This window comes from Rhodobacter sp. 24-YEA-8, from assembly GCF_900105075.1.
In the GTDB taxonomy this organism is placed as follows: Bacteria; Pseudomonadota; Alphaproteobacteria; order Rhodobacterales; family Rhodobacteraceae; genus Pseudogemmobacter.
Map to the genome: position 1 here is coordinate 1,562,176 of NZ_FNSK01000001.1, position 56,174 is coordinate 1,618,349.

Genomic DNA, 56,174 nt, shown 5'->3' on the forward strand with positions numbered 1-56,174 from the left:
CGCACTCCCCCCTGATTTTGTGTCGCTGCCCCAGGTCAACGCCGATGCGCCCAAGGGGGGAGCGATCACCATTGCGCTTCCCGGCACCTTTGACAGCCTTAATCCTTTCATCACCTCGGGCCAGCCGGTTGTCAGCGTCTCTCCCCTGGTGACCGAGACGCTGCTGGGGCGGAATTACGACGAACCCTTCTCGCTTTACGGGCTGCTGGCCGAATCGGTTGAGACAGATTCGGCACGGACATACGCAGAATTTACCCTTCGTGAGGCGGCCCGATTCTCTGACGGCTCGCCGGTGACCCCCGAGGATGTGCTCTGGTCTTTCGAGACGCTCGGGACCGAAGGCGCGCCGCGCTATCACACTGCCTGGAAAAAGATCGCCAGGGCCGAACAGACCGGCCCGCGCAAGGTGCGGTTCACCTTCACCACCGAAGACCGTGAATTGCCGCTGATCCTCGGCCTGCGCCCGATCCTGAAAAAGGCGAGCTGGGACGGGCGCGATTTCACCGCGACCAGCTTTGATCCTCCGCTCGGCTCCGGCCCCTATCTTGTCGAAAAAGTCGAACGCGGCACCAGTGTCATCTATCGCCGCAATCCCGACTGGTGGGGCAAGGATCTGCCCTTCAACCGGGGCCAGTGGAACTTTGACGAGATCCGGTATGAGTATTTTGCCAATCCTCAGGCGATTTTCGAGGCGTTCAAATCCGGCTTCATCACCAGTTTCCGCGAGACCAACCCCTCGAAATGGGCGACCGCCTATGACTTCCCGGCGCGGCTTGCGGGCGATGTGGTGAAATCGGAAATCCCGCATCACCGGCCCTCGGGGATCGAAGGATTCGTGTTCAATACCCGCAACCCGCTGTTCCAGGACTGGCGGGTGCGCGAGGCGCTGATCCAGGCCTTCCATTTCGAATTCGTCAATCAGGTGATCAATGGCGGCGTGCAGCCCCGGATCGAAAGCTATTTCTCGAACTCGCCGCTTGGCATGATCCCCGGCACCCCGGCCGAAGGGCTTGAGCGCGCGCTGCTGGAGCCCTTTGCCGAGAGCCTCACGCCCGGGACGCTGGAAGGCTACCAGCTGCCCTTTGCCAGTGATGAGCGCGATTACCGCCGCAAGCTCAGGGGCTCGGCGCGGCTTATGGAAGAGGCCGGCTGGCTGGTCGATGACCGGGGCGTGTTGCGCGATGCCGATGGCACCCCGTTCCGCTTTGAGATCCTTCTGAGCGTCGGCCAGGACGAGCTGATCGCAGTGGCCTCGATCTGGGTCGAGGCGCTGAAACAGCTGGGCGTCGAGGCGCGGGTCTCGATCATCGACGCCGCGCAGATGCGCGAACGCACCAAGGATTACAATTTCGAGGTCACCCATTACATTCGCTCGCTCTCGCTTTCGCCGGGGAATGAGCTGGTGCTCTATTGGGGTTCGGGCGGCGTCACGACCCCGGGCAGCGGCAACTGGATGGGGATGAACTCGCCCGCCGCCGACGCGATGATCGCGGCCCTGTTGCGCGCCGACAATCCGGAGGACTTTCAGGCCGCCGTCCGGGCGCTGGACCGAATCATGACGGCCGGGCGCTATGTCATGCCGATCTGGTATTCCGACCGCGCCCGCATCGCGCATCGCAAAGAGCTGCACTATCCGGCAAAAATCCCACTCTATGGCGACTGGAACGGGTTCCAGCCGGATACATGGTGGTATCAGGCCGATTGAGTGGCTATATTCTCGTGCAGAAAATCGGGTTCGGGGCCGCGCAGATGGTCCGGCCTTTGGGCAGAAAGGCAGTAAGATCATGAAAAAACTTCTTCTTCTTGGTGCGCTTGTCGCAGGGCTTGCAGGCTGCAACACGGTTGCGGGCGTGGGCGACGATGTCTCGGGCGGCGCGCGCACCGTGCAGGGCTGGTTCTGAGGCGCTTTCGGTCAAGGGCTTCCGGCTCTGACCTGAACGCATCTGCGACGACCGCGCCCTTTGGGAGAGCGGTTTCCTGACTTTCCCGACACCACGGGGACCATCCCCTTTCATGCGCCGTCCGACTGCGTGTCGGCCACAGGGCTGTGGCACGACTTCGGGGCTGATTTTCTTCCGGTTACACTAAGCCCTCCATGCCTGTGACAGCCCGCGCCCTGGCTTGTACCGGGTCGGGCTGCGGACTATGCCGGACGCAGCCGCTTTGCCCCCGCATCCTGCACCGGAGGCCGTCTCGATGATGGACTATACCGACCCCAGCCGTTTCAACCTCGCAGAACATGTGCTGCGCGCCGGGGCGACGACGCCCGACAAGGTCGCGCTGGCGGTTCTGAGCCTGACGGGTGCGACACGCTGGAGCTATGCGCAGCTGATCGCCTCGGTCCGGGGGCTTGCGGGCTGGCTGCTGGATGAAGGGCTGCAGCCCGGTGACCGGCTGCTCCTGCGGCTGGGGAATACACCGGATTATCCGCTTTGTTATCTTGGCGCGATGGCGGCTGGGCTCGTGCCCGTCGCGACCTCGCCCCTTCTGACCGGGCCTGAAATCACCCGTATGGCCGCGCAGGTCAGCCCTCAGGCGGTGATCGCCGGCGAAGGCATCGCCTGCCCCGACGGGCCGCGCCGCCTGACCCCGCCACCCACGCCCGAGACCCTGCCCCCCGCCGACTGGCATTACGGCCCGGCGGAGCGCGAGGCTTACATCGTTTTCACCTCAGGCACTTCCGGCACGCCGCTGGCGGTACGCCACGCCCATCGCGCCATTCTCGGCCGCCAGCCGATGCATGACGGCTGGGAGGGGCTGCGGCAAGAGGACCGGCTTTTGCATTCGGGCGCCTTCAACTGGACCTATACGATGGGAACCGGTCTGATGGACCCCTGGACGGTCGGGGCGACCGCGCTGATTGCTGCGCCGGATATCGCACCGGAACAGCTCGCTCTGGTGCTCAGACGCCATGATGCGACGATCTTCGCCTCGGTCCCCGCGATCTTCCGCCGCCTGCTGCGGGGGCCGCTGCCCGCGCTCCCGCGCCTGCGACACGCGCTTTGCGCCGGTGAAGCACTGCCCCCCGCCCTGCGCAGCGACTGGCAGGCGAAGACCGGAACCGACATCCATGAAGCCCTCGGGATGAGCGAGGTTTCGACCTTTCTCTCCGGCAGTCCCGCCCGCCCCGCCCCCACGGGAAGCTGCGGCTTTCCCCAGCCCGGCCGCCGCATCGCAGTGCTGGATGATGCGGGCCAGCCGGTCGCCCCGGGCGAGACCGGCCATCTCGCCATCGCAACCGATGATCCGGGGCTCATGCTGTCATATGAGGGCTGCGCTGCCCCCTCAGGGGCCTGGTTCACCACCGGAGATCTTGTCGCAACCGATGCGGCCGGCGCCTTCCATTATCAGGGCCGCGCCGATGAGATGATGAATGCGGGCGGCATCCGCGTCAGCCCGCGCGAAGTCGAGATCGCCTTGGCCGGCCTCCCCGGGATCACCGAACTGGCCGTGGCCGAAATCGAGCCTCCAGGCGCCACCCCGGGCAGCGGCACCCGCATCATTGCGTGTTTTTACGCAGGCGAGGCTGTGTCTGATCGCACCGCAAATGACTTTGCAGCCGCGCGCCTCGCGCGCTATAAGTGCCCGCGCGCATGGATACCGCTCTCATCCCTCGGGCTGACGGAATTGCCGCGTGGTCCGACCGGCAAAGTGCTCCGCCGCCGTCTCGTGGCCTTGTGTATGGAGACGGGTTTTCATTCCCCCCCGAGCCGGAAAGCCTCAACATGACCATCGACGTAACCCGGCCTGACGTCAGGCTGGACATCTTCATCGACCCCGTCTGCCCCTGGTGCCATATCGGGATGCAGAACCTCGAACGTGCGCTTGCCGCCGCACCCGGGCATCCGTTCCGCCTGCAATGGCACCCGTTCCGGCTGAACCCCGATATCCCCGCCGAAGGCGTCGACAAGCGCAGCTATCTCGCTGCCCGTTTCGGGGGCGAGGAAAAGGTCAACGAGGTCAATGAACGTCTGCGCCAGGTGGCCCGTGACGCCGGGGGAGAGATCGACCCCGACCGCCCGTCACGCATTCCCAATACGCTTGACGCGCATCGGCTGATCGACTGGGCCGGGATCGAAGGCGTGCAGCATGAGGTTGTCACCCTCATCCTCCAGGCCTATTGGGACGAAGGCCGTGACATCGGTGATGCCGAAGTGCTGGCTGATATCGCCGCCAGCGCCGGCATGAACCGGGCGGCGACGCTCCGGCTTTTGCAGTCGGATGCCGATAAATCAGAGCTGATCGCCCGCGAAGGCGAGGCGCGCCGCAAAGGTGTGAACGCGGTGCCCACCTTCCTCGTCGCACAGCAATATGTCGTAAACGGAGCTCAACCCCCTGAATTCTGGGGGAATGTGATCCAGGAAATAACAAAGACCGAAATATGAAAACTCCGAACAGCCCGCGCGCTACGGGCCCCAATCACGCGAAACCGGCGCTGAGCCAGCCCGAATTCATCGCGCTGATTGCCATGCTTTTCGCGACCATCGCGCTGTCCATCGACGCGATGCTGCCCGCGATCACCGATATCGGCAAGCTCCTCTCTCCCGAGGCGCCCAATCGCGCCATGCTGATCATCGGCGCCTTCTTCCTCGGGATGGGGCTGGGCACCTTTGTCTCGGGCCCGCTCTCTGATGCCTGGGGCCGCAAACCGGTGATGATGATCGGCGGCGCGGTCTATTGCGCGGCCTCGCTGGTCTGCTACTTCGCCGGCTCGCTCGAAATGCTGATCGTGGCCCGTGTGGTTCAGGGCATCGGCGCTGCCGGCCCGCGCACGGTCTCGCTTGCTATGGTGCGCGACATGTATAGCGGCCGCGAAATGGCCCGGATCATGTCCTTTGCGATGATGATCTTCATGGTCGCCCCGGCCATTGCCCCCCTGATGGGTCAGGCCGTGATCCATCTTGCCGACTGGCACGCGATCTTCCTTGTCTTCGTGCTATTCTCGCTGGTCAGCCTTGTCTGGCTTGGCCTGCGTCAGCCCGAAACCCTGCCGGTGAGCGACCGCATCCCGCTGAATATGCCCCGTCTGATCGCTTCGGCAAAGGACATGTTCTCGCATCGCGTCGTGGTGGTGACGATCCTGATCCAGGCGCTGGTGATGGCGGTGCTGGTCTCGCTGCTTTCCTCGATCTCGCCGGTCTTCGAACAGCATTTCGAGCGCGGCGCGGAATTCCCGCTCTGGTTCGCGCTGGCGGCCGGTTTCTCGGCGATGGGCTCACTTGCGAATGCGCGTCTCGTGATGACCGTGGGCATGCGCCGCGTGATCACGCTGACCTTTTCGGGGGTTCTGCTGGTCTCGGTCCTCGTGCTGGCCTCGCTGCTCTGGATCGCCCTGCCACAGGAGCTGGAATTCACCCTGTTCATGGTCTGGATCATCAGCCTCTTTTGCATGATGAGCCTGACGATGGGCAATCTCAACGCCCTCGCGATGGAGCCGGTGGGCCATATCGCAGGCTTTGCCGCCTCGATCATGGCGGGGGTCTCGACCGTATTGTCGGTGATCATCTCGTTGCCGGTCACGCAGAGCTTTTCCGGCAGCCATCTGCCGCTGGTGGCAGGTTCGGTGGTCTTCCTCGGCCTCGCCCTCGCCCTGATGCGGCTGGCGAAACGCTGATCCTGTGCAGGGGTCAGCCATTTCCACCCGGTCAAATGCTTCCGCCGGAAATACGTAAATCAAAAGGCGCGCGGTTACTTACCGCGCGCCTTTTCCGCAAGATCCCGGGCAATCGCGAAAGCCCCCCGGATCCGCTCGGCTTCGGTCTTCATCTCGCCCAGCAGCACGATCTTATTGCCCTGCACCTTCGCGGCCGGTCCCTGGGCTTTCAGGAACTCCACCAGCCCCGCCGGATTGGCAAATCGGTCATTCTGGAAGGTCAGCGTGGCACCTTTCGGCCCGGCATCCAGCCGGTTGATCCCCGCCTTTTTCGCCATCGCCTTGATGCGCACGATCAGCATGAGCGTGTTCACCTCTTTCGGGATCGCGCCGAACCGGTCGATCAGCTCGGCGGCAAAGCCCTCCAGCTCGACTTTTGAGCTCAGCCCCGACAGACGGCGATAAAGCCCCAGCCGGATATCCAGATCGGGAATATAAGTTTCCGGAATCATGACCGGCACATTGAGGTTCAGCTGCGGTGACCAGTCGTCCGAAACATCCGCCAACCCGTCAATCTCGCCCGATTTCAGCTTTGCAATCGTCTCTTCCAGCATGTGCTGATAGAGTTCATAGCCGACCTCACGGATATGGCCCGACTGTTCCTCACCCAGCAGATTGCCGGCCCCGCGCAGGTCGAGGTCGTGGCTGGCCAGGTTGAACCCGGCGCCGAGACTGTCGAAACTCGCGAGCAATTTCAGCCGTTTCGAGGCCTGCGGTGTCAGGATCATCCGGGGCCGCGTCGTGAGGTAACAATAGGCGCGGGTCTTGGAGCGGCCCACCCGCCCCCGGATCTGATAAAGCTGGCTCAGCCCGAACATATCGGCGCGATGCACGATCATCGTATTTGCGGTCGGGATATCCAGACCGGATTCAACGATGGTCGTCGCCACCAGCACATCGAACCGCCCGTCATAGAACTGGTTCATCCGCTCATCGAGATCGCCCGCCGCCAGCTGGCCATGCGCGATGACGTAAGACACTTCCGGCACATGCGCCTTGAGGAATTCCTCGATCTCAGGGATGTCGGAAACACGCGGCACCACGAAGAAGGATTGCCCGCCGCGATAGCGTTCGCGCAGCAGCGCCTCGCGCAGCGTCACCGCGTCGAATTCAGAGACATAGGTGCGGATCGCCAGGCGGTCCACCGGCGGTGTTGCGATGATGGAAAGATCGCGCACCCCGGTCAACGACAGTTGCAGCGTGCGCGGAATCGGCGTCGCCGTCAGCGTCAGAACATGCACCTCGGAGCGCATCTCTTTCAGGCGTTCCTTATGCGACACGCCGAAATGCTGTTCCTCGTCGATGATCAGCAGGCCGAGGTTTTTCAGCGAGACCCCTTTCGCCAGCAGCGCATGGGTGCCGACGACGATATCGACGCCGCCCTCTGCGAGACCCTTGCGGGTCTCTGCGGCCTCTTTCGCGCTGACAAAGCGCGACAGCGGCCGCACATTCAGCGGAAAGCCCCGGAACCGTTCGGCGAAACTGCGGTAATGCTGGCGCGCGAGCAGCGTGGTCGGGCAGATCACGGCGACCTGCATCCCCGCCATCGCCGCCACAAAGGCCGCGCGCATCGCAACCTCGGTCTTGCCAAAGCCCACATCGCCGACAATCAGCCGGTCCATGGGCGAGCCCTTTTCCAGATCCCCCACCACATCGGCAATCGCCGAAAGCTGGTCATCGGTCTCGGGCCAGGGGAAGCGGGCGGCAAAGGCCTCCCATGCCGAATGTGGCGCCTCAAGGATCGGGGCCGAACGCAGCATCCGCTCTGCCGCGACCCGCATCAGCTTGTCGGCGATCTCACGGATACGTTCCTTGAGCTTTGCCTTCTTCGCCTGCCAGGCACCACCGCCAAGCCGGTCCAGCAGCCCCTCTTCATGGCCGTAGCGCGACAGCAGTTCGATATTCTCTACGGGGAGGTAAAGCTTTGCCTCTTCGGCATATTCGATCATCACCATCGCATGGGGCGCGCCAAGCGCGGTGATGGTCTCGATCCCCAGATAGCGCCCGACGCCATGTTCGACATGGACGACCAGATCGCCCACGGAAAGGCTGTCGACCTCGCGCAGGAAATTCTCGGCCTTGCGCTTGCGGGCCGGTTTCCCGACCAGCCGGTCGCCCAGCACATCCTGTTCCGAGATGACGGCAAGGCCCCTGGCGGTGAAGCCCGCCTCCAGCGCCCATATGATCTGATGCACATGGCCCGCGCCTTTTGCGGGCGGCTTTTCGATGGCGCGCAGATCCCGGATCGTTTCGGTCGCGATCTTCTGATCCGACAAAAGCCCGCGCAGACGTTCCAGCGCGCCTTCCGACCAGGAGGCCAGCACGACATGGCGATCACCGCGAAGCGCGCGAATGTGATCGGCCAGTGCCTCGAACAGATTGATGCTTTCCTGCTGGCGTTCGGGGGCGAAGCTTCGCCCTGCCCGCCCACCCGCATCCAGCACCGACGGCCCCGGGCTTTGTGCCAGCGGCGACAGCCGGATCTCGCGCCGGTTGATCAATGTGGCCTTCCAGGCGTCCTCATCCAGATAGAGGCCCTGCGGCTGCACCGGCTTATAGGGGCTGTCCATCTTTGCCCGGGCCGCCATCGCGTCAGTGCGGGCGTCATAGGCATCCTCGACCGCCTCCCAGCGGGCGAGCTGCATCGGGACAACCTGGTCATCCAGCATCACGGTGGCGTCGGGCAGGTAGTCGAACACCGTCTCCAGCCGCTCATGGAAGAAGGGCAGCCAATGCTCCATCCCCTGATGTTTGCGCCCGGCGCTGACCGCCTCGTAAAGCGGATCATCCGAGCCACCGGCGCCGAATTCCACCCGGTAATTCTGCCGGAACCGGCTGATCGCAGCCTCGTCAAGGATCACCTCGGACATCGGCGCGAATTCGACCGATTTCAGCTTTTCCGTGGTGCGCTGGCTGGTCGCGTCAAAGCGGCGGATGCCATCAAGCTGATCGCCGAAGAAATCCAGCCGCACCGGTCCGCCAACCCCGGGCGGCCAGATATCGACGATACCGCCCCTGAGCGCGTAATCCCCGGTTTCGGCCACGGTCGAGACCGGCGTGAACCCCATCCGGGCCAGAAAATCCCTGAGCCGCTTTTCATCGACCCGGTCGCCAAGCTTCGCCTGGAACGAAGATGCCCGCACCACTTCGCGTGCCGGAATCCGCTGCGTGGCGGCGTTCAGCGTGGTGATCAGGACAAAGGCGCCCGCCATGCCATCGGCCAGCGCCGCCAGCACCGACATGCGGCGCGCGGATGTCTCGGGATTGGGCGAGACCCGGTCATAGGGCAGACAATCCCAGGCCGGGAAGTTCAGGACCGGCACGCCCGGCGCGAAAGCCGCGAGCGCGACCCGCATCGCTTCGGCCCGCTTGTCATCGCGCGCAACAAAAATTACCGGCGCCCCGCGCTCAAGCTCACGCGCAAGCAGGTGCCCGTCATAGCCCTCGGGGGCGCCTCCGAGAATGATCGGCAGACGTGTGGTCATGGCAGGTCAGGTAAACTCATCAGAAGTCAGTGGAAAACGGTATAGGACAGGTTGCGCCACATGCCGAACAGCGAGGTGATGAAGATTGCGAACATCCCCAGAACCTGCACCAGGCGGCGCAGGATCATCAGGCGACGGTTGAGCGCCTCGCCGATATTCTCGCCCGCCTCGATCCTGAGCGCGGTCCAGAGCGACATCCACCCCACCGGCACCAGCCAGACCGTCAGCAAGAACAGCGCCTGGGCGAATTCAAGCCAGTACCAGAAGGCCAGCATCGCGAGCGTGGTGAAAAAGAAAGCCACGCCGAAGAACAATGGAACGGCAGCGGTACGGGTGACATTCAGCATCCGGCGGCTGTTGATCGCGACCATGGCCTCGACATCCAGCTGCGCCTGACCGCCGATACGGCGCCCGCGCGTGATCAGGTCATAGGGCACGCCCAGTACCCAGTGACTGGCCGAAGACCACAGCACCGCCAGGACAATCCAGTACCACAGGTTAGAGAAGGATCGCAGATCGATCACTTCAGAGAGAATGCCGTAAAGCTCCAAGCGCGAAGAATCCTTCGTCTGTCCGATGCCGATCCCGACGGGTCTCGCTTGAAGACCCGCCCCATTCCATGGCAGGCAAGGGCACGGGCCGCAAGCCCCAAGGACGAGAGACACAAAGCAAGGCAGCCTGTCCGGCGCGATCTGTGACCGTGCCGCCATCCTGCAGGATCCGATATGCACCCGATTCAGGCCGATTTCCCCGCCACCCGCCACCGCCGCATCCGCCGGACGCCAGCGCTTCGTGCGCTGACGCGCGAGAATGAGCTTTCTGTGAATGACCTGATCTGGCCGGTCTTCATCCGCGAGGGCACCGGTGTCGAAGAGCCGATCCATTCGCTGCCCGGGGTGAACCGGCTGTCGCTCGACAGGCTGCTTGTGCACGCAGAAGAGGCCGCAAAGCTCGGGATCCCCGCGATCTGTCTCTTTCCCTATACCGACGCGGCCCTGCGCACCGAGACCTGCGAAGAAGCGTGGAACCCCGAAAACCTGACCAATCGCGCGATCCGGGCCCTGAAACGCGAGATCCCGGATCTGGCGGTGATGACCGATATCGCGCTCGACCCCTATAATGCCAACGGGCATGACGGGTTCGTCGTGGATGGCGAGATCATCAATGACGAGACGGTCGCGGCGCTGGTGAAAATGGCGCTGGCCCAGGCCGAGGCGGGCGCGGATATCCTTGGGCCATCCGACATGATGGATGGCCGGATCGGCGCGATCCGCACCGGTCTCGAGGCCGCAGGCCACCGGAATGTCTCGATCATGTCCTATGCCGCGAAATACGCGAGCGGCTTTTACGGCCCGTTCCGCGATGCGGTGGGCGCATCGGGGCGGCTGGTCGGTGACAAGAAGACCTATCAGATGGATCCGGCCAATGGCGATGAGGCGATCCGTCTGGTGGCCCGCGACCTGGCCGAGGGCGCCGATATGGTGATGGTAAAGCCCGGAATGCCCTATCTCGACATCTGCCACCGGGTGAAACAGGCATTTGGAGCGCCGACCTTCGCCTATCAGGTCTCGGGCGAATATGCGATGATCCGGGCGGCGGCGCTGAATGGCTGGATCGATGGCGAAAAAGTGATGCTGGAAAGCCTTATGGCGTTCCGCCGTGCCGGATGTGACGGCGTATTGACCTATTTCGCGCCGGAAGCCGCCCGGCTTTTGCGCGGCTGACCGCCGGAGCCTGCAGGATCGGCGGGAAATGCCGCCGATACCGGGGATAATTGCGCATAACCGATGACAAGTCACAGATCCGCCGTTAGATTCAGCGGGAATGGGGCCGCAGAGCCTCGGCCGGATATGCCGGCAAAAATCATTGAAGGCAGAGCCATGGAAAAGATCACAAGACGCGCAATGCTGGCCGGGGCCGGCTCGGCCACGCTACTGACCGCCGCCTGCGGCAATGGTGTCGGCTCGAATGGTGCGGCGCAGATCGACGCGCGGGTGGATGCGACGCAGAACTATCTCTTCGGCCGTTACCCCGGCACGCGTGAGCTGGCGTCGCGCGCCAATGGCGTGCTTTACATGCCGCTGATGACCGAGGCCGGTCTGGTCTGGGGCGGCGCTTTCGGGCGCGGCGCGCTCAGGATCCAGGGCGCGACGGTGGATTACTATTCCGCGACCAAGGCCAGTGTCGGCCTGCAGATCGGCGCGCAGCAATATGCCCATGCGCTGTTCTACATGACGCCGAACGCGCTGGAGGATTTCCGCCGCTCAACCGGCTGGGCCGCCTCGGCGGATCTGCGCTATGCCACGCCCGAGGAAGGCGCCTCGATCGGCAAGGCCACCACCGAAAGCGACCCGGTGATCGCGCTGATCTTCGGCCAGCAGGGGCTGATTGCGGGCGCAACGCTTGCGGGCGTCAAATATACCCGCATCATTCCCTGATCTGCGATGACCCTTGAGGGCCTCCTGTCCCGCTGGGGTCTCGTCGCGGTCTTCTGGGGCTGCTTTTTCGAAGGCGAAACCGCCGCCATTCTTGGCGGCGTCATCACCCATCACGGGCTGAGCCACTGGGCGCTGACCGCATTGGCCGCTTTCGCCGGCGCCTTCCTTGCCGATCAGATCTGGTTCCTGCTGTCCCGGCATATGCCGCGCGAGGGGCGCATCGGCAGCTGGCTGAGCCGGATGGCTGACAGGGCAAAGGCGAACTGGCTGCATCAATGGCTCTCGCGCCATCCGGACGGGCTGACGCTTGCCTTCCGCTTTGTGCCGGGGACGCGGATCGTCGGGCCGGTCCTGCTGGCGCAGACCGCGATGGGATGGCGGCGCTTTACCGCATTGAATGCGCTGTCCTGCGCGATCTGGGCGATGCTGTTCACCGCACTTGGCTATCATTTCGGGCGCGCGGTTTATCTTATGCTGGGGCGCCTCCACGGGATGCATCTGGGGATGATGCTGATAATGATCGCCGGGGTCGGCCTTGCGCTGCATCTGATCCTGCGGCGCAAGGCACGACGCCGCTCAGCGCGGCAGGCGGCGGATCAGGCTTGACGTGTCATTCCTGCCGCCACCCATCAGCTGCACATCCTTGTAGAACTGATCGACCAGCGCGGTCACCGGCAGGCTTGCGCCGATCTCTTCGGCGGTTTCCAGGCAGATGTTCAGATCCTTGCGCATCCAGTCGACGGCAAAACCGAAATCGAACCGGTCCTCCAGCATGGTCTGATGCCGGTTCACCATCTGCCAGCTGCTCGCCGCGCCCTGCGAGATCACCTCGACCACGGCTTTGCCGTCAAGCCCGGCCTTCGATCCGAAGGCCAGCGCCTCGGAAAGCCCCTGCATCAGCCCTGCGATACAGATCTGGTTGACCATTTTCGCAAGCTGCCCTGCCCCCGCATCGCCGATCCTGCGGCAGATCCGGGAATAGGCGTCGATCACCGGCGCCGCGCGGTCGTAATCGGCCTGAGATCCACCGCACATGACCGAAAGCACACCATTTTCGGCCCCCGCCTGGCCCCCCGAGACCGGCGCATCAACATAACCAAAGCCGCGCGCCGCCGCGATCTCTGCCAGCTCGCGCGTCACTTTCGCCGAAACGGTGGTGTGATCGACAAAGATCGCGCCCTTCCCCATACCGGCGAAAGCGCCCTCTTCGCCCAGACAGACCTCGCGCAGATCCTCGTCATTGCCGACACAGGCCATGACGAATTCTGCACCCGACGCCGCCTCTTTCGCGGTAAGAGCCACATGGCCGCCGAACTTTGCCCCCCAGGATGCGGCTTTGGCCCCGGTGCGGTTCCACACCGTCACCTCATGACCCTGCGCTGCAAGATGCCCGGCCATCGGGTACCCCATCACCCCCAGCCCGAGAAATGCCACCTTTGCCATGATCCGCTCCTGTCGCCGTGAATTGCCCTTGGTTTCGTGATGGACTAGGAACCCTTTGGACCAAGGACGTCAAGGACAGGCCGGATGCTCACCCTCTTTCGCTGGCTGATGCGGATTACCGCCGGGCTGCTTTTGCTTGCGGGCCTTGCCGTTCTGATCGGCTACTGGTTCCTGTCGCGCTCGCTGGTGGATTACAACGAGGGCTTCACCCTTGAGGGCATCTCGGCCCCGGTCGAGGTGGTCAGGAATAATGACTCGGTGCCGCATATCTTCGGCAAGAACGATCATGACACCTATTTCGCACTTGGCTTTGCCCATGCCCAGGACCGGCTCTGGCAGATGACCATGCTGCGCCGCACGGCCCAGGGCCGCCTGTCGGAAATTTTCGGCGAGCGGACACTGGCAGTCGATGAGCTGATCCGGCGCTACGATCTCTACGGCCTCGCGTTGGAATCGGTGAAGGCGCAGGATCCCGAGACGCTGGCGGTGCTTGAGGCCTATTCGGCCGGGGTGAACGCCTGGATCAATGAAGTGAACACGGGCGCGCGCGGGCGTGGCGCGCCGGAATTCTGGTTTTTTGCCCCCGAGATCGCCGCCTGGGCGCCGGCCGATTCCATCGCGATCCTGAAGCTGATGGCGCTGCAACTGACCGGTATGGGGCAAAGCGAAGTCCTGCGCGCCCGCGCATCCCTGGTGCTGTCACCCGAACGGCTGGCCGATATCCTGCCGGAAGATCCGACCAAAGGCATCACCTCGCCCAGCTACGCGAGCCTTATCCCCGGCGTGCAGCCAGGCGACAAGCCTGTCGATTTCGCGCTCGGGCCATTGTCGCCTCTGGTGGAGCCGGCGCTTTCGGGCGCATCGAACGCCTGGGCTGCGATGGCGGGACGTTCGGCTGCGGGCGGAGCGCTTCTGGCCAATGATCCGCATCTGGGCTTTACCGCGCCGACGATCTGGTATCTGGCGCGGCTGGAATTGCAAAAAGGCGGCGTGATCGGCGCGACGATCCCCGGCATTCCGGTGGTAATGATCGGGCGCAGCGAAGAACTCGGCTGGGGCCTGACAACGGCCTATCTTGATGACCAGGACATCGTCATCGAAAAGCTGAACCCGGACAACCAGGAAGAATATCTGCTCCCCGATGGCACATATGAGCGCTTTATCACCCGCCAGAGCGTGGTGCGGGTCAAGGACGGCGCGCCGATCACGCTGACCCTGCGCTGGTCGAGAAATGGCCCGGTGCTTTCGGGCAAGCAATATGACCTGCAATCGGTAACACCCACCGGCCATGTCGCGGTAATGTCCTGGACCGCGCTTTCCCCGGCAGATACCTCGATGACGGCCGCCGTGCGGCTGATGTCGGCCAATACGGTCGCGGATGCGATCGAGGCCGGGCGGCTCTATGTCGCACCGGCGCAGAACCTGATGCTCGCGGGAAAAGACGGCATTGCGATGCAGCTGATCGGCGCCATGCCGATCCGTGACGCGGCCCATCCGAGCCAGGGTCGGATGCCGTCCCCCGGCTGGGTCGAAGCCACCGGCTTCAAGGGGATCTTCCCCTACGAGGAAAATCCGCGCTTCGTGAACCCGCCCGAGGGCATTCTGGGGAACACCAATAATAAGACGGTCGACCGCCCCTTCCCCAATCATGTCAGCTTTACCTGGGGCGATACGCAGCGCATCCAGGCCTGGCTCGCGCTGATCCGCACCCGCGAGGTCCATACCCGCGAAAGCTTTATGGAAGCGCAGCTCGATACGATGAACCCGACGGCGCGGCTGTTGCTGCCGCTGATCGGGGCGGATCTGTGGTTCACCGGCGGGGCGGCGGAAACGGGCACGGCAGAGGAATTCCGCCAGCGCGCGCTCAAGCTGCTGGCGGCCTGGAATGGCGAGATGAGCGAACATGCGCCCGAACCGCTGATCGCCGAAGCCTGGCTCAGGGTGTTGATGGATCGGCTGATCCGCGATGAGCTCGGGCCGCTTGCGCAGAATTTCCGCCGCATCGACCCGGTCTTCCTCGAACGCGTCTATCGCAATATCGATGGTGCGGCGGTCTGGTGTGATGTCGTTCAATCGGCGCCGGTCGAGACCTGCACCGATATGGCGCGGATGGCGCTGGACGAGGCGCTGATCGAGCTGAGCGAGACCTATGGGCGCAATATCGAAAGCTGGCGATGGGGCGATGCGCATCAGGCGACGCATGACCATCCGGTGCTGGGAAATATTCCCTTTGTCAGGTGGTTCGTGAATATCCGCCAGTCGACATCCGGCGGCGATGACACGCTGATGCGCGGTGTGACCAAGGGATCGGGGCCGGAACCCTATCTGAACGTCCATGGCGCCGGCTATCGTGGGGTCTATGATTTCGCCGACCCTGACAGCTCGATCTTCATCACGGCAACCGGACAGTCGGGGCACCCGCTGTCGCGCCATTATGACGATCTGGGCGAATTGTGGCGGCGCGGCGAATATATCCCGATGTCGCTGGACCCGGACCTCGCCCATGCGGCGGCGGCGGGGGTGATGCTGCTGACCCCGGCCTCTGCGGCGGAATGAGGCACCGATCCCTCGCCGGACAACTGATCCGGCGGGGCATAATTCGGGCAGGCGGAAGGGGCGCGGCGCGCCTCAGCGCGGGTGTGGCGCAAGGATCCAGAGCACGAAGGCGGCGGTCAGCGCGGCGATCATCGTGAACATGCCGGTGCTGTAAAACAGCGCGAAGCCGTCCCCCCAGCCGAAGGTGCCGCCGCTTACAGCCGTAAAGAATGTGCCGAGGCGATTACCGCCCCAGGCCCAGGCGGCGAGAAAGCCAAGGCTCATCAGGACGCGTCCGCCAAAGACGGTGAGCGCAACAACCGGCAGAACCGGCAGGGCCGCGATCAGGCATTCAAGCACGAGCCCGCCCGCCGTCAGCGGCAGGCCGGGCGTTTGCGGCAGTCCCTGCCCCGAACCGATCAGGCCCCGCGCCGCGCCAGAGGTCAGGATCATGAAATGCAGGCCGGTCGCGAGGGCCGTGCCGATGAGGCCCGCCGCGAGGGCCCGTCCGAGCCTGGTCAGAGCCGTGCCCATTCCTGCGCCTGCCTTTCGGTCCATTGCACTGTGATCTGCCAGCCTTCATCGGTCTGATCCTCGCGGACCACGACACCGGTCTGATGCAGCCAGGCGCGTTTGCGGCCCTCGCTGAAGCCAAGCGCCAGCGCTTCCTCGCGGCGCTCGGCCTCGAAACTGGCGGAAATGGCGGTCAGAAGATCGGGAACCCCCTCACCTGTGAGCGCCGAGATCACGAATGTATCGGGGCGGGTCGCAGCCTGGGCCGCAAGCGCCTCACGGGCGCTCGGATCGACGAGATCGAGCTTGTTCCAGATCTCGAATTTCGGCGTCTCTGGCGGCACGCCAAGCGAGGTCAGGATCTCTTCGACATCGGCGGCCTGTTCGGCGGTTTCGGGATGCGAGATGTCGCGGACATGCAGGATCAGATCGGCAGAGAGCACCTCCTCCAGCGTGGCGCGGAAGGCGGCAACCAGCTGTGTCGGCAGATCCGAGATGAAACCCACCGTATCCGAGAGGATCACACGGCGGCTGCCGCCAAGGGCTCCGGGGATCTCCAGCGCGCGCATCGTCGGGTCGAGCGTGGCGAAAAGCATGTCTTTCGCCAGCACTTCGGCCCCGGTCACCCGATTGAACAAGGTCGATTTGCCAGCATTGGTATAGCCGACCAGCGCCACGATCGGGAACGGCACCTTGGCGCGGGCGGCGCGGTGCAATTCACGGGTACGGACGACCTTTTCCAGCTGACGCCGCAGCCGGATCGCCTGTTCGTCAATCGCGCGGCGGTCATTTTCGCGCTGCGTTTCGCCCGGGCCACCGACAAAGCCGAAGCCACCGCGCTGGCGTTCCAGATGGGTCCAGGCGCGCACGAGGCGGGTGCGCTGATAGTTCAGCGCCGCCAGTTCCACCTGCAACACACCTTCGCGGGTGCGGGCGCGGTCGGCGAAAATCTCGAGAATCAGCGAGGTCCGGTCAAGGAGCTTGACCTTCCAGTCGCGTTCAAGATTGCGTTGCTGCACCGGCGTCACCGGCCCGTCAATAAAGACAAGGCCGATCTTTTCCGCCTTCAGCCTTTCGCCGATTTCTTCGACCTTGCCGGGACCGAACAGCGTTGCGGGCACGGTTTTCGAGACCTTGACCACCTGGGACCAGGCCACATCCATATTCGGAAGGGCTGCGGCCAGGCTGACGGCCTCGGCCAGACCATGTTCGGGAAGACGGCGGGTCTGGCGGCTGCGGATATCGGGATGCAAAACAACTGCCCGCGTCTTTTCAGTCGCGGTCAGTTGCCATTTGCTCCGCTCTGCCCGCAGCGCGGACAGGTCGGAGAACAGATCATCATCGTCCGTCAGAGCGGAAGATCCCGGCGCGTCCTGATATTCGGGCCCGTCTGAATTCTCAGAGGGATCGGATGCGGGATCGGAGGGCTTATTGCTCAATCTTCGCCTTCATAAAGATTGATGGGCGCACCGGGCATGATGGTCGAAATCGCGTGTTTATACACGAGTTGCGATTGACCGTCGCGCCGCAGCAGCACGCAGAAATTGTCGAACCAGGTGATCACACCCTGGAGTTTGACCCCGTTGATCAGGAAGATCGTCACCGGAACCTTTGCCTTGCGGACATGGTTCAGGAAGGCGTCCTGGAGGTTCTGTTTATCGCCAGCCATTGTTTGTTTTGCCTTGCGCCTGGGCCCGCTTCACTTGCGGGTTTGAGAAATCCGGTGAGGCCGGCGGAACACCCGCATCAAGCCCACCTCGCCCGGATGCGGAAAAACCGACCGGGTTGCGCGAATAATAGGAATGTTGCGCATGGTTTCCAGAGAGGAAATGCAGAATCTCCACCTGGTTGTGACCTGTGAGCGTCAGACTGTTGCGTAAAAGCCCATCAAAGCCACGACTTCTCAGCGCCCCGCCTTGCCCGACCAGGGGGCCGACCAGCCTCCCGACCAGTTGCCCGGTGCGATCAGCGCGATCAGCGCCAGCGTCTCGACACGGCCAAGCACCATGGTCAAAGCAAGAATCACCTTCACCGGGGCAGACAGCGCCGCCCAGGACAGGGGCTCGGCCCCGGCAAGCCAGGCAAGCTGACCGGTCGTGGTCAGCGCCGAAAGGCAGAAGATCAGCGCTTCGGTGAACCGCAGCCCGAACAGGGTCAGCGCGGCAGTGATCAGCGCGACAGATATCGCGAAAAGCATAAAGAAAATCCAGGCGAACCAGGCGCCGCGCCCGGCAAGCCTGCGCACCTCGGCACCGATCCCGATGGAATGGGGGTGAATGATGCGCTCGAGCTCGCGTTTGCCCTGAAGGCCAAGCGCCCAGACCCGCAAAAGCGTCACCCCCCCGGCGGTCGTCGCCACGCCGCCGCCGATGATCGCAAGCCCCATCAGCATCAGCCCCGGCGACCCCATCCCCGCCCAGTTGCGCGCCGAACTCCACCAGACGCTTTCATAGCCGGTGGTGGTCAGGAACGAGGCGGCGGTAAAGAGAGACCCCCAGAAGGCGCGGATCAGCGCGGCCAGGCTTTCCTCGCCGCCCGCCCCGGCATCCGCCACCAGATGGCGGAGCAGCAGAACGACGACCACAAGCGAAATCAGGATCAGGCCGAGCCGGATCTCGGGGTCCTGGCGCAGCGATCCGTGCACCTGGCCCGGCAGGTTGAACGGCATCAGATGCCGGCTGAGCGCCAGCAGGAAGAAAAAGAAGATCAGCACCTCGCCCGCGAGGCCGGAATACAGGACCGCCTGTCCCGTTCCCGCCGAAATGCCGCTGGTCGACAGGGTTCCCATCGCATGGGTCAGCGCGATCAGCCCGTTTTCGCCCGCGATCAGCAACATGATCCACAGCGCGAAGGTCAGCCCGGCATAGACCGGCAGGATCGCTGAAGACGCGCGGGTCAGCCGCTCACGCGGATCGGTCAACCCGCCGCCGCGCCCGATCAGCTGGCTCTTTTGCCCCGGAAGCTGCCCCGAGATCACTTCGGCCCCGCCGAGGTTCAGAGGTGCGAGCACTGCCCAGGCCGCGATCAGCACGAAATAGCCGCCCAGCCAGCCCGCCATCCCCCGCCACAGATGGACAGAAGCCGGCAGCCGGTCGGGCGCATAACCCGTGGCGCCGGTGGTGGTGAAAGACGAGATCATCTCGAACCACAGATTGAGCAGCGTGGTGTCGCGGATCAACGGAAGCAAAGGCAGCGCGAAAGCAAAGGGCAAAATCGCATAGGTTCCGGCCAGTGCCGCCAGCTGGCTATGGGCGGAATGGCGGCGCTTTGGGTCGCGGGTCACCATGGCCAGCATCACCGTCAGCACGACGAGGATCAGCCCGGAATAGAAAAAGCTCTGCGCGGTGCGGTGATCGCTCAGGCTTGCGGCATGGGCCGCCGGGATCCAGCACAGGACCCCGACCACGCCCAGAGCCAGCACCAGAAGCGGCACATCCCATAACAGCGGGCGTCTGCCACCCCGCGGGAGCCCTGCCAGCGGCCGCATCAGAAGAAATCAATCGAGACCTGGAACAGGCGCTCGACCTCGGGAACATCTTTCACCAGGGCAAAGACCGCGACCACGTCACCCGGCTCGATCCTGGTATCGGGTTCGGGTTTCAGCATCCGGTCGCCCTTCATCACGCCGCCGACCAGCACGCCTTCGGGGAATGCGATATCGCGGATCATCTTGCCCGAGATCGGCGAGGTCGACATGACCTGAGCCTCGATCATCTCGGCCTCGCCATCGCCCAGCGAATAGACGGCGCGGACGCGGCCATGACGGATATGGCGCAGGATCGACGAGACCGTCGTCGCGCGCGGGTTGATCCAGGCGTCAAGATCCAGCGCCGCCATCAGAGGCGCCATGGTCGGGTCATTCACCAGCGCGATGGTCAGCGGGCAGCCCGCCTGTTTGGCGCGAACCGAGACCAGAAGATTGGTCTTGTCATCATCTGTGACCACCAGAACGGCATCGGCCCGGTCCACCCCTGCCTCGGCCAGCAGATCCATATCCATCCCGTCACCATTCAGCACGATGGTGCGCGACAGCTGATCGGCAGCGGCCTCGGCGATCTGGCGGTTCTTCTCGATCATCCGAACCCGGACCCGATCCGACCGCGCCTCCAGCGCCCGCGCGACCGTCAGCCCGACATTGCCGCCACCGATAATGACGATGCTATCCTGTTTATGCTCACGCTTGCCGAAAATCCCGAGGCTGCGGCTGACATCTTCGGTGTGGACGAAAAGATAGATCTGATCGTCTTCCAGCAGCTGATCTTCGGGATGTGGCGCAAAAAGCTTTTCATTGCGGCGTACCCCCACCACGATCGCCCGGAGCGAGGGGAAGAGATCATTGAGCTGCCTGAGCGGCGTGTTCAGGACCGGGCATTCCGGCCCAAGGCGGATCCCCAGCAGATGCGCGCGCCCCGACATAAAGACCTCGGTGTCAAAGGTCTCGGGCGCGGCAAGCCGTTGCAGCGCGGCCTCGGCCACCTCAAGCTCCGGGCTGATGATCACGTCAATCGCCAGCCGGTCGGTGTTGTAGAGATCGGAATAGCCGGTCTCGAGGTAATTCTGCGCCCGAATCCGCGCGATGCGGCGGGTGACGTTAAAGGCCGAAGCGGCGATCTGACAGGTGACCATATTCACCTCGTCGGAATAGGTCGCGGCGATCACCATATCGGCGTCACGGGCGCCGGCTTTTTCCAGAATGTCAGGATGGCTTGCAAAACCCACCACGCCCTGAACATCCAGAACTTCGGTCGCGCGGCGGATCAGATCGGCATTGGTGTCGACGATGGTGACATCGTTCTTTTCACCGGCCAGCTGGCGCGCAATCTGCCAGCCGACCTGGCCGGCGCCGCAGATGATGACCTTCATAGGGTTCTCCTCTGGCCTCGCCCGCCGTCATTCTTCCTGTTTCGCAAAGCCCTGGCGAAAGGTCAATTCCCCCGCCGGCAATGGCGCCCGGGCCGTGCTCAGCCCGCCTCGCCCTCCTGGAATTCGTCGTCGAAATAGGCGCTGCGGGTGCCGGATTTCGACGAGGTCACCACGCCGAGGCTTTTCAGCTTCCGGTGCAGCGCCGAACGCTCCATGCCGACGAAATTCGCCGTCCGCGAGATATTGCCGCCGAAGCGGTTGATCTGGGTCAGAAGATATTCGCGTTCGAAAAGCTCGCGCGCCTCGCGCAGCGGCAGCGTCGCCACCGCGCCGCCCAGCACCATCGTCTCACCGGCACCGCTGGCCCCTTCGGCCCCGGGCAGCTCACGCGCCTCGATCTCGTCGGTGCCCTCTCCGAGGATCAGTACACGTTCGATCATATTCCGCAGCTGACGGATATTGCCCGGCCAGGACATGGTCTGCAGCATCGCCTCGGCATCCGGGCTGATCGGGCGCAAAGGCAGGCCCTGGCTGCGATGGAACCAGGCCACGAAATGGCGGGCGAGTTCGGGAATGTCATCGCGACGGTCGGCCAGCGAAGGCACCGGAATCGGCACCACGTTAAGGCGGTCAAACAGCTCCTGGCGGAAACGCCCGGCGCGGATTTCCCCCGGCAGATCGCGGGAGGTCGAGGATATGACCCGCAGATCGACCCGCACCTTGTCGCTGCCGCCGGCGCGGTTGAATTGCTGCTCGGTCAGCACGCGAAGGATCTTTGACTGCGTGCCAGTCGGCATGTCGCCGACCTCGTCAAAATAGACCACACCGCCATGCGCCTGTTCCAGAAGACCCGGCTCGATGCCGCGTTCCGGCGTCTCGCGCCCGAAAAGCACCTCCTCCATCCGCTCCGGCTCGATGGTCGCCGAAGACACGGTGATGAAGGGCGCGGAGGCGCGGTTCGAATTCAGATGGATATAGCGCGCCGCCAGTTCCTTGCCCGATCCCGGCTGCCCGGTCAGCATCACGCGGCCATTCGATTTCGTCACCTTGTCGAGCTGGGCACGCAGCCCTTTGAACGCGGGGCTCGACCCGATCATCTCGGTCGAGGTCACATCGCGGCGCTTGAGCTCGCTGTTCTCACGGCGGAGCCTTGATGTCTCCATCGCACGTGCAACAACCAGTACCAACTGATCGATATTAAAGGGTTTTTCGATGAAATCGTAAGCACCCTGTTTGATCGCCGCGACCGCAATCTCGATATTGCCGTGACCCGAGATAATGATCACCGGTACATCCGGGTTATCGCGTTTGACGGTTTTAAGAATGTCGATCCCATCCATCCGGCTGTCTTTCAGCCAGATGTCGAGCACCATAAGATCGGGCGCCTCTGAATTGATTTCGTTGATACAATCCTCGGAATTCCCGGCGAGGCGTATCGCGTAACCTTCGTCTTTCAGGATATCGCCGATCAGTTCGCGAATGTCCTTTTCGTCATCGACGATCAGAATGCTCATCTCAGCCTCCATTCCCGTTCCCGGGCCCGTTGCCAGGGGCAAAAGCCACCCCGTTACGGGAGTTGTTATCCGTTTTCTCAGCCGCAGCAGTGCCTTGCGGTGCCATGTTACGTCCCATCCTGCGCCGGTTCAGACGCGGGAGCCTGATCTCGGCCATGGCGCCGGTATGGGTCTCTCCCTCGAAGACCGGCGCATCGGTGAGGGTCAGCGTGCCGCCATGTTCCTCGATGATCTTGCGCACGATCGGCAGGCCAAGGCCCGTCCCCTTGGCGCGCGTCGTGACATAGGGCTCAAACAGCCGCGCCCGGTCTTCCGGCAGGCCAGTGCCATTGTCCATGATGCGGATTACGCTTTCCGCCTCATCCCTGACAAGGGTAACGCGGATCTGCGGACGGTATCCTTCGCCTGCCCCATTTTCAATATGGGATTCAGTAGCTTCTCCGGCGTTCTTGATCAGATTTGTCAGGGCCTGGCTGATCATGGTCGCGTCCAGATCCATCAGGAGCTGGCCATCCGGGATCCCGGCAGTGAAAGCAACGCCCGGCTGACCCGCACGCTGCAAGGTCACTGCATCACGCAGGATTGCCAGCAGATCGGTCTCGCGCCGGTCCGGTTCAGGCATACGGGCGAATTTGGAAAACTCATCAACAATGCGGCGCAAGTCATTGGTTTGCCGAACAATAACATCCGTCAGGCTCGCCAGTTCCTCGACATCCTGCACCTGTTTCGAGAATTTGCGCTTCACCCGTTCCGCCGAAAGCTGAATGGGCGTCAGCGGGTTCTTGATCTCATGCGCGATGCGGCGCGCGACATCGCCCCAGGCCGCCATACGCTGCGCCGAGACAAGGTCGGTCACATCGTCAAAGGCCACCACATAGCCTTCGGCCTCGCCACTGTCCGAGCGCCGTTCGCCCATTCTGACCAGCAGGCTCTCGATCTGACCGCGCCGGGTAACGCGGATTTCCTCCTGCGCAACCTGGCCGGAACTGGCCTGGAGCGTTTCGAACAAGCCGGCGAATTCGGGCACGATCTCGTCCAGACGCCGGTCTTCCACCTCATCGCCCAGATCCAGCACCCGCAAAGCCGCGCGGTTGATGAAATCCACCCGCCCGTCACCGCCAAGGCCAATCACTCCCGCCGTCACATTCGACAGCACGGAATCGAACATCCGCCGGCGTTCCTCGGTCTCGGCATGGCTGGCCTCAAGCGCAAGCCGCTGGCCCTTCAGCTGCCGGGTCATGCGGTTGAAGATGCGCCCCAGCATGGCGATCTCGTCATCGCCCTGTTCTTCGGTCACCTGCACGTCAAGATCGCCTTCGCCGACCCTCTGCGCAGCGCCGGTCAGCCGCCCCACCGGGCGCGACAGCCGTTCGGCGAACCACAGGCCCAGCCAGATCGCAGCAAGAATCAGGATCAGCGCAAAGCCCAGATAGATGAAACCGAAATTCAGCAAAAGCTTGCCGCGATCCGCTTCCAGCTGGTTGTAAAGCTTCACGGTCTCGGTCGTCTCGTCCAGCAATGACAGGAGCCGCCCGTCCACTGCGCGCGAGACATAGAGATAGCGGTCAGCATAGGCCGGCAGCCGCACCAGCGCGCGGAATTCATTATTCTGCCAGTCGCGGATCAGCACGACACCACCGGCCTGGCTCTTTTGCAGATCCTCAGAAGAAATGACTTCAAAGTCAAAGAGATAAGAGCTTTCACCCCGCGTCTTCAGCTGACCTGTGCCATCGACCAGATAGGCTTCTTTGAGCCCGCGCTGGATCTGTTCCTGCCCCTTGGCCAAAAGCGGACGCAGCTGGTCATCGCGCAGCATCACGCTTTGTTCGCGCGCGGCATTCAGATAGACCGCCAGCGCTATCGCATCCTGCGCAAGGCTCGCGCTTTGTTCCCCCTCATAGGCCTGGGCCGCCGCAAGCGATGCGCCCACCACCGAACGGACGCGCTCTGAAAACCAGCCCTCCAGGCCAAGATTGACCGAAAGCACCGCGAAGACCGCGACGAGGATGGTCGGCACCAGCGCCATGCCGGCGAAAACGGCGGTCAGCCGCATATGCAGGTTCGACCCGGCCGAACGGCGGCGACGATCGGCCACCATTCGCATCACCCGCGCCAGCACCAGCGCCGCGATCAGCAGCACATAGACCAGGTCGGCAAGCAGGATCAGCCGCAAAGCCGGCGAGTTGCCGCTGTGGTTCATCGGCCCGAGCAGGAGGAAGGTCGCGACCACCAGCACCGGCCCAAGGAAGACCAGCCCCAGAGTGAAGGCAGTCTGAATCCGCCGCTGCCGGCGCAGGCGCGAAACCCTTTGCCAGACATCGCGCTTCACAACCCGACCGGATTCAAATCCCGCCATCACCTTCAACATCTTGTGGACAGGCCCTTGTGCGACCCGTCTGCCACGCTTGATGTTGCGGTTTTACATCAGCTTGCGGCGCCGTGTCACGCGAATATCCAGATCGGTGATCTTCTTGCGCAAAGTATTGCGGTTTATCCCGAGCAAATCGGCACATCTTGCCTGGTTGCCGCCGGTCGCATCCAGCGCGATTTCGATCAGCGGCATCTCCACTTCACGCAGGATACGCTGGTAAACGCCGGGGGGGGGCAGCTGTCCGCCATGCAGATCGAAGTAGCGTTTCAGGTGGCGCATCACGGTGGCGGAAAGTTTCTCACCCTCCATCACGCCTCGGCTCGGCTCCGCCACCGGGAGTTGACCCAGCACCGCCGCCACCTCGGCCCGGTTGATTTCGGCATCGGAGGCGGTGACCAGCAGGCGGCGAATCGCATTTTCCAGCTGACGCACATTGCCCGGCCAGGCATGGTTGCGGATCAGTTCGCGCGCGTCGGGGGCCAGCTGGCGGGTGGTGCCGAAATCGCGCTCGCCCTTCGCGAGGAAATGTTCGGCCAGCAGCGGGATGTCCTCGACGCGCTCGCGCAAGGAAGGCACATGCAGCGTCACACCGCCGAGCCGGTAGTAAAGATCCTGGCGAAAACTTCCAGTCTCCATCCGCCCGGCCAGATCGACCTGGCTTGTCGCCATGATCCGGGGGGCCTTGCCGGCCATAGAATCGTCCCCGAGCATATCGAGGAGCCGCACCACCCGCGCCTGGGCATCCTCGTTGAAATCCCCGATCTCATCGAAAACGACCGAGCCGCCACGCGCTTTCGCGATCAGCGAAGACGGGCCTTCGACCCCTTGCAGATCGCTTGCGGTCGCGGTGACGAAGGGCAGCGTCCGGCGGTCCGAGAAATCATGGATCGCGCGCGCGAGCAGGCTTTTTCCGGTGCCCGATTCGCCGGAGATCAGCGCCGGAATATCGGTATTCATCACCCGCGCCACCAGCCGGTACAGCGCCTGCATCGCGGGCGTGCGCCCGACCAGCGGCAGTTCTTCGGCGGGTTCGCGGACTGGCTGTGCGACCGGGGCGGCGCGGCGTTTTTGCTCCAGCGCGCGGGCCGAGCGCTTCATCAGATCGGGCAGATCGAAAGGTTTCGGCAGATAGTCGAACGCTTCGGCTTCGGCGGCCTGAATCGCGGTCATGATGGTGTTTTGCGCGCTTATCACGATCACCGGCAGGCCGGGCCGCATACGCGCGATGCGCGGCAGTGCATCCAGCCCGTTGCCATCCGGCATGATCACATCCGAGATCACCAGATCCCCCTTGCCCTCTTCCACCCACCGCATCAGCGTCATCAGGCTGGAGGTCGCATGCACCTTGCAGCCCGCCCGGGTCAGCGCCTGGGTCAGAACCGTGCGGATCGTGCGGTCGTCATCCGCGACCAGAACCGTTCCATCCATGGGTTACACCTCTTTCCTTGGTTCTTTGGGCACCATCGGCAGCGAGAGACGGAACACCGTCCGCCCCGGAACGGAATCGACCGAAATCCAGCCCTCATGGTCGGCGATGATTTTCGAGACCAGCGCGAGGCCCAGCCCGGTGCCGTTCTCGCGCCCCGAAACGAAGGGGTCGAAAACCTCGGCCGCGATATCGGGTGGCAGGCCGGGACCATCGTCAATCACCTCGACATTCAGCGGCAGCGCCGCCTGGCTGCCATCCTTACGGCGCATCCTGAGGCTCAGGTCATAAAATGTGCGCAGCCGGATGGTGCCGCCCTTGCGCCCTGCAGCTTCGGCGGCGTTTTTGATCAGGTTCAGAAAGACCTGCATCAGCTGATCGGGATCGGCCCAGGTCGGCGGCAGCGAGGGGTCGTAATCTTCCTGGATCACCATATGCGAGGCAAAACCCACAAGCCCCGAACGCCGCGCCCGGTCGAGCGCGTCATGGATGTTCACAGCGCGGCGTTCCGGCGGCCGCAGATTGCCGAATTGTTCGACCTGCTCCAGCAGTTTGACAATACGCCGGGTCTCTTCCACGATCAGATCGGTCATCTCGCGATCTTCCGGCGTCAGCGACATCGACAAAAGCTGTGCCGCGCCCGCGATGCCCGCGAGCGGGTTCTTAATCTCATGCGCCAGCATCTCGGCCATGCCGATCGCCGATTTCGCCGCCGTTTTCGAAGCCCCCGCGCGCCCCAGCCGGACGGCAATCTCGCGCGGCGAAAACATCAGCATCAGATGGTCCGGCTGGTCCTGCATCGGCGCGATATGGACCGAACATTGCACCGGCGGGCGGTCTCCGCTGGTCACATCGGCATTGTTGATCTTCATCGGCGCCTGATTGGCGCGGGCGCGGGCGAAGGCTTCCTCCATCGGCGCGTCGATCATGATGCGGTCCAGCACCGGCTGACCGGACAGGGATTTTGCCGAGGCGTTCAGAAAGCTCTCCGCCGCCGGATTGGCCTCGCGGATCAGGCCATCCGGCCCGACCAGCAGGGCCGGCAGCGGCAATGACGCCCAGACCACACCGGGAACCGGCCAGGGAGAGCGATAGCTGCTCATGCGGCCTCCTCGGTCTCGCTGAAGGCACGCAGGATCAGGTCGCGGACCAGAGCGGGGTCGGTTGCCGTCAGCACCGCCTCGCGGGCATGGTCCATCCCGGCCTCTTCCAGATACCAGCCAAGATGCTTCCTCGCGCAGCGCAGCCCCAGTTCGCGCCCGTAGAAACCAAGCATCTCATCGTAATGCCGGACGATCATCTCGCCCCGCGCCGGCCCTTCGGGGATCACCGGCGCGGGCGTGCCGTAAAGCGCATGGGCGATCTCGGCCAGTCGCCAGGGCGCGCCCTGGGCGCCGCGCCCGACCATGACGCCATCCGCCCCCGACTGCGCCAGCGCCTCGGCCGCGGTGGCCGCATCAATAATGTCGCCATTCGCGATCACCGGGATCGTCACCGCCTCTTTCACCCGCCGGATCGCGGCCCAGTCGGCCTGGCCTTTGTAAAACTGGCAGCGGGTGCGGCCATGGATCACCACCATCTTCACCCCCGCCTGTTCGGCGCGGGCCGCCAGGTCGGGCGCATTCAGCAGATGTTCATCCCAGCCCAGCCGGGTCTTGAGCGTCACCGGCACTTTCACCGCGCCGACCACCGCCTCGATCAGCCCGACCGCAAGGTCGAGATCTTTCAGCAGCGCCGAACCACAGAGCCCCGTCGTCACCCGTTTCGACGGGCAGCCCATATTGATGTCGATGATCTCAGCGCCCTGCCCCTCGCACCACCTGGCGGCCTCGGCCATCAATGCGGGCTCGCGCCCCGCCAGCTGGACCGAAGTGATATTCTCGCCAAAACCCAGCTCTGCCCGCGCGCGCGCTTCGGGGCGGTTCCTGAGCACCTCATCCGAGGCGACCATTTCCGACACCACAAGCCCCGCGCCAAATGACCCTACAAGCCGCCGGTTCGGCAGATCAGTGATCCCCGCAAGCGGCGCCAGAAACACCGGCGGGTAAAGGCTGAACGGCCCGATATCCACTGCAGCAGGCCTCGCTGCGACAGGTGCCGCAGCCATATCCCTTTGCGAAGGACCGTTTTCCAAAGTGCCAGGGGTCAAAGCCAAGGTCGGGTTCCTTTTGTCTTTGGGAAAGTGCTATTTGCCGTTCGGCATAGTTCCAAGGCAGATGCCCGGATAATTCGCGGGCAGACCTGCACCGGAACGAGAGCCTGCACAATAATTAATCACACTTGCCCGCATTTTGGGCAGGGACACGCAGATTGCCAGCATCCTTTCCCTGGCCTAAAACCGCCGCAACAGCCCCAGTCCGAACCAGGCAAAAATTCTGTGACCCAGCCCCAGATTGTTTCACACATGTCGGAAGCCGGTCCGGCCAGCGCAAGTCCAAAGACGCTGGTGGTGATCACCGCCGCCGGGCGTGGGGTGCGGGCCGGTGGGGGCATGCCGAAGCAATGGCGTCTTCTCGCCGGAGAACCGGTGCTCGCCCATACGCTGCGCGCTTTTCAGGGCTTTGATCTGGCGTTGGTGATCCATCCCGATGACCGCGAGACCGCCGCCGGACTTGTCGCAGAAATCGCGCCGGGGGCGCATCTGGTCGAAGGTGGTGCCACGCGGGCCGGGTCGGTGCGCCGCGCGCTCGAAGCCATGGCGGGCCAGGGGTACAAAAGGGTACTGATCCAGGACGGCGCCCGGCCGCTGACCAGCCCCGCGCTGATCGCACGGATGCTTGCGGCCCTGGATCACAGCCCGGCCGCCGCCCCCGCGCTTGCGGTCAGCGATGCGCTCTGGCGGGGCGAAAGTGCGGTTGTGACCGGTCTCCAGCCTCGCGACGGGCTCTGGCGCGCGCAGACGCCCCAGGCCTTCCATTTCGATGCCATCCTCGCCGCCCATCGCGCCGACACGGCAGGCCAGGCCGCCGATGATGTCGAACTCGCCCTCGCATCCGGGCTGGAGGTCGCGATTGTCGAAGGCGAGGAAGACAATCTCAAACTCACCATCCCGCCGGATTTCCCCCGCGCGGAACAGATCCTCGCGCAACGGCGCGGAAAGGAAAGCACCATGGATATCCGCATGGGCAATGGCTTTGACGTCCATGCCTTCACCGAGGGCAATCATCTCTGGCTTTGTGGTGTAAAGATCCCGCATGACCACGCCCTGCTGGGTCATTCCGATGCTGATGTCGGGATGCATGCGCTGACAGATGCGATCTATGGCGCGCTGGCAGAAGGCGATATCGGCCGGCATTTCCCGCCTTCGGATCCGCAATGGAAGGGGGCTGCAAGCCATATCTTCCTGCGCCATGCCGTGGCGCTGGCCTCAGATCGCGGTTTCGCGATCTCGAATTGCGACGTGACCCTGATCTGTGAGCGCCCGAAGATCGGACCACATGCCGCATCCATGCAATCCGCCCTCGCGGCTATCATGGGCCTCGACGCAAGCCGGATCAGCGTCAAAGCAACCACCTCGGAGCGACTGGGCTTTACCGGTCGCGAAGAAGGTATAGCCTCCATTGCAACCGTGGTATTGGTGAAAGCATGATCAACCTGACTGCCACTTTCTTTGGCCTTGGCCATCTCCGCCCGGCTTCGGGCACCTGGGCCTCGCTGGCGGCGGCACTGCTGGCGCTGCTGGCGATGAACCAGGGGCTTTACTGGCTGGTGCCGGTGGGGGCGGTGCTGGCAACGCTGCTCGGCTTCTGGGCCGTGCCGCTTTACCTGCGGGGCACAACCGACACCGACCCGTCCGAGGTGGTGATTGACGAGGTCGCCGGCCAGTGGATCGCGCTGAGCTTCACCGCCATTCCGGCGATGAACCACAGCCTTGATATCGGGCTCTGGTGGGGCGCCTGGCCGGCCTGGGTCGTGCCTTTCCTGCTGTTCCGCCTTTTTGACATCTGGAAACCCTGGATCATCGGCCAGGCCGACCGGCGCCATGATGCCACCGGGGTGATGCTGGACGACGTCCTTGCAGGGCTGTTCGCCGGCATCGGATCGGTCGTCCTTGCCGGGCTTTATCATGCGGTGCTGCAGCCATGGCTGATGTGATCGCGCGCCTCGCCGAAGCCGTCCTGCAGGAGGCCCGCGCGCGCGGGCTCAGGATCGCCACAGCCGAAAGCTGCACCGGCGGCCTCGTATCGGCCGCGCTGACCGATATTCCCGGCTCCTCCGATGTCGTCGAATGCGGCTTCGTCACCTATTCCAATGAGGCGAAACAGACGATGCTCGGCGTGGATCAGCGCAGCCTCGCCCAATTCGGTGCCGTCAGCCAGGAGGTCGCGCGCGAAATGGCCGAAGGCGCGCTGCGCCAGTCCCGCGCCGGTCTCGCGGTCTCGGTCACCGGCATCGCCGGCCCCGGCGGCAGCGAGCATAAACCCGAAGGCCGGGTCTGTTTCGGCCTCGCCCGGACCGGTGGCACAACATTGACCGAGACCCGGGATTTCGGCGCCCTCGGCCGCAGCAATGTGCGCAGGGCCGCAACCGAATACGCGCTGCGCCTTCTCCATAACGCAGCTGCCCCGACGGCAAAGGCCTGATATCACAGAGCTGATCCGCTTAATGCTGACTTAAAACAGGCGCAGGCCCGTAAGGGCACGCATTTTACGCCTCAGCCCCGACAGATGCGTCAGCTACCCGCGCGAGCCGTAAAGCTCTGCCGCGCGCCGCTCGAACGCCCGCACGATCCGCTGCATCGCCTCGTTGAAAACCAGCCCGATCACGCCCTGCAAGATCGCATTGCGGAACTCGAAATCGACGAAGAACCCGACCTCCGAGCCGCCCTCCTCGAGATCGCGGAACTCCCAGGTCGACCGCAGATACCGGAACGGCCCGTCGATATATTCCGTCAGGATCCGCTTATCGCCGCCCAGCAGCGTGACCCGGCTGCCAAAGCGTTCGCGAAACACCTTGAACGAGATCACCAGATCGGCCTCGATCACAGTATCGCCCCCGGCGCCGCCCTCGACCGGCCGGCGCGATTTGATCCGTGCCGCCGCATTCCAGGGCAGAAATTTCGGATAACTTTCCACATCGGCGACGAGATCGAACATCTCTTGTGCCGACCAGGGCAATTTGCGGGTCTCTTGATGTCTGGGCATGTCTGATAATCTTGCGGATACACCCCCATCTCACCGCTCGACCGCCGGAATTCAACCCCATTGCGGGAGTTTCCGCTTTCCCCCACCCGCTTTCGGGGTGAAAAGAAATCATTCCGCCAGAACCGAGCGCCAGCCATGACCGATCCGACCAAAGCCCAGTCCACCACCAGGACCCCTGCCCGGGCCACTGCGCCCGGCCCGGCCCTCGAAACCCCGACGGGGCGACCCTATGTCATCGACCAGATGATCAGCCCCAAAGCGATTGCCGCGCGGATCGAGACGCTGGCGCGCGAAATCACCGCCGCCTATCAGGGAACCGAGAAGCTGGTCGTCGTCGGCCTGTTGCGCGGCTCTTTCGTCTTCATCGCAGATCTCGTGCGTGAGCTGGACCTGCCCGTCGAGGTCGATTTTCTCGAAGCCTCTTCTTATGGCAATTCGACGCAAAGCTCGCGCGAGGTCCGTATCCTCAAGGATCTGCGCGGCGAGATTCAGGGTCGCGATGTACTGGTGGTCGAGGATATCGTCGATACCGGCCATACCCTCACCCATGTGAAAAACCTGCTGATGTCGCGGCTGCCGCGCCGGCTTGAGATCTGTGCGCTGCTTGACAAGCCGTCGCGGCGCGAGGTGCCGATCCGCGCAACCTGGACCGGATTTGAGATCGCCGATGAGTTTGTCGTTGGGTATGGGATTGATTTTGCGCAGAGAAACCGAAACCTTCCCTATATTGGCAAGGTCAGATTCACCGACAGCGCCTGAGCATTGCCCACAGATTCTCGGCGAGGTCAGCTGTTCGGACGAGGGGCACTCCTCTGTGCAACGTGACCTGCGCTGTTTCGGTCCTGCCAGCCGCCACTCCGGGGGAATTTCCCGGTACCTGAAGTGAAGCGCGTCCTGTTTGCCTCCCGCAACAGGGCGAATACCGCGATAAGGGGGTGTCGATGAATATCACCGTCTGGCTGTTGCGTGCCAAACGCTGGGTGCAGAACCCGCCGCCGATGAAGCGGGTGCTGCTGGTGCTGGGCGTGATCGCCGCCTGTCTCGCCTTTGCGGCATTTGAATGGATCTGGGGCTGGCCGGACTGGCTCCGGGTGAACAGGATGCGGTTCTGAGGGCCGGAGAAAACGCGCTGACAAACGGCGCTGAGCGGTCCAGGATGGGGGAAAGCCAGCCCGGAAAGGCAAGCCGATGCCACGAGCCCCTCATCCCCTGCGCCGTGCCGCGCTGATCCTTGCGTCAGGCGCCGCGCTTGCGGCAGCCGCGCTGATATGGGCCACTTTGCCCGCCCCCCTTTCGGCCAATGCCATGGACGGGCTTTCCGGTGATGCCGAAGCCGGGCGGCTGGTCTTCCTCGCCACCGGCTGCGCTTCCTGCCATCTTGCACCCGGGCAGGAGAACAGCGCCGATGACAGGCCGGTCCTGGCCGGGGGGCAGGCCTTCGTATCGCAGTTCGGCACATTCTATGCGCCAAATATCAGCCAGGACAGGCAGCATGGCATCGGTGCCTGGTCGGCCCTTGATCTTGCCAATGCACTGACAAGGGGTGTCTCGCGCGGCGGCGAACATCTCTACCCGGCGCTGCCTTACGCCTCATATGCAAAGCTCACCCTGCAGGATGTGGCCGACCTTGACGCCTGGCTGAAAACGCTGCCCGCCGATCCGTCGCCCAGCCAGAACCATGACCTAGGCTTTCCGTTCAGCCAGCGCTGGCTGCTGGGCGGCTGGAAGCTTCTGTTCCTGCGCAAGGATTGGGTGGTGACCGGCGATCTGACGCCTGAGGAAGAACGCGGCCGCTATATTGGCGAGGCCATGGCGCATTGCGGCGAATGCCATACACCGCGCAACCTTTTCGGGGCGATGGACCGCTCGCGCTGGCTTGCGGGTGCGCCAAATCCCTCGGGGCGCGGGCAGATCCCGAACATCACCCCCGCCGCCCTCGACTGGAGCGCGGAGGAAATCGCCGATTATCTGACCACCGGCTTCACCCCGGATTATGATTCCGTCGGCGGCCATATGGCGCATGTGGTCGAGAATTTCGCCCGTCTGCCCCCGGAAGAGGCGGCAGCCGTCGCGGCCTGGCTGAAAAAGGTCGCGCCGGCAGAGTGAGCCGCCCAAAGGCGGCCCGGGCCAGGCTCAGGCCTGGCCGAGTTTTTCCATCCGCGCCTGGCGCAATTGCGCGAAATCATCGCCCGCATGATAGGAAGACCGCGTCAGCGGCGTGGCCGAGACCATCAGGAAGCCCTTGTTCCAGGCCGATTTCTCATAGGCCTTGAAATCCTCCGGCGTGACGAATTCCGCAACACGGTGATGTTTCGGGGTCGGTTGCAGATACTGGCCCACGGTCAGGAAATCGATATCGGCCGAGCGCATATCATCCATCACCTGCAAGACCTGGGGCCGGGTCTCGCCAAGACCGACCATGATCCCCGATTTGGTAAACATCGTCGGATCAAGCTCTTTCACCCGCTGCAAAAGCCGCAGGGAGTGGAAGTAGCGCGCGCCGGGACGGACCTCATGGTAAAGCGCCGGCACGGTTTCGAGATTGTGGTTGAAAACATCGGGCCGCGCCTCGACCACTTTCTCCAGCGCCGAGGGCGCGCATTTCAGGAAGTCGGGCGTCAGGATCTCGATCGTGGTATCCGGCGAGCGGTGCCGCACGGCGCGGATGGTCTGAGCGAAATGCTCCGCGCCGCCATCTTCCAGATCGTCCCGGTCAACGCTGGTGATCACAACATGGTTCAGCCCGAGCTTCGAGACCGCATGGGCCACCCGGCCCGGCTCGAACGCATCAAGGTTTTGCGGCTTGCCAGTCGCCACATTGCAAAAGGTGCAACCACGGGTGCAGATCTCGCCCATGATCATCATGGTGGCGTGACCCTGGCTCCAGCATTCGCCGACATTGGGGCAGCCCGCTTCCTCACAAACCGTCACCAGACGGTTTTCCTTCATGATGTCGCGGGTCTTTTTATACCCTTCCGAATTCGGCGCCCGGACCCGGATCCAGGACGGTTTTTTCGGCTGCTCCTGATCGGGGCGATGCGCCTTTTCGGGGTGACGCTGATCGGGGATCTTCAGATCGCGCATGGGCTGACCTCTGGAATTTTTCCCCCTTTTCCGGGGATCACCCCAGACATAAGCTGAGACAGGCTCCAAGGCAACGGATAGTGCATATACACATCCCCGGAGCCGCCTGACCAGTATCCGCCGGGGAATTTTCACCCGGCACTGTCACCCGGAGGGACAATGTCTAAACAATTTACTGCCGAAGTCATCGGCACATTCATCCTCGTTTTCTTTGGCTGTGGCGCGGCGGTGATCGCCGGCGCTGATGGCACAACCGGTGTGGGCCTGACCGGCATCTCGCTGGCATTCGGCCTCTCGATCGTCGCCGCCGCCTATGGCATCGGCGCGATCTCGGGCGCACATCTTAACCCGGCGGTCAGCCTTGGCATATTGCTTGCGGGCAAGATGACGCCCGGCGCCTTCATCACTTATGTGATCGCCCAGCTCGCCGGCGCCATCCTCGGCGCGGCAGTGCTTTACCTGATCATGACCGGCAAAACCGGCTTCACGCTTGGCGAATACGGGCTCGGCTCGAACGGCTATGGCGAGAATTATCTGGGCAAATACAACCTGACCTCGGCACTGATCTTCGAAATCGTGGCGACCTTCCTCTTTGTCACGGTGATCCTTGGCGCGACCCATCCCGGCGCATCGACCATCCTTGCCGGGCTTGCCATCGGCATGACCCTGACCGGGATCCACCTTGTCGGCATCCAGATCACCGGCGTTTCGGTGAATCCGGCCCGCTCGGTCGGCCCGGCACTGTTTGCCGGCGGCGCCGCGCTGAGCCAGCTCTGGGTCTTTATCATAGCCCCTCTGGTGGGGGGTGCCCTGGCCGGCGTCGTGCATGCGGCCGGCCTGACGCGCGCAGACTGACCTGCGCGGATGAACTGCAACTGCGCGCCCTGAAAAGGGCGCGCATCTTTATCCCATTCCCGCCCTCTGGCGGGTCAGGCCCAGAGCCTCAGCCGATCAGCGGGCCCGACCGGCCATAGGTCTCATCATAATGCCGGCGGAGCCTGAGCAGCGCGATCCGGAGCACGATCTTCCCCGACCGTGCCGCCCAGCCCATGCGGCGCTCGGCACTTTCGACGCCTTCGAGAAAACAACAGACCCTGAGGGCAATATCGCCAAGCCCCGGCCCAAGATCGCGCAAGGCGAGCGCCACCCGATCCCGCGCCCGGCCCGGCCCCTCGGCCAGCCCGCTGTCCCCGCGAAAGCCGCCCCGGTCACTGCCGGTCAGGAACCTCTCCCAGTTCTGCGCCACGCGCGGCCCCATCTGTGCAAGTTCAAAGTCCTCGCGCAGCCGCTCGGCCGCCGCCACCAGATCCGCGGTCAGAAACAGCTCGCCATTTTTCTCGCGCCGCCGCCCCAGCACCGCAACCGGGCTTTCCGCGATGTTAAACCGCATCCGGCGCGGGCCTTCCGGGGTCTGCACCTCCCGCTCGGCAAAGACGCGATGCTGATCGGCAAAAGGTGTCGCCGCCTCGGCCATACCCGGCTGCACCTCCTCGTCCCCCATCAGCCGGCGCAGCGCCGCCCGCCCCGCCTGGGTGATGCCATAGGTCGAGATCCGCCCGCTTTTGCGGCACGAGATCCAGTCCTTGAGGCAAAAGGCCTGGGCGACCGTACGCTCCAGTACCGCTGTCCTGACCGCGCGCCCATCGGGAAACTCCCGCAGGACCGCCGCCTTGTCCATATCGTCGGCAAAGGCCAGCAGCGCGCCTTGTTCTGCCAGGCGGCGCAGGATGCGGCGCGCCTCGCGGTCGAGTTCGCTTTCATCGGGAAGCGTTGCGCGCATCGGCGGGACGGCTTTGGTGCGGCGGGCGGCTTCTTGCGGAATATGGGATGTCATCGCGGGGATTACCTCCTGGCGGACCGGATTGGGGGAAAACCGCGCCGCCCGGCTGAGCTGGCTGAGTGCCGCATCCATCAGCGGATCATCGCGACGGCACTCATAGCGGCGGACCTGGCGCATCACGGTCGAGGCATGCACCCCCCGTTCGCGCGCCAGCGCCCTGAGTGAGATCCCCTCTTCGGTGTGACCGAGATAAAGCCTGATCTGATCCGGAATCCAGGCCGGCAGGCAGACCGGGAACTGGGACGCGCTGGCTGGGCTTTCAAAATCTCTGATCTGTTGCATGTTCAGGTCTGAATATCCGGCTGGTGCTGAATGCAGCTTAGGGGATCGTGGTTACTCAGATGTTAACTGGTTACGATTTGTCGATAATGGTAACCAAAAGCTAAACAGCCCCTTCCCGGGCGCGCGCCGGTTTTCAGGCCTGCGCAACGCCGGGATTATCCGGGACAGACTGCCCTTCTCACCCGCTGAAGGAGCCATGAATGTCCGATACCCGCACCAGCCTCTCTGAAATCCGCCGCCCCGGAATCCTGATGCGCGCGGTCCGGTTTGCCTTGGCCGATTACCACCGGCCCAGTGCGCTGAAGCGCTTTGCCCCGGAAGAAAACCACCCCGAGCGTATTGTCTCGAAGCTGTTTGAGACCGAGGCGCGGATCGAGGAAATCCGCCAGAGCGGCGCGTCTACCTATTCGATCTGCGACCATATCGAGGTGCTCGCAGCTCTCGTGGCCGAGTGCCGGCTTTTGCAACCGCGGACAGCCGCCGGCTGAAATCCCCTCCCTGGATTTCCCGGCGGTCTTGTGGCCGTTACTGCCGGGACATAGGCTCTCACCACTTCAGGGAGGGGCAAATGAGCCAGAAAACAGAGGATTTCAGCGCAGCCTGTCATTGCGGCACTGTCCGCTTCCGGCTGCGTCTGACCGGGGGCTTCGCTTCGATCCGCCGCTGCACCTGTTCTTATTGCCGGATGCGCGGTGCGGTCGCCGTCTCGGCCGGTCTCGGTGACATCGCGTTTGTGGCAGGCGAAGACAATCTCACGCTCTACCAGTTCAACACCGGCACCGCGAAACATTACTTCTGCAAAACCTGCGGCATCTACACCCATCATCAGCGCCGCTCGAATACCGATCAATACGGCGTCAATGTCGCCTGTATCGAAGGGGTCAGCCCGTTTGACTTCCGCGAGATCCCGGTGAGCGACGGCATAAGCCATCCGAGCGATACCGGGGGCACAACGCGGCGTGCGGGTGTGCTTCGCTTTGATCCTGACTGAGCCGTTCTGACCGAAAAAGGCCCCGCTCTGTTGCCAGGGCGGGGCCAATTGTTTCGAATTGGGAAACTGTTACATGAAGGCGTCGGGCATCTCTGCCTTGCGTTTCGCGACATAGTCATCCAGCGCCTCGCGCTTTGCCACGTCGAGTTCCGGCGCCACATAATCCGCCAGCATCTTCTTAACCTTCAGCGAAGCAAGCGTTGCGGTATCGCGGGCGCCCTCTTCTTCCCAGGTCTCGAACGGCTTGTAATCCAGCACATCCGAGCGCCAGAAAGCGGTCTTGAAATTGGCCTGGGTATGGGCGCAGCCAAGGTAATGGCCGCCCGGACCGACCTCGCGGATCGCATCCAGCGCCTGGGCGTTTTCGTCCACCGCAACGCCTTTGGCGATGCCATGCAACGCGCCCAGCTGATCGGCATCCATCACGAATTTCTCGTAGGAGGAGACCAGCCCGCCTTCCAGCCAGCCACAGGCATGGAGCATGAAGTTCACACCCGCGAGCAACCCCATATTGAGGCTGTTCGAGGTCTCATAGGCCGCCTGCGCATCGGGGAGTTTCGAGCCGCAGAACGAACCGGCGGAACGATACGGCAGCCCCAGACGGCGGACCAGCTGACCGGCGCCATAGGTGATATGTGCGGCCTCGGGCGTGCCGAAGGTCGGCGCGCCGGAATTCATGTCGATCGAGGTCACAAACGCCCCCGCAATCACCGGCGAGCCTGCCCGCACCAGCTGGCTGTAGGCCACACCGGCAAGGATCTCGGCCAGCACCTGGGTCAGCGTGCCAGCGACCGTCACCGGCGCCATCGCGCCACCGACGATGAAGGGCGAGACAATCGAGGCCTGGTTATTGGCCGCATAGACCTCAAGCGCGCCCATCATGATGCCGTCAAAGGTCATCGGCGAGTTGATGTTGATCAGCGAGGTCATCACCGTGTTCTGGTCGACGAAATCATCGCCGAACAGGATCTTCGACATATCGACCGAATCCTGCGCCCGCGAGGGTTCCGTGACGGACCCCATATAGGGCTTGTCAGACAGTGTCATATGCGCGTGCAGCATATCGAAATGGCGTTTGTTCACCGGGATATCGGTCGGCTCGCAAACCGTTCCGCCGGAATGGTGCAGCCATTTCGACATATAGCCCAGCTTCACGAAATTCTGGAAATCCGCGATGGTCGCGTAACGGCGGCCACCTTCCAGATCGCGGACGAAGGGCGGGCCGTAAACCGGTGCCAGCACAAGGTTTTTGCCGCCAATCTCGACACTGCGCTCGGGGTTGCGGGCATGCTGGGTGAAAGTCGCGGGGGCAGTCGAACAAAGCTTGCGCGCAAGGCCGCGCGGGATATGCACACGCTCGCCGCGCACATCGGCACCGGCCTCGCGCCAGCGCACGAGGGCTGCCGGATTCTCCACGAAATTGACGCCGATCTCTTCTAGAATCGTCTCGGCGTTATATTCGATGATCTGAAGCGCCTCTTCATTCAGCACTTCGAAATTCGGGATGTTGCGGCTGATGAATTTCGCCGTCTCGAAGCTGACAGCCGTGCGTTCCGCGCGCCGTGCCGCGCCGCCACCCCGCGCCCGACGACCCTCGATCACTTCCGACATCTTATCCTCCTGAACGGCTCTGAACCGGAAATACTCCTGCCCGAAGTTTCACCGCTTCGGGTTTGCGGCGCTTTTGTGCCGTTTGCGACATTTGCAGCGCACGACAGCGACAGCCCCCGGGATCCCACGCAAATCAGCAGTTGACAGTTGAGAATGATTTGCATTTACATCTAACCATGCCGAGAGGAGAAATAATGCAAGCCTGGCTGAAAACCCCGACCACCGCCCTCGCCGCCCTTCTTTTGACCACCGGACTGGCCTTCGCCGGAGACAAACTGAAAGTCGTCACCACCTTCACCGTGATCGCCGATATGGCGCAGCATGTGGCGGGGGATGCCGCCGATGTGGTCTCGGTCACCCGCCCCGGCGCCGAGATCCATGGCTATGAGCCGACCCCGCAGGATCTGGTCCGCGCGATGGATGCCGATCTGATCCTGTGGAACGGGCTGAATCTGGAACTCTGGTTCGCGGGTTTTCTGGAAAACCTCGGTGACCTGCCTTCGGCCACGCTGACCGACGGGATTGATCCGATTGCGGTCTCATCGGGATCCTATCAGGGCAAAGCCAATCCGCATGCCTGGATGGGTCTGGATAATGCACTGATCTATATCGACAATATCGAAAAGGCCCTCACAGAGCACGACCCGGATAATGCCGCGACCTATGCCGCCAATGCTACGGCCTATAAGGCAGAGATGAAGGCCGCGATCGAGCCGCTGCGTGCCCGCATCGCCGCCAATCCCGAAGACAAACGCTGGCTGGTGACCTGCGAAGGCGCGTTTTCCTACCTCGCCCGCGATTTCGGCATGAAAGAGCTGTATCTCTGGCCTATGAATGCCGATCAGATGGGCACGCCGCAGCAGGTCCGCGCGGTGGTGGACGGGGTTAAAGAGCACCATATCCCGGTCGTCTTCTGCGAAAGCACCGTCAATACCGCCCCCGCCGAACAGGTCGCGCGCGAGACCGGCGCCTCTTATGGCGGCGTGCTTTATGTCGACAGTCTTTCCACCGCAGATGGCCCGGTCCCGACCTATCTCGACCTGCTGAAAGTCACAGCAGAGACCATCGCCATCGGGCTTGAGAGCAGCCCCAACTGAGACCCATTCTCAAAAACACTTCTCTGCCGCGGTTTCCCGTGGCAGAGTTCCCTTAATTCCAGCTGAGAAAGCCCTTCCTATCATGCCGCAGACCCCAGACCCCCGGACAAAGGCCACAGCAGCCGATGATCCGGGTGGTGGCATCACCGCGCAGGATGTGACGGTCACCTATCGCAACGGCCATACCGCGCTCAGGAATGCTACTTTCGGGATCCCGCGCGGCACCGTCACCGCGCTGGTCGGCGTGAACGGTGCCGGGAAATCCACGCTTTTCAAAGCGATCATGGGGTTCGTGCCGGTTGCGAAAGGACAGATCAGCCTGCTTGGCCGTTCGGTCCGCGAGGCGCTGAAACAGAACCTTGTCGCCTATGTGCCGCAATCCGAAGAGGTCGACTGGTCCTTCCCCGTCCTCGTCGAGGATGTGGTGATGATGGGCCGCTATGGTCATATGGGGTTCCTGCGCATCCCGTCTGCGGCGGATCGCGCGGCGGTCGACCAGGCGCTTTCGCGGGTGAATATGCTGGATTACCGCCACCGCCAGATCGGCGAGCTGTCAGGTGGCCAGAAAAAACGCGTCTTTCTGGCCCGCGCCCTGGCGCAGGATGGCCAGGTGATCCTGCTTGACGAGCCCTTTACCGGCGTTGACGTCAAGACCGAGGAACAGATCATCACCCTTCTGCGCGAACTGCGCGATGAAGGCCGCGTGATGCTGGTCTCGACCCATAACCTCGGCTCGGTGCCGGAATTCTGCGACCGCGTCGTGCTGGTCAGGGGCACGGTACTCGCCTATGGCCTGACGGCCGATACCTTCACCCATGACAATCTCGAAGAGGCATTTGGCGGCGTGTTGCGCCGTTTCACCCTTTCGGGCGATCAACTGCATGACGATGACGACCCGCGCCATGTCTCGATCCTGACCGATGATGAACGGCCGCTGGTGCAATATGGCCATGAGACCCGCACGCGGGAGGGTCGCTGAATGGAGATCCTCTGGGAGCCGTTCACCTATTCCTACATGCTTACTGCGATGTGGGTCTCGGCGCTTGTCGGCGGGGTATGCGCCTTTCTCTCGGCCTATCTCATGCTGAAAGGCTGGTCTCTGATCGGCGATGCGCTTTCGCATTCGGTCGTGCCCGGGGTGGCCGGCGCCTATATGCTGGGGCTGCCCTTCGCGCTTGGCGCCTTTCTCTCGGGCGGGCTCGCGGCGCTCGCCATGCTGTTTCTCTCAGACCGGAGCGGGCTGAAATCAGACGTGGTGATCGGGCTGATCTTCACCGCGTTTTTCGGGCTGGGCCTGTTCATGGTGTCCCTGAACCCGATGGCGGTCTCGATCCAGACGATCACCATGGGCAATATCCTCGCCATCACGCCCGAAGACACGCTGCAACTGGCGGTGATCGGCTTTGTGACGCTGGCGGTCCTGCTGATGAAATGGAAAGACCTGATGGTGGTGTTCTTTGACGAAAACCACGCGCGCTCTGTCGGGCTGCATCCGGGGTTTCTGAAAGGCGTTTTCTTCACATTGCTGTCGGCCTCGGTTGTGGCGGCGATGCAGACGGTCGGCGCATTTCTGGTGATCGCACTTGTCGTGACGCCCGGAGCCACCGCCTGGCTGATCTGTGACCGCTTTGGCCGGCTGATCGTGCTGTCGGTTGCCATCGGCACCGTGACCAGCTTTGTCGGCGCCTATGTCAGCTATTTCCTCGATGGCGCGACCGGAGGCGTGATCGTCTGCCTGCAGACCGCGATCTTCCTTCTCGTTTTCATCTTCGCCCCGAAACACGGGCTTCTGGCAACGAAACGCCGCGCTGCCGCTGCCCTGCGCGAGGAGGACGCGATATGATCGAGACGTTTCTCTTGCCGTTCCAGTTTCCCTTCATGCAAAAGGCTTTCCTGATTTCCGCTATGATTTCAGTGCCCTGCGCGCTTCTGTCCTGCTTTCTTGTTCTGAAGGGCTGGGCTCTGATGGGGGATGCGGTCAGCCATGCCGTGCTGCCGGGGATTGTGCTGGCCTATATCTGGGGCTTTCCGCTGATCATCGGCGCCTTTGCCGCCGGCATGTTCACCTCGGTCGCGACTGGCTGGCTGTCGGAAAACAGCCGCATCAAGCCTGACACCATCATGGGTGTGGTGTTTTCCGGCATGTTTGCCGCCGGGATCGTGCTTTACACCTCGATCGAGAGCGACGCGCATCTCGACCATATCCTGTTCGGGAATATGCTGAGGGTCAGTGTCCAGGATCTCTGGACCGCCGGGCTGATCGCCGGCTTCGTGACGCTGGCGCTGGTGGTAAGCTGGAAAGACCTGATGCTGCAGGCTTTCGATCCGGCTCAGGCGCGGGCCTCGGGGCTCAGGGTCGGGATGCTGCATTACGGGCTGCTTGCAGTTCTGTCGCTGACCATCGTCGCGACGCTGTCGGCAACCGGGCTGATCCTGGCGGTGGGCCTTCTGATCGCGCCCGGCGCTATCGCCTTCCTGCTGGTGCGCCGCTTCGGCCAGATGCTGGTCGTGGCCTGCATCGCCTGCTTCACCGCGATGATGACCGGGATCTGGGCAAGTTTCTGGCTTGATGCCTCGCCCGCCGCCACCATCATCCTGGTGCTGACCGCGATGTTCCTCGCCGCCTTTTTCCGGCGCAGCCTGCAAATCCGCGCCCAAAGCCGCGCTGCGATCTGAAACCAGCGCCGCAGTGCGAAATGAAAACGGGGGCCACTGGCCCCCGTTTTCATATTCCGCATGCGCTGCTCAGTTCATCCCGAGCGCGGTCATATAGACTTCGAGGATCGCATCCGCTTCCTGGCGCTCCTCGGCATCCTGCTTGCGCAGGGATACGATCTTGCGCAGCGCCTTGGTGTCAAAGCCCCGGCCCTTGGCCTCGGCATAGACCTCTTTCAGCTGCTCGGCGATGTCCTTCTTTTCGGCTTCGTACTGTTCGATCCGCTCGATCAGCTGACGCAGCTCATCGGCGGTCACATTGAAGGCGTCGTTCATTCCTGCTCTCCGCTTTATGCTTTGCCCGACAGATACCCTGCCGGGGCCGCCGATTTCAAGCGCTGCCGCCCGCTCTTGCGACCCCTCTTGCGCGAAAGCCCGCCAGCGTTTAGCCAGCATCCCGCAGCACATGGCGGAGCTTTCAATGCCCTATCTGATCTGGCCCGGCGCCTTCCTGTCGCTTCTTGGCGTCTTCGGCCTGCTCTGGTGCATCCTGCGCGGGCTGAAAATCCGCCGCTCGGGCGCCACGGATGAACAGATGCGCAGCGAGCTGCAAAAACTTTTCGCGGTGAATTTCGGCGCGCTTGGCCTTTCGGTGCTGGGCCTCGCAATGGTGATCATGGGCATTTCGCTCGGCTGATCAGTCGCAGGGCCGGCCCGCTGAACGGGGCGCAGACTTATGCCGCCGACCGCCCCTTCGAGACCAGCCGGTCCAGGGACGGATGCGGCGTCCAGACCGGATCATCCTCCTGCCAGCGGCGCAGATCGCTGCGCAGCACCATAGCGCCCCGCTCCTCCGCCAGATGCATCGGCCCCCCGCGCCAGCGCGGGAAGGCATGCCCCTGCACCATCAGAAAATCCACCGCAGCCGGCCCTGATGCCGCACCATCCGCAATCTGCCGGTAGCCTTCATTCGCCAGCGCCGCCAGCCAGCGCCGGATCACCTCTTCGGCAGCCATACCGCGCATGGCGACCTCAGACCCCGGCTCCGGCAAATCCGGCATCGCCTGGCCAAAGCCTTCCAGCGCCGTCGCAATCAGCCGGCGCGGCACGCCCATCGCAAGCATCCGCGACAGCGCCGCCTGACCGCTTGCCGCAACGCGGCGCCCGACCTGCGGCAGGGTGCCGCTGAGCACCGGCTGCAGGCCGAAACTGCGCATCAGCCGCCAGAGCCCGCCCATCGACACCGGCCCCGCCACGCCACCGGTGCTGATCTCGCAGACCCGCCCGGACGGCGCGATGGTCAGGCCTGCGCGCCCGCCCCCCCCGCCAATCACCAGATGCAGCATCGCCGGGTATTGCCGGGCCAGGCCATCCGCCACGGCCCCAGGCCGCGCATGGACCACCAGCCCCGCCTGCGCCAGCGCCCCGGCCGGCTGCCCTGTCTCAAACCGCAGGAAGTCGGCGTCACGCTGCGCCTGGCTCAGCCGGCCCGAGCGTGTCTCGGCCTCCAGCCGCTCGCGCACCCAGGCAGCGATCCGCTCCAGCGACGCCGCGTCACCACCACCCTCCGGCCCGGCCCAGATCACCCGGAGGCCCCGGCCAAGCGCCAGCAGCGCCAGCGCCGCCAGCTGCGGGCCAGCCCCGGTCAGCCCAAGGGTCCGGATCTCGGCACCGCCACTGCCAGCCACGCCCGGTGGCAAAATATGCGCCGCCCGTTCGGCCCGCGCGGCGGCGATCAGCCCCCTGCATTCCCCGGTGGCCAGCAGATCATCGAAGACCACCGCCTCCAGCGCAAAACCGTTTTCCGGCGGCAAATAAAGCGCGGCCTCAATGCAGTCGACGATCCGCGCCGGAGCCGGCATCGGATTGCGCGCCAGATCGCGCCGCGCCCGGGCGATGGTCGCGCCAAATGCCGTGCTGTCGCGGATCCCGTCCTCGCGGGCAATCACCGGCGCCGGGGCGGGCATCCGCGCCGCAAGTGCAATCGCCGCCGGAACGGGGTCGCCCTCGGTCACATGATCGGCGAGGCCGATGGCCAGCGCCTGATCGGCGTCGAGCGGTGTCGCATTCAAAAGCAGCGAGATCGCCTCATCCGGCCCGGTCAGCCGCGGCAGACGCTGGCTGCTGCCGGCCATGGGCGAAAGGCCCAGCCCGGCCTCGGGGAACTGGATCCGCGCATCGATCGCCATGATCCGCGCGTGACAGGCCAGCGCCAGCTCTGCCCCCGGCCCGGTGGCGCGACCGGAAATCGCCGCCACCACCGGCGCGGGATAAAAATCGATCTGTCGGCAAATTCCGGCCAGCGAGGGATTGCCCTCGAGGAGCGCAGCGCCGGCCTCGACTAGGGTTGCCGAAGGAAACGCGCCTGCGGCACCGGCAATCACCACCGGGCGGGCGCCGCCGGCCCGTGTCTCTCCAGCACTGCATTCGACCGCGAGCGCTGCCGCAAGCGCCGCCCGCACCTCCCGGGTCAGGCCATTCAGGGGCGGATGGCCGATCTCCAGCAAAAGCACGCGCCCGTCTGGCCCGACAAGGCTTTGCTGAACCGGTGCCGCCGCTGTGCCCGCAACGGCATTGTCCGGCGCCGCCGTTTCATGCGCGTCAGCTGCATATCTGGCAGAACCGCTGCCCGCAGTCCCACTCCCCTCAACCCGAGTCATGCCCCCGCCTTCACCCGTCACTCTATGGCGTGCAAGTTAACAGGACATTCCGGTTGCTTGACAAGAGCTTACCCTGATTATCCGGCAAGCTCCTGCAAGCGCGGGCCCTGGCCCGCCGGAGCTCTGGCCTCCCGGGCTCTTCCACAACCAGGGCCATGGCCGCGTTTTTGCCTCCAGATATTGAGACATCCTGGCAGATCGCGCCCGGACCCCATAGCGGCTCTGCCGGGGTCAACAAAGGTCTGCCCTCGCGAAAGGCCCACCAGAAACAACCGTTGCCGGGTCGGAGAATGTCACACCGGCATATTGTCGAAACTTTGTTCGATTTCCTCTTCTTCGCGCAGGCGCCGCGCCTCGCGTTGCATCAGACTCTCGCGCCCGCAGCTGTCGGGCAAGGCCGTAAAGCGATGCGCCAGGGCCTGAAGCTCTGCAAGTGTCGCGTTCAGATCCTGCAAAGCGCCGTCCTGAGCAAGCCTGACTGCCTTCCGCGTCAGATGCTGCAATCGCGAAAATCGGTTGTAAATTTCCATGGCCGTTCCTCCTCCGGCTGCCGGTACTTCCGGGCTGATCTTGCTCAGATTCTCTTTCCCGACCATGATCCAGATCAGGATCACGCCGCTTTTCACCTGCTGCTGCGCCCCGCATCGGGGCTTTTCCCCCGCCGCTCTGCGGAGTAGGCTGCGGCAGAATTTCCGAAGGGACGTCAAGATGGATATCCGCCCGCTCAGTGAAACCTATGCCGTTTCGCCCCAGATCGCCCTTGAGGACCTTGAGGCGATCAGGGATGCCGGCTATCGCGCAGTGATCGACAACCGCCCCGATGCCGAGATCCCCGACGAGCTTCATACCGGGGCAATGCGCGCGCAGGCCGAGGCGCTTGGCCTTGCATTTTTTGCCAATCCGGTGATCGGAGGCGCGCTGACGATGCAGAATGTCACGGCCCAGGCCGAAGCAATTGCCGCAGCGCCGGGCCCGGTCCTCGCCTATTGCGCCAGCGGCAACCGATCCTCGATCGTCTGGGCCCTGTCCCAGGCTGGCACGCGGCCTGCGGCCGAACTGATCGCCGCTGCCGCGCAACATGGCTATCAGCTGGCCCATCTTGCCCCGCAGATCGAGGCACTTGCCGCGCAAAAATCCGCGAGCTGAGATACTGGAGCCGGGGGGCTGGTGGGATCGCGCAACCCTTCCGATGCCGCTCCGGGCCAGCCGCTCAGGCCGGGACACGGATATCAAACCCTTCGCCCAATCCCGTGTCCGGCCCGAAACCGGGATCGGGCGCAGGCCCCTGTTCCATCGGAAAGCCGGCCGGGAAGTCCAAAGATCCAACGGCGGTCTCTGATGGCGAATCCCGCCCGACGGCCATGTCAGAGCCACCGGTTTCAACCTCCCTCCCCGGCATCGCAACAGCGCTGATCCGCAGCGCACGATAGCCATTTTGCTGCCCGAGACGCGCCGCCGCCACCGCCCGCCCGTCAATCCCATGCAGGCTGATCTTCGCGATACTGGCATCGTTCAGTGCCAGAAACTGCCCCGGCTCCAGCTGCATCACTTCATTGAGCGTCAGCATCCGCCGCCCCAGCACGGCCTGCAATTCGCATTCTGTCTGCCCCAGATCCGCAGCAAATCCCTCAGACCCCGGCGTATTGGCAGAGGCCTCGGCGACCGGGGCCCCGGTCAGCGGCAAAGCGAGCAATATCTCACCGCTGCGCCTGCCATCCGCCAGCGAAAGCACGGCACTCATCAGATGATAGGGCTGATCATCGAGCAAAAGCCCGATGCTGCGGGCGTCATCGAGCTGTGATGCAAAACGGAGCCCGGCCTCCACCCGTCGGTCCGGCAGATCGCGGACCAGGAAGTCGAATCGTGCCAGCGCCCGGTCAAGCACCGGCGAGATCATCGCGGCATCAGTCCGGGTCGGACGCCGCGCCCCCGGCGGACCCGCGCCGATACGACCGATCGTCTGCATCTCGATCAGCGAGGCCGTGAGATCAGGCGACAGCGCCGCCACCCCCATCGCGCCACCCGGCCCGTCCAGCAGCGCAATCAGCGCGCGTTCAGCCGGCAGCTCCGGCAGTTCCGCCAGATCGCAGGGCCGCGATGTCAGGGTCGTGGTCTCGGCCGGCAACCCCGCCCCTTCACGCAAAGCCCGCGCCAGCGCCAGCCGCCAGGCCTGATCAACCAGCGCATGGGGCCGGGCCTGTTCCTCATGCGCGGGGCGGAGTTTGCGGCGCAGGATCTCGCTCATGGCAATGCTTCCCGTTCTGTCCAGGCAGCGCCATTCTGGCCGCGAGAATGTTTGCGCAAAGTTAACGGGACAGAGAAAATCGTCTAAAATCCGCTGCCAGCGCCGCACTGCCTGGTTTTTCAGCCCGGCTCGATCCGAAGCGGCAGCACCACGCGGAATGCCGCCCCGCCCTGACCCGGAAGATAGTCGATCGTGCCGCCCAGATTGGTCACGATCTCGCGGCAGATCGCGAGGCCAAGCCCGGCTCCCGAGGCCCGCGCCTCACCGGGAAGGCGCCAGAATTTTTCGAACACCATGGATTGCAGCGCCTTGGGAATGCCCTTCCCATTATCCGCGACATCGACCCGCACCCGCCCGGCCCTGACCCGCACCGCGATGCGGATGCGCGGATGGCTCGAATCGCAATATTTGCGCGCATTGGCGATCAGATTGATGAACACCTGCGTCAGCCGGTCCGCATCGGTCCGCATCCAGACGGATTCGGCGACCTGGTCACGGATGAATTCGATATCGCGCTCTGGCTTGACCTTTTCGGTCGCAAGGATCGAACGGTCGATCAGATCGCGCATACTCACAAGGCTGACGGAGAGCTGCACCTTGCCGCTTTCCAGCACCGAAAGATCCAGGAGGTCATCGAGCAGCCGGGTCAGCCGTACCGCCTCATCGCGGATGATCCCGCCCGAGCGCGCCACAGTGCCGACCGGCAGGTCGCCCTCGGCGAGGATCTCGGAAAAGGCGCGGATCGAGGTCATCGGCGTGCGCAGCTCATGGCTGATCTGCGACAGGAAGGCGTCTTTCTGCACCGACAGCGCGGTCAGCTTTTCATTCGCCTCGCGCAATGCCGTTGCGGTGCGGGCAAGTTCGAAACGCTGTTCCTCTAGCTGGGCGGAATGTTCCATCAGCTGCGCGGATTCGCGCGCGACCACCATCAGATCCTCGACCGTGACCGTATCCAGGCCAACCAGTTTCGAGATCATCGCATGGGCGGTGGCCGCCCCGATAGAGCCCGCAAGCCGTTCTTCCAGCGCCGCCAGAAAGGCCGGGGTCGGGTCGGGCAGCATCGACTCGCTCTTGCCCTGGTCGCGGGCGGCGCGCTCGAACAGGCCCTGCGCCTCTTCTTCGCCCATGATGCGCTGCGTCATCATCAGGAGCGCCTCTGGTTCCGCCTCGCCACGCGCCCAGCGTTGCGGGCCGACAGGGCCATCAAAGACATTTACGAAAGCGGCGCTTTGCAACCTCTCGACCGGGCCGGGGAAACTGAGGATCGAGGCGGCGCAGAGGGCTGCGGTATTGGCGATCAGCGACCAGAACAGCGCATGGACCAGCGGGTCCATCACCTCGGTCCCGAACATGGCATTGGGCCGCAGCCAGCTCAGACCCCAGGGCCCGGCCTGCAGCACCGATGCCGGCAGGATCGCATCGCCGAAAGACGGCAGGAACAGGCAATAGGCCCAGAGTGTAAAGCCCGTCGCCAGCCCGAGGAGCGCGCCCGTCCGCGTGGCGCCGCGCCAGAAGATGCCGCCGATCATCGCCGGCAGGAATTGTGCAACCCCCGCGAAAGAGATCAGCCCGATCTCGGCCAGCGCCCCGGAGCCGCCCGAAAGCCGGTAATAGCCCAGCCCAAGCGCGAGAACGAGCGCGATGGAAAGCCTGCGCGCGGTCAGCACCAGCGAGCGCACATCTTCGGAAATTGCGCCCGACCGGCGCAGCCTCAGCCAGGTCGGGATCACGATATGGTTCGACACCATCGTCGCGAGCGCAATCGCCTCGACAATCACCATCGAGGTTGCGGAGGAGAACCCGCCAAGGAAGGCGAGCATCGCAAGCCCGCCCTGCCCTTCGGCCAGAGGCAATGTCAGGACAAACATATCCGGGTTAGATCCCGCAGGCAGCCTTTCGATCCCCATGACGGCGATGGGAATGATGAAAAGGCTCATCGCCAGCAGATAGGCCGGAAAGGCCCAGGAGGCGCGGGCAAGCTGGCGGTCATCGGAATTCTCGACCACGATGACCTGGAACATGCGCGGCAGGCAGATCACTGCGGCGCCTGCAAGAAACAGGATCGCGGTCCAACGCCCCGGTTGCAGCTGCCAGTCATGGAGGGACGAGGCATCGATTTTGGCCATGATCCCCGAGACACCGCCCGCAAGGCCCCAGACCACGAAACAGCCGACCGCGATCAGCGCGACCAGCTTCACCACGGCCTCGACCGCGATGGCAGTGACGATCCCGGTATGCTGCTCTTTCGCATCCAGATTGCGGGTGCCGAAGAGGATGGTGAAAAGCGCAAGCCCTGCCGCCACCCAGATCGCGGTCTGACCAGCGCCCGGGCGGGCCTCGCCCGGGGCGGCGCTCGCGAAAACCTCGAAGGCCAGCACCACCGATTGCAGCTGCAGCGCGATATAGGGTGTCACCGCGACAATCGCGATCACCGTGACCAGCACGCCAAGCGAGTTCGACTTGCCATAGCGCGACGAGATCAGATCGGCGATCGAGGTCAGCCGCTGCTGGCGCCCGATATAGACGAGTTTGCGCAAGATCCACCACCAGCCGATGAAGACCAGCGTTGGCCCCAGATAGATGGTGATGAATTCCAGCCCCGACCGCGCGCCGTATCCCACCGCGCCGTAAAAGGTCCAGGCGGTGCAATAGATCGACAAAGACAGCGTATAGACCAAGGGCGAGCGCAGCCAGCCGAGCTTGCCCTGCCCCGAGCGGCGTTCCACGAGGAATGCGACGGCAAAGAGGAAGATCACATAGGCGAGGCAGGAGGCAACCAGCAGGTTGAAGGACATCAGGGGATCAGCCTTCTTCCTCGTCGCCCGTCAGGACGCCGGGACGCGCGGCATCCGGGCGCGGCGCGTCGGGGCGCGCGAGGCCCGGTGCCAGCACGGCGGCAGCAAGGATCAGCAAGGCCCAGGTCACAAAGAACCAGATCACATCCGAGGACAGGAGCCGGTTTCCATCACCGCCCGCGGGCGTCCAGAGGATCGGCAGGATCATCAGAAAGGCCCCCGCCACCGGCAACAGCCGCGCGGCATCGCGCAGCCGGCGGCGGCGATAGGGGATGCGGCCCAGAAAAAGCGGCCGCCTCACGCGAGACCTGCCATATCGGCCGGGCGGACCCTGCGCGGCGGACAAGGACGCTGCGCGATGCGGCAGCAGACAGGGCGCGACCCCGCCTGGCAACGGCACCCGCTTTCGGCAGAACCAGAAACAGAACCGGGCCCGGGGCGCAACAGATGTGCAAACCCTGCGGCGACATTATGGGGTGACATTGCCGGACTCCGCCCCGGCCCGGCCGGCTATGTCGCCAGCCCCGGTCAGGCTGCGCACCTCGGCCACGATCTCGGCATTCGAAAAGGGTTTGGTCATGAAACGCGTCGCCCCCGCGCGTTCGGCGGCCTCGCGGTCGCGCGGCAGGCCCTTGGCGGTCAGCATCAGAACCGGGACCCCTGCCGTCACCGGATCGGCGCGCAGGGCCGTCAGCACCTCGATCCCGGAAAGCCCGGGCAGCATATGGTCAAGGATCACAAGGCCTGGCTGCAGCCTTCGCGCGATCTGGGCCGCATCGCGGCCTTCGGCATGGTGGATCACCTCCCAGCCGGCGCGCGACAGGATGAACTGGATCGCCTCGGCGATATTCGGTTCATCTTCGACCAGCAGCACCTTGCGGCTGTTTTCCATGCCCGTCCCCCGCCTTTCTTCCGCCCCGTTCAACCGCCTGTGACGCGGCGCTCCCGGCCCTCCCGGTTCCGGACACCTGGCCCGGAACGCCAGTATCTTATGATTTTCCTGCCCCTGTCAAAAGGCGATCTCGCGCTGCATTGCGGCAAGAGGGTTCAACCGGGGCGTGCCGCGCCGCGCTGCGGCTTTGCCGCCGCGGCCGGCGCGGACCCAAGAATCGAGGGCTCGCGGCGTGCGGGACAGGCCTCGCGCGGGCAAATGCGGCAGGTGGTTCCCGCCGCAATCGGCGCCTGGTCGGCCGGTGGCGCCGGATCCGGCAGGATCAGCATAGCCGCCTCGCGCAGCTCCGGCCCTGCAAAGCCCCAGGGCAGCCGCGCCTCGCACCAGGCAAGACAGAGAAACCGCCCGCCGCCGGGCTGCGGCATCTCAACCACCGCCCGGACCGGCTGGCCAGGGCGTGCCAGCGCCGCAAACAGCGGCCAGAGCGGACAGGCCGCCCCATAGCGCGGCGGCGAAAACCCTGGCACTGGCTTGCGAAACAAGAGCGTCCCCGACGCATCACAGACCACCAGCCCGGCGTCAGAACCGGGCCGGAAGGCAATGCGCCGCATCGCAGCATGAACCGGCACCCCGAATCTGGCGGCAATCAGCGCCGGATCGCCCCCCGCCGCCAGCGCCTTGCGCAACCCCGCCTCGGGGATCATCGCGATGTCCTTTTGCGCCTGGCCTGTCCAGGCCCGCGCCAGTGCCCGCGCCTCGCGCCCCTGGATCTGATCGGGTGCCGCCTCATCCGGCAGCGTCCAGCCGATCCGCGCCAGCCAGGCCTCCAGTTCATCCTGGGGGGCGACGGCGACGCTCTCCGGCTCCTCCCCGGAATGGTCCAGCCAGGAGACCAGGGCTTCGGCGCCATCCACGAGACGTTCGCTGTCCTGATGCAGGTTCAGGTGAAAGCGGCGCTGCCAGTCGGGGCTGAGATCCTCGGTCTCGACCAGAATCCCCGCCGTCGCCCGGACCGCCGACAGCGCCGATAACAGCTCATGCAGGGCCGCCGAAAGATGTGGGTCATGACCCAGCCGGTCATTCAGCGCCGCCATCCCCTGCCTGAGCCCCGCGATATGGGTCTGTAGATCGGCAATCAGCTGCGCCCAGCCGGGATAGCGCCCGGCAAGTTCGCCTGCCCGGTCTGCCTCGGCGCCCGACCCCGGAAAACTCGCCGCCGCCGCGCGCAATTCCGCCACCAGCGCGCCGGGATCCCGCTCGGAAAACTCCTCCGGCGCAAGATCAAGCGCTTGTGCGAGCCGCTCCAGCACCTCCGGAGTTACATTGCGGCGGTTATGTTCGATGAGGTTCAGATAGGAGGGCGAGATCCCCGCCGCCCGGCTGAGATCGCCCTGCCGCATCCCCGCCGCAATGCGCCGCTCCCGCAGGCGGGTGCCGATCAGAGGGGCGCGTGACATGGGAACTCCGGGCGGGGCTTGCGACAGGCTCGCCCGGAGAATTTACAGCGCGGTGAAAACTTTACAACCGAGGCTTACACACCCGTGACCGGAATGCCGCCGCGCTGCACCGGGCGTGGTGCGGTAAGATCTTTCCACTGCGTATAGGCGCGGCTGACCGACCCGCGCGGGTCGCGGGCGACGAATTTGCCATGCCCCTCGGCAGAGGTCAGCACGCCATCCGTCACAGCCACATGCCCGCGCGACAGAACATAACGCGGCCCACCGATGACCTCCTGCCCCTCGAAGACATTGTAATCAATGGCCGATTGCTGGCTTGCAGCCGAAATCGTTTTCGTCTTTTCGGGATCCCAGACCACCAGATCGGCATCGGCCCCGACCAGCACTGCGCCCTTCTTCGGGTAGCAGTTCAGGATCTTGGCGATATTCGTGGAGGTCAGCGCGACAAATTCGTTCATCGTGATCCGCCCGGTCCGCACCCCATGGGTCCAGAGCATCGAAAGCCGGTCTTCAAGCCCGCCGGTGCCATTGGGGATCTTTGTGAAATCGCCCAACCCCGTGCGTTTCTGCGCGGTGGTGAACGCGCAGTGATCGGTCGCGACGCAGGACAGAGATCCCGAGGAAAGCCCCGCCCAGAGACTGTCCTGATGCCGTTTGTTCCTGAACGGAGGCGACATCACGCGCCGCGCGGCATGGTCCCAATCCTGGTTGAAATACTCGTTCTCATCCAGCGTCAGATGCTGGACCAGTGGCTCGCCCCAGACACGTTGCCCGGCCTGGCGCGCCCGGCGGATCGCCTCATGCGCCTCTTCGCAGGAGACATGCACGATATAGACCGGTACCCCCGCCATATCGGCGATCATGATGGCCCGATTGGTGGCCTCACCCTCGACCGCCGGGGGCCGCGAATAGGCATGGCCCTCCGGCCCGGTGGTGCCGGCGGCCATGAGTTTCGTCTGCAATTCCGCGACGAGATCGCCGTTTTCGGCATGTACAAACGGGATCGCGCCCAGATCGGCGCAACGCGAGAATGACGCGAACATCTCGTCGTCATTCACCATCAGCGCGCCCTTATAGGCCATGAAATGCTTGAACGAGTTGATGCCGCGATCTGCGACCTCTTTCATCTCGTCAAAGACCTGCTCGCTCCACCAGGTCACCGCCATATGGAACGAATAGTCGCAATGCGCCCGCGCGCCCTTGTTATCCCAGAGCTTCAGCGCATCCATCAGCCCCTGGCCCGGCGCGGGCAGCGCGAAATCGACGACCATCGTGGTGCCGCCCGCCAGCGCGGCGCGGGTGCCGGAGTCGAAGTCATCCGCCGTATAGGTGCCCATGAACGGCATTTCGAGATGGGTATGCGGATCAATGCCGCCCGGCATCACATAGCAGCCGGTGGCGTCAAGAACCTTGTCGCCCTTCAGCCCATGCCCGATGGCAATGATCTGCCCCGCCTCGATCAGCACATCCGAAACATAGCTCAGATCCGCCGTTACGATGGTGCCGCCTTTGATGACCGTGCTCATGATCTTCTCCCTGTTATTGTCCCGCACATACCGGATCGGCCAGCGCCTCGCGCAGCCCCCCGGCAGCGAAATCGAATTCGGTTCCGACCTCTTCGCCCCTGACAGAGAGGATGACGCCGGCGCTGTTTTGCAGCCGCTCCACCGAGTCCGGGCCAAGCGCGGTGAAATAGCTGCCGCCGGCATAGGGCATCTCGTTCAGGTCGATACTGTCGCCATCGGCAAGGCCAAGGCGCGCGGTGATCGTGCTGCCAAAGGCCGCTTCGCCTGCGGCAGAATAGCGGATGGTGCGATTGCCGCCCTCATCGGTCCAGCAGGAAAGATAGAGCCCGTTCCCGACCCCATCGCGCAAATAGGCTTCGGAGAATTCGGCCTCGGAGCGCTCGACCACGACCGGGCGCGAGCCGCCGCCATCCGCCAGATATTGCAGCTGCCAGCCTTCCGCCGCCGCGGCCGTGCCCATAACAGCCAGCAGCGCCGCAAGGATCACCGGAGAAGAAGTCATGTCTCAGCCTTTTCTTTTCACGCCACGACCTGCGCCGTTTCCAGCACGGCATGCAGCAGCACATCCGTGCCTGCCGCCGCCCATTCCGGGCTGATCGCCTCTGCCTCATTGTGCGACAACCCGCCCTCACAGGGGCAAAAGATCATCGTGGTCGGCGCCACGCGCGCGATCCAGCAGGCATCGTGCCCCGCGCCCGAAACGATGTCACGGTGGGAATACCCCAGCCTCTCTGCCGCGCGGCGCACCGATCTGACCAGATCCGGGGTAAAGGTCACCGGGTCGAAATGCCCGACCGCCTCGACCGCGCAGCCGACGTCCAGCGCGGCGCAGATCTTTGCGGCGCCTTCCTCGATTGCCGCCCGCATCCGGTTCAGCTTTGCCAGATCCACGGTGCGGATATCGACGGTGAACACCACCACGCCCGGCAGCACATTCCTTGAATTCGGAGCGAACCGCACCTGACCGACACCGCCCACCGCGTCAGGCTGGTTCGCCATCGCGACTTCCTGCACCAGCTCAAATATCCGCGCCATAGCGAGGCCTGCGTTCTTGCGCATCGCCATCGGGGTCGAGCCGGTATGCGCGTCGCGCCCGGTCAGGGTGAATTCAAGCCACCACAGCCCCTGGCCATGCGTCACCACGCCGATATCAACGTTTTCCGCCTCAAGGATCGGCCCCTGCTCGATATGCAGCTCATAATAGGCGTGGATTTTCCGCGCCCCTGTCGGTTCATCGCCAAGCCAGCCGATCCGCCGCAGCTCATCGCCAAAACGCTTGCCGTCCGGGTCCTGGCGCGACCAGGCATGATCCTGATCGATGACACCTGCGAAAACGCCCGAGGCCACCATGGCAGGTGCAAACCGCGCGCCTTCCTCATTCGACCAGTTCACCACCGTGATCGGATGTTTCGTGCGGATGCCGAGATCGTTCATCGTGCGGATGGCTTCAAGCGCGCCCAGAACGCCCAGCACCCCGTCATATTTGCCGCCTGTCGGCTGGGTATCGAGATGGCTGCCCATGAAGACCGGCGCAGCATCCGCCTCCTCGCCGGGGCGGGTGAAGAACATATTCCCCATCTGATCGACGCCCATGGTCATGCCGGCGGCCTCTGCCCAGGCGCGAAACAGATGGCGGCCTTCATTATCCGCATCG

52 protein-coding genes (2 of these 52 only partly in view) are annotated in these 56,174 nt (G+C 63.9%); 24 read left to right on the forward strand and 28 right to left on the reverse strand.

The annotated features are described in order from the left end of the window. The 5 genes from BLW25_RS07735 to BLW25_RS07755 all read left to right on the forward strand — a co-directional run. On the forward strand, positions 1-1,705 hold the 3' portion of the coding sequence (locus BLW25_RS07735) for an extracellular solute-binding protein (protein ID WP_394328446.1). Its footprint begins 113 nt before the window's first position; 1,705 of the gene's 1,818 nt are visible here — the last part of the coding sequence; the start codon falls outside the window, past its left edge; its stop codon occupies positions 1,703-1,705. Positions 1,706-1,784: 79 nt separating this feature from the next. Beyond that, positions 1,785-1,901 carry an entericidin EcnA/B family protein gene (locus BLW25_RS07740; RefSeq protein ID WP_092897888.1) on the forward strand — a complete coding sequence of 39 codons (117 nt, stop codon included), beginning with the start codon at positions 1,785-1,787 and terminating at the stop codon, positions 1,899-1,901. A 244-nt stretch (positions 1,902-2,145) separates the two neighbouring features. Continuing rightward, positions 2,146-3,729 (forward strand): class I adenylate-forming enzyme family protein, encoded by a 1,584-nt coding sequence (locus BLW25_RS07745; protein ID WP_253188291.1) that lies wholly within the window; start codon positions 2,146-2,148, stop codon positions 3,727-3,729. Next, a complete protein-coding gene (locus BLW25_RS07750; RefSeq protein ID WP_092897892.1) occupies positions 3,726-4,385 on the forward strand; it encodes a DsbA family oxidoreductase in 660 nt (219 codons plus the stop codon). The genes BLW25_RS07745 and BLW25_RS07750 overlap by 4 nt, the downstream gene beginning before the upstream one ends. Further along, positions 4,382-5,614 (forward strand): multidrug effflux MFS transporter, encoded by a 1,233-nt coding sequence (locus BLW25_RS07755; RefSeq protein WP_092897894.1) that lies wholly within the window; start codon positions 4,382-4,384, stop codon positions 5,612-5,614. The genes BLW25_RS07750 and BLW25_RS07755 overlap by 4 nt, the downstream gene beginning before the upstream one ends. 74 nt (positions 5,615-5,688) lie before the next feature. Here the strand turns inward: BLW25_RS07755 and mfd are convergent, their stop codons facing one another. Further along, positions 5,689-9,138, reverse strand: a complete 3,450-nt coding sequence (gene mfd / locus BLW25_RS07760) for a transcription-repair coupling factor (protein WP_092897896.1) — start codon at positions 9,136-9,138, stop codon at positions 5,689-5,691. 26 nt (positions 9,139-9,164) lie between these two features. Further along, positions 9,165-9,689, reverse strand: coding sequence for a component of SufBCD complex (locus BLW25_RS07765; protein WP_092897898.1), 525 nt, complete (start codon positions 9,687-9,689; stop codon positions 9,165-9,167). Positions 9,690-9,863: 174 nt separating this feature from the next. Here BLW25_RS07765 and hemB point away from each other — a divergent pair, with 174 nt between their 5' ends. From hemB to BLW25_RS07780, 3 genes are all read left to right on the forward strand, one after another. After that, positions 9,864-10,862, forward strand: coding sequence for a porphobilinogen synthase (gene hemB, locus BLW25_RS07770; protein WP_092897900.1), 999 nt, complete (start codon positions 9,864-9,866; stop codon positions 10,860-10,862). Between the two features lie 156 nt (positions 10,863-11,018). Beyond that, the gene (locus BLW25_RS07775; RefSeq protein WP_092901718.1) at positions 11,019-11,576 is read left to right on the forward strand and encodes a lipid-binding SYLF domain-containing protein; all 558 of its coding nucleotides are present in this window, start codon (positions 11,019-11,021) and stop codon (positions 11,574-11,576) included. Between the two features lie 6 nt (positions 11,577-11,582). Next, positions 11,583-12,182: a DedA family protein gene (locus BLW25_RS07780; protein ID WP_092897902.1), complete on the forward strand. Its 600-nt coding sequence runs from the start codon at positions 11,583-11,585 to the stop codon at positions 12,180-12,182. Here the strand turns inward: BLW25_RS07780 and BLW25_RS07785 are convergent. Beyond that, positions 12,153-13,019, reverse strand: a complete 867-nt coding sequence (locus BLW25_RS07785; protein WP_092897904.1) for an NAD(P)-dependent oxidoreductase — start codon at positions 13,017-13,019, stop codon at positions 12,153-12,155. The genes BLW25_RS07780 and BLW25_RS07785 overlap by 30 nt on opposite strands. Before the next feature lie 84 nt (positions 13,020-13,103). Between BLW25_RS07785 and BLW25_RS07790 the strand changes: the two genes are divergently transcribed. After that, on the forward strand, positions 13,104-15,575 hold the full coding sequence (locus BLW25_RS07790; protein WP_092897906.1) for a penicillin acylase family protein: 2,472 nt from the start codon (positions 13,104-13,106) through the stop codon (positions 15,573-15,575). Between the two features lie 72 nt (positions 15,576-15,647). On the opposite strand, the gene BLW25_RS07795 is transcribed toward BLW25_RS07790, so the two are convergent. The 10 genes from BLW25_RS07795 to dusB all read right to left on the reverse strand — a co-directional run bounded on the left by BLW25_RS07795 (position 15,648) and on the right by dusB (position 28,348). Next, positions 15,648-16,088, reverse strand: a complete 441-nt coding sequence (locus BLW25_RS07795; RefSeq protein WP_092897908.1) for a hypothetical protein — start codon at positions 16,086-16,088, stop codon at positions 15,648-15,650. Further along, a complete protein-coding gene (gene hflX, locus BLW25_RS07800) occupies positions 16,073-17,506 on the reverse strand; it encodes a GTPase HflX (RefSeq protein WP_394328428.1) in 1,434 nt (477 codons plus the stop codon). Before hflX ends, BLW25_RS07795 begins: the two co-directional genes overlap by 16 nt. Continuing rightward, on the reverse strand, positions 17,503-17,736 hold the full coding sequence (gene hfq, locus BLW25_RS07805) for an RNA chaperone Hfq (RefSeq protein ID WP_023664101.1): 234 nt from the start codon (positions 17,734-17,736) through the stop codon (positions 17,503-17,505). Before hfq ends, hflX begins: the two co-directional genes overlap by 4 nt. Positions 17,737-17,970: 234 nt before the next feature. Continuing rightward, entirely contained in the window at positions 17,971-19,554 is a 1,584-nt protein-coding gene (locus BLW25_RS07810; RefSeq protein WP_143040470.1) for a potassium transporter TrkG, read from the reverse strand. Next, positions 19,554-20,930: a Trk system potassium transporter TrkA gene (gene trkA, locus BLW25_RS07815; protein WP_092897910.1), complete on the reverse strand. Its 1,377-nt coding sequence runs from the start codon at positions 20,928-20,930 to the stop codon at positions 19,554-19,556. The genes BLW25_RS07810 and trkA overlap by 1 nt, the downstream gene beginning before the upstream one ends. Positions 20,931-21,028: 98 nt before the next feature. Continuing rightward, on the reverse strand, positions 21,029-22,444 hold the full coding sequence (locus BLW25_RS07820) for a nitrogen assimilation response regulator NtrX (protein ID WP_092901727.1): 1,416 nt from the start codon (positions 22,442-22,444) through the stop codon (positions 21,029-21,031). A 1-nt stretch (position 22,445) separates the two neighbouring features. Beyond that, entirely contained in the window at positions 22,446-24,800 is a 2,355-nt protein-coding gene (locus BLW25_RS07825; protein WP_092901730.1) for a sensor histidine kinase NtrY-like, read from the reverse strand. 63 nt (positions 24,801-24,863) lie between these two features. After that, positions 24,864-26,243, reverse strand: a complete 1,380-nt coding sequence (locus BLW25_RS07830) for a response regulator (protein ID WP_092897912.1) — start codon at positions 26,241-26,243, stop codon at positions 24,864-24,866. Between the two features lie 3 nt (positions 26,244-26,246). Next, positions 26,247-27,344 carry a two-component system sensor histidine kinase NtrB gene (locus BLW25_RS07835; protein ID WP_092897914.1) on the reverse strand — a complete coding sequence of 366 codons (1,098 nt, stop codon included), beginning with the start codon at positions 27,342-27,344 and terminating at the stop codon, positions 26,247-26,249. Then, positions 27,341-28,348, reverse strand: coding sequence for a tRNA dihydrouridine synthase DusB (gene dusB / locus BLW25_RS07840; protein ID WP_092897916.1), 1,008 nt, complete (start codon positions 28,346-28,348; stop codon positions 27,341-27,343). Before dusB ends, BLW25_RS07835 begins: the two co-directional genes overlap by 4 nt. A gap of 297 nt (positions 28,349-28,645) precedes the next feature. On the opposite strand from dusB, the gene BLW25_RS07845 reads away from it, so the two are divergent. The 3 genes from BLW25_RS07845 to BLW25_RS07855 are packed head-to-tail and all read left to right on the forward strand — an operon-like array spanning position 28,646 to position 30,824. After that, entirely contained in the window at positions 28,646-29,830 is a 1,185-nt protein-coding gene (locus BLW25_RS07845; protein WP_092897918.1) for a bifunctional 2-C-methyl-D-erythritol 4-phosphate cytidylyltransferase/2-C-methyl-D-erythritol 2,4-cyclodiphosphate synthase, read from the forward strand. After that, positions 29,827-30,336: a phosphatidylglycerophosphatase A family protein gene (locus tag BLW25_RS07850; protein WP_171909508.1), complete on the forward strand. Its 510-nt coding sequence runs from the start codon at positions 29,827-29,829 to the stop codon at positions 30,334-30,336. The genes BLW25_RS07845 and BLW25_RS07850 overlap by 4 nt, the downstream gene beginning before the upstream one ends. Beyond that, positions 30,324-30,824, forward strand: a complete 501-nt coding sequence (locus BLW25_RS07855; protein ID WP_092897920.1) for a CinA family protein — start codon at positions 30,324-30,326, stop codon at positions 30,822-30,824. The genes BLW25_RS07850 and BLW25_RS07855 overlap by 13 nt, the downstream gene beginning before the upstream one ends. A gap of 93 nt (positions 30,825-30,917) precedes the next feature. Here the strand turns inward: BLW25_RS07855 and BLW25_RS07860 are convergent, their stop codons facing one another. Beyond that, the gene (locus BLW25_RS07860) at positions 30,918-31,385 is read right to left on the reverse strand and encodes a type II toxin-antitoxin system RatA family toxin (RefSeq protein WP_092897922.1); all 468 of its coding nucleotides are present in this window, start codon (positions 31,383-31,385) and stop codon (positions 30,918-30,920) included. 243 nt (positions 31,386-31,628) lie between these two features. On the opposite strand from BLW25_RS07860, the gene hpt reads away from it, so the two are divergent. The 3 genes from hpt to BLW25_RS07870 all read left to right on the forward strand — a co-directional run bounded on the left by hpt (position 31,629) and on the right by BLW25_RS07870 (position 33,491). Beyond that, complete coding sequence (gene hpt / locus BLW25_RS07865; protein WP_253188539.1) at positions 31,629-32,144, forward strand: hypoxanthine phosphoribosyltransferase; 516 nt, start codon at positions 31,629-31,631, stop codon at positions 32,142-32,144. Between the two features lie 182 nt (positions 32,145-32,326). After that, on the forward strand, positions 32,327-32,497 hold the full coding sequence (locus BLW25_RS24305; protein WP_171909509.1) for a hypothetical protein: 171 nt from the start codon (positions 32,327-32,329) through the stop codon (positions 32,495-32,497). A gap of 97 nt (positions 32,498-32,594) precedes the next feature. After that, complete coding sequence (locus tag BLW25_RS07870; RefSeq protein ID WP_171909601.1) at positions 32,595-33,491, forward strand: c-type cytochrome; 897 nt, start codon at positions 32,595-32,597, stop codon at positions 33,489-33,491. Positions 33,492-33,518: 27 nt separating this feature from the next. Here the strand turns inward: BLW25_RS07870 and lipA are convergent, their stop codons facing one another. Next, on the reverse strand, positions 33,519-34,469 hold the full coding sequence (gene lipA, locus BLW25_RS07875) for a lipoyl synthase (protein WP_092897928.1): 951 nt from the start codon (positions 34,467-34,469) through the stop codon (positions 33,519-33,521). A 159-nt stretch (positions 34,470-34,628) separates the two neighbouring features. Between lipA and aqpZ the strand changes: the two genes are divergently transcribed. After that, positions 34,629-35,324: an aquaporin Z gene (gene aqpZ, locus BLW25_RS07880; RefSeq protein ID WP_092897930.1), complete on the forward strand. Its 696-nt coding sequence runs from the start codon at positions 34,629-34,631 to the stop codon at positions 35,322-35,324. An 88-nt stretch (positions 35,325-35,412) separates the two neighbouring features. Here aqpZ and BLW25_RS07885 read toward each other — a convergent pair whose 3' ends face one another. Beyond that, complete coding sequence (locus tag BLW25_RS07885) at positions 35,413-36,591, reverse strand: DUF6456 domain-containing protein (RefSeq protein WP_092897932.1); 1,179 nt, start codon at positions 36,589-36,591, stop codon at positions 35,413-35,415. Between the two features lie 200 nt (positions 36,592-36,791). Between BLW25_RS07885 and BLW25_RS07890 the strand changes: the two genes are divergently transcribed. Together BLW25_RS07890 and BLW25_RS07895 are read left to right on the forward strand one after the other, a co-directional pair. Further along, positions 36,792-37,079 (forward strand): DUF6477 family protein, encoded by a 288-nt coding sequence (locus tag BLW25_RS07890; RefSeq protein WP_092897934.1) that lies wholly within the window; start codon positions 36,792-36,794, stop codon positions 37,077-37,079. An 80-nt stretch (positions 37,080-37,159) separates the two neighbouring features. Then, positions 37,160-37,582: a GFA family protein gene (locus BLW25_RS07895; RefSeq protein ID WP_092897936.1), complete on the forward strand. Its 423-nt coding sequence runs from the start codon at positions 37,160-37,162 to the stop codon at positions 37,580-37,582. 69 nt (positions 37,583-37,651) lie between these two features. Here the strand turns inward: BLW25_RS07895 and BLW25_RS07900 are convergent, their stop codons facing one another. Further along, entirely contained in the window at positions 37,652-39,193 is a 1,542-nt protein-coding gene (locus BLW25_RS07900; RefSeq protein ID WP_092897938.1) for a trimethylamine methyltransferase family protein, read from the reverse strand. Between the two features lie 194 nt (positions 39,194-39,387). Between BLW25_RS07900 and BLW25_RS07905 the strand changes: the two genes are divergently transcribed. The 4 genes from BLW25_RS07905 (at position 39,388) to BLW25_RS07920 (ending at position 42,966) form a co-directional block, all read left to right on the forward strand. Then, positions 39,388-40,290, forward strand: a complete 903-nt coding sequence (locus BLW25_RS07905) for a metal ABC transporter substrate-binding protein (protein ID WP_092897940.1) — start codon at positions 39,388-39,390, stop codon at positions 40,288-40,290. A gap of 82 nt (positions 40,291-40,372) precedes the next feature. After that, entirely contained in the window at positions 40,373-41,269 is an 897-nt protein-coding gene (locus tag BLW25_RS07910; RefSeq protein ID WP_092897942.1) for a manganese/iron ABC transporter ATP-binding protein, read from the forward strand. After that, positions 41,270-42,133 (forward strand): metal ABC transporter permease, encoded by an 864-nt coding sequence (locus BLW25_RS07915; protein ID WP_092897944.1) that lies wholly within the window; start codon positions 41,270-41,272, stop codon positions 42,131-42,133. After that, positions 42,130-42,966 carry a metal ABC transporter permease gene (locus BLW25_RS07920; RefSeq protein ID WP_092897946.1) on the forward strand — a complete coding sequence of 279 codons (837 nt, stop codon included), beginning with the start codon at positions 42,130-42,132 and terminating at the stop codon, positions 42,964-42,966. Before BLW25_RS07915 ends, BLW25_RS07920 begins: the two co-directional genes overlap by 4 nt. Before the next feature lie 69 nt (positions 42,967-43,035). Here the strand turns inward: BLW25_RS07920 and BLW25_RS07925 are convergent, their stop codons facing one another. After that, positions 43,036-43,281, reverse strand: a complete 246-nt coding sequence (locus tag BLW25_RS07925; RefSeq protein ID WP_092897948.1) for a DUF2312 domain-containing protein — start codon at positions 43,279-43,281, stop codon at positions 43,036-43,038. Between the two features lie 145 nt (positions 43,282-43,426). Between BLW25_RS07925 and BLW25_RS07930 the strand changes: the two genes are divergently transcribed. Next, positions 43,427-43,642 carry a hypothetical protein gene (locus tag BLW25_RS07930; RefSeq protein WP_092897950.1) on the forward strand — a complete coding sequence of 72 codons (216 nt, stop codon included), beginning with the start codon at positions 43,427-43,429 and terminating at the stop codon, positions 43,640-43,642. A 37-nt stretch (positions 43,643-43,679) separates the two neighbouring features. Here BLW25_RS07930 and BLW25_RS07935 read toward each other — a convergent pair whose 3' ends face one another. Together BLW25_RS07935 and BLW25_RS07940 are read right to left on the reverse strand one after the other, a co-directional pair. After that, positions 43,680-45,605 carry an enoyl-CoA hydratase/isomerase family protein gene (locus tag BLW25_RS07935; protein WP_143040471.1) on the reverse strand — a complete coding sequence of 642 codons (1,926 nt, stop codon included), beginning with the start codon at positions 45,603-45,605 and terminating at the stop codon, positions 43,680-43,682. A gap of 293 nt (positions 45,606-45,898) precedes the next feature. Next, the gene (locus tag BLW25_RS07940) at positions 45,899-46,135 is read right to left on the reverse strand and encodes a hypothetical protein (protein ID WP_143040472.1); all 237 of its coding nucleotides are present in this window, start codon (positions 46,133-46,135) and stop codon (positions 45,899-45,901) included. 178 nt (positions 46,136-46,313) lie between these two features. Between BLW25_RS07940 and BLW25_RS07945 the strand changes: the two genes are divergently transcribed. Further along, the gene (locus tag BLW25_RS07945; protein WP_092897955.1) at positions 46,314-46,751 is read left to right on the forward strand and encodes a protein tyrosine phosphatase family protein; all 438 of its coding nucleotides are present in this window, start codon (positions 46,314-46,316) and stop codon (positions 46,749-46,751) included. Between the two features lie 64 nt (positions 46,752-46,815). On the opposite strand, the gene BLW25_RS07950 is transcribed toward BLW25_RS07945, so the two are convergent. The 8 genes from BLW25_RS07950 to BLW25_RS07985 all read right to left on the reverse strand — a co-directional run. Beyond that, on the reverse strand, positions 46,816-47,850 hold the full coding sequence (locus BLW25_RS07950; protein WP_092897956.1) for a flagellar motor switch protein FliM: 1,035 nt from the start codon (positions 47,848-47,850) through the stop codon (positions 46,816-46,818). A gap of 119 nt (positions 47,851-47,969) precedes the next feature. Continuing rightward, complete coding sequence (locus tag BLW25_RS07955; RefSeq protein ID WP_092897957.1) at positions 47,970-50,645, reverse strand: ATP-binding protein; 2,676 nt, start codon at positions 50,643-50,645, stop codon at positions 47,970-47,972. Positions 50,646-50,652: 7 nt separating this feature from the next. Further along, positions 50,653-50,946 (reverse strand): hypothetical protein, encoded by a 294-nt coding sequence (locus BLW25_RS07960; protein WP_249495364.1) that lies wholly within the window; start codon positions 50,944-50,946, stop codon positions 50,653-50,655. A gap of 168 nt (positions 50,947-51,114) precedes the next feature. Next, a complete protein-coding gene (locus BLW25_RS07965) occupies positions 51,115-51,537 on the reverse strand; it encodes a response regulator transcription factor (RefSeq protein WP_092897959.1) in 423 nt (140 codons plus the stop codon). 155 nt (positions 51,538-51,692) lie between these two features. Continuing rightward, complete coding sequence (locus BLW25_RS07970; RefSeq protein ID WP_092897961.1) at positions 51,693-52,994, reverse strand: helix-turn-helix transcriptional regulator; 1,302 nt, start codon at positions 52,992-52,994, stop codon at positions 51,693-51,695. Positions 52,995-53,068: 74 nt separating this feature from the next. Beyond that, complete coding sequence (hydA, locus tag BLW25_RS07975; protein ID WP_092897963.1) at positions 53,069-54,520, reverse strand: dihydropyrimidinase; 1,452 nt, start codon at positions 54,518-54,520, stop codon at positions 53,069-53,071. A 13-nt stretch (positions 54,521-54,533) separates the two neighbouring features. Then, a complete protein-coding gene (locus tag BLW25_RS07980) occupies positions 54,534-55,022 on the reverse strand; it encodes a hypothetical protein (RefSeq protein ID WP_092897965.1) in 489 nt (162 codons plus the stop codon). 17 nt (positions 55,023-55,039) lie between these two features. After that, on the reverse strand, positions 55,040-56,174 hold the 3' portion of the coding sequence (locus tag BLW25_RS07985; protein WP_092897967.1) for a Zn-dependent hydrolase. 143 nt of this gene lie beyond the right edge of the window; 1,135 of the gene's 1,278 nt are visible here — the last part of the coding sequence; its start codon lies beyond the right edge, outside the window; it ends in the stop codon at positions 55,040-55,042.

What these genes read in the sequence shown, in the direction of transcription:
- BLW25_RS07740 (WP_092897888.1), top strand. Translation starts at nt 1,785, where the DNA reads ATGAAAAAACTTCTTCTTCTTGGTGCGCTTGTCGCAGGGCTTGCAGGC.
- BLW25_RS07745 (WP_253188291.1), top strand. Translation starts at nt 2,146, where the DNA reads ATGCCGGACGCAGCCGCTTTGCCCCCGCATCCTGCACCGGAGGCCGTC.
- BLW25_RS07750 (WP_092897892.1), top strand. Translation starts at nt 3,726, where the DNA reads ATGACCATCGACGTAACCCGGCCTGACGTCAGGCTGGACATCTTCATC.
- BLW25_RS07755 (WP_092897894.1), top strand. Translation starts at nt 4,382, where the DNA reads ATGAAAACTCCGAACAGCCCGCGCGCTACGGGCCCCAATCACGCGAAA.
- mfd (WP_092897896.1), bottom strand. Translation starts at nt 9,138, where the DNA reads ATGACCACACGTCTGCCGATCATTCTCGGAGGCGCCCCCGAGGGCTAT.
- hemB (WP_092897900.1), top strand. Translation starts at nt 9,864, where the DNA reads ATGCACCCGATTCAGGCCGATTTCCCCGCCACCCGCCACCGCCGCATC.
- BLW25_RS07775 (WP_092901718.1), top strand. Translation starts at nt 11,019, where the DNA reads ATGGAAAAGATCACAAGACGCGCAATGCTGGCCGGGGCCGGCTCGGCC.
- BLW25_RS07780 (WP_092897902.1), top strand. Translation starts at nt 11,583, where the DNA reads ATGACCCTTGAGGGCCTCCTGTCCCGCTGGGGTCTCGTCGCGGTCTTC.
- BLW25_RS07785 (WP_092897904.1), bottom strand. Translation starts at nt 13,019, where the DNA reads ATGGCAAAGGTGGCATTTCTCGGGCTGGGGGTGATGGGGTACCCGATG.
- BLW25_RS07790 (WP_092897906.1), top strand. Translation starts at nt 13,104, where the DNA reads ATGCTCACCCTCTTTCGCTGGCTGATGCGGATTACCGCCGGGCTGCTT.
- BLW25_RS07795 (WP_092897908.1), bottom strand. Translation starts at nt 16,088, where the DNA reads ATGGGCACGGCTCTGACCAGGCTCGGACGGGCCCTCGCGGCGGGCCTC.
- hfq (WP_023664101.1), bottom strand. Translation starts at nt 17,736, where the DNA reads ATGGCTGGCGATAAACAGAACCTCCAGGACGCCTTCCTGAACCATGTC.
- BLW25_RS07810 (WP_143040470.1), bottom strand. Translation starts at nt 19,554, where the DNA reads ATGCGGCCGCTGGCAGGGCTCCCGCGGGGTGGCAGACGCCCGCTGTTA.
- trkA (WP_092897910.1), bottom strand. Translation starts at nt 20,930, where the DNA reads ATGAAGGTCATCATCTGCGGCGCCGGCCAGGTCGGCTGGCAGATTGCG.
- BLW25_RS07820 (WP_092901727.1), bottom strand. Translation starts at nt 22,444, where the DNA reads ATGAGCATTCTGATCGTCGATGACGAAAAGGACATTCGCGAACTGATC.
- BLW25_RS07825 (WP_092901730.1), bottom strand. Translation starts at nt 24,800, where the DNA reads ATGGCGGGATTTGAATCCGGTCGGGTTGTGAAGCGCGATGTCTGGCAA.
- BLW25_RS07830 (WP_092897912.1), bottom strand. Translation starts at nt 26,243, where the DNA reads ATGGATGGAACGGTTCTGGTCGCGGATGACGACCGCACGATCCGCACG.
- BLW25_RS07835 (WP_092897914.1), bottom strand. Translation starts at nt 27,344, where the DNA reads ATGAGCAGCTATCGCTCTCCCTGGCCGGTTCCCGGTGTGGTCTGGGCG.
- dusB (WP_092897916.1), bottom strand. Translation starts at nt 28,348, where the DNA reads ATGGCTGCGGCACCTGTCGCAGCGAGGCCTGCTGCAGTGGATATCGGG.
- BLW25_RS07845 (WP_092897918.1), top strand. Translation starts at nt 28,646, where the DNA reads ATGTCGGAAGCCGGTCCGGCCAGCGCAAGTCCAAAGACGCTGGTGGTG.
- BLW25_RS07850 (WP_171909508.1), top strand. Translation starts at nt 29,827, where the DNA reads ATGATCAACCTGACTGCCACTTTCTTTGGCCTTGGCCATCTCCGCCCG.
- BLW25_RS07855 (WP_092897920.1), top strand. Translation starts at nt 30,324, where the DNA reads ATGGCTGATGTGATCGCGCGCCTCGCCGAAGCCGTCCTGCAGGAGGCC.
- BLW25_RS07860 (WP_092897922.1), bottom strand. Translation starts at nt 31,385, where the DNA reads ATGCCCAGACATCAAGAGACCCGCAAATTGCCCTGGTCGGCACAAGAG.
- hpt (WP_253188539.1), top strand. Translation starts at nt 31,629, where the DNA reads ATGATCAGCCCCAAAGCGATTGCCGCGCGGATCGAGACGCTGGCGCGC.
- BLW25_RS24305 (WP_171909509.1), top strand. Translation starts at nt 32,327, where the DNA reads ATGAATATCACCGTCTGGCTGTTGCGTGCCAAACGCTGGGTGCAGAAC.
- lipA (WP_092897928.1), bottom strand. Translation starts at nt 34,469, where the DNA reads ATGCGCGATCTGAAGATCCCCGATCAGCGTCACCCCGAAAAGGCGCAT.
- aqpZ (WP_092897930.1), top strand. Translation starts at nt 34,629, where the DNA reads ATGTCTAAACAATTTACTGCCGAAGTCATCGGCACATTCATCCTCGTT.
- BLW25_RS07885 (WP_092897932.1), bottom strand. Translation starts at nt 36,591, where the DNA reads ATGCAACAGATCAGAGATTTTGAAAGCCCAGCCAGCGCGTCCCAGTTC.
- BLW25_RS07890 (WP_092897934.1), top strand. Translation starts at nt 36,792, where the DNA reads ATGTCCGATACCCGCACCAGCCTCTCTGAAATCCGCCGCCCCGGAATC.
- BLW25_RS07895 (WP_092897936.1), top strand. Translation starts at nt 37,160, where the DNA reads ATGAGCCAGAAAACAGAGGATTTCAGCGCAGCCTGTCATTGCGGCACT.
- BLW25_RS07900 (WP_092897938.1), bottom strand. Translation starts at nt 39,193, where the DNA reads ATGTCGGAAGTGATCGAGGGTCGTCGGGCGCGGGGTGGCGGCGCGGCA.
- BLW25_RS07905 (WP_092897940.1), top strand. Translation starts at nt 39,388, where the DNA reads ATGCAAGCCTGGCTGAAAACCCCGACCACCGCCCTCGCCGCCCTTCTT.
- BLW25_RS07910 (WP_092897942.1), top strand. Translation starts at nt 40,373, where the DNA reads ATGCCGCAGACCCCAGACCCCCGGACAAAGGCCACAGCAGCCGATGAT.
- BLW25_RS07915 (WP_092897944.1), top strand. Translation starts at nt 41,270, where the DNA reads ATGGAGATCCTCTGGGAGCCGTTCACCTATTCCTACATGCTTACTGCG.
- BLW25_RS07920 (WP_092897946.1), top strand. Translation starts at nt 42,130, where the DNA reads ATGATCGAGACGTTTCTCTTGCCGTTCCAGTTTCCCTTCATGCAAAAG.
- BLW25_RS07925 (WP_092897948.1), bottom strand. Translation starts at nt 43,281, where the DNA reads ATGAACGACGCCTTCAATGTGACCGCCGATGAGCTGCGTCAGCTGATC.
- BLW25_RS07930 (WP_092897950.1), top strand. Translation starts at nt 43,427, where the DNA reads ATGCCCTATCTGATCTGGCCCGGCGCCTTCCTGTCGCTTCTTGGCGTC.
- BLW25_RS07935 (WP_143040471.1), bottom strand. Translation starts at nt 45,605, where the DNA reads ATGACTCGGGTTGAGGGGAGTGGGACTGCGGGCAGCGGTTCTGCCAGA.
- BLW25_RS07940 (WP_143040472.1), bottom strand. Translation starts at nt 46,135, where the DNA reads ATGGAAATTTACAACCGATTTTCGCGATTGCAGCATCTGACGCGGAAG.
- BLW25_RS07945 (WP_092897955.1), top strand. Translation starts at nt 46,314, where the DNA reads ATGGATATCCGCCCGCTCAGTGAAACCTATGCCGTTTCGCCCCAGATC.
- BLW25_RS07950 (WP_092897956.1), bottom strand. Translation starts at nt 47,850, where the DNA reads ATGAGCGAGATCCTGCGCCGCAAACTCCGCCCCGCGCATGAGGAACAG.
- BLW25_RS07955 (WP_092897957.1), bottom strand. Translation starts at nt 50,645, where the DNA reads ATGTCCTTCAACCTGCTGGTTGCCTCCTGCCTCGCCTATGTGATCTTC.
- BLW25_RS07965 (WP_092897959.1), bottom strand. Translation starts at nt 51,537, where the DNA reads ATGGAAAACAGCCGCAAGGTGCTGCTGGTCGAAGATGAACCGAATATC.
- BLW25_RS07970 (WP_092897961.1), bottom strand. Translation starts at nt 52,994, where the DNA reads ATGTCACGCGCCCCTCTGATCGGCACCCGCCTGCGGGAGCGGCGCATT.
- hydA (WP_092897963.1), bottom strand. Translation starts at nt 54,520, where the DNA reads ATGAGCACGGTCATCAAAGGCGGCACCATCGTAACGGCGGATCTGAGC.
- BLW25_RS07980 (WP_092897965.1), bottom strand. Translation starts at nt 55,022, where the DNA reads ATGACTTCTTCTCCGGTGATCCTTGCGGCGCTGCTGGCTGTTATGGGC.